Source organism: Lacticaseibacillus saniviri JCM 17471 = DSM 24301 (assembly GCF_001311785.1).
In the GTDB taxonomy this organism is placed as follows: Bacteria; Bacillota; Bacilli; order Lactobacillales; family Lactobacillaceae; genus Lacticaseibacillus; species Lacticaseibacillus saniviri.
Window position 1 is genome coordinate 1 of the sequence record NZ_BBBX01000015.1, and the last position, 57,353, is coordinate 57,353.

Here is a 57,353-nt window from a genome sequence, read left to right on the forward strand (position 1 = left end):
TCGCCCCTAACCAAGTTAGAAGCGAGTCATCGCGGTACCATTCTAAGTTCGGTTGTAGGCGCCTAACAACCCTGAATCACAGATCAAACAACCTGTGTGCTTTGATAATGGCAGCCACGCCATCGCAGCCTCACTCAATGAGCTCGGTGCACCGCTAATTATGAGTCATTTTCAATCATCATCACTACCCCGTTCTCACCATTTCGGGTTCTCTGCACAGTCTAGACGACTTACTCTCTCATCGCGTTTGTTTCTTAAGATTGCAATCAATATACCGCGCCACAAAATGATGTCAAGACTAAATTTGAATTGATTTTTAATGAGAAAAGGATTAGCGTATAATCATTATCGAAATCAACTCAGTCAGGAGTGAGTCATCATGGATCCAATCACCCTATTGCAACAGCTCATCCAGGTCAACAGTGTCAACGGCAATGAGCGTGCCGTCGTCCAAATCATTCAATCTTATTTAGCGGATGCCGGCATTGATGCCCATTTTGTCGAAACAGCGCCCGGCCGCGATAATCTCATCGCAGAAATCGGGAGTGGCCACCCACTACTGGCTTGGACCGGCCATGCCGATGTTGTCAGTGCCGAACCCGTAGCCAGTTAGGCACAGCCGCCATTTGCGGGCTTGATTCAAGCCGACACCATTATGGCCGTGGCAGTGTCGATATGAAAGGTGGGCTGGCAGCGATGACAGTGGCTCTTGCGACACTGCACCGGAATCATTTTGCCGGCCACATTCGCTTCATCGTCACTGTCGGCGAGGAATATGGTGCTCCCGGATCGCGGCAACTCACCCAAGCGGGTGTCGTTGATGACATCGATGCCTTAGTTGTCGGTGAACCAACTGACCATCATATCGAATACGCTCACGCTGGCTCGTTCAACTACAAGGTGCACAGCCAAGGCTTAGCCGGCCACAGTTCCCGCCCAGAACTGGCTAAAAATGCGATTGAGCCTCTCGCGGACTTCATCGTGCGTGAGCGACACCTGTTCGATGATGCGCCAACAGATCCTGTGATTGGCGCACTCGTACACAGCGTCACCGTCATCAATGGTGGGGCTCAGGTCAACACAATTCCCGACACCGCGAGTCTCGCCGGCAATGTCCGTCCCACCCCCAGTTTTACCAATCAGATGGTGACTGAGCGGCTGCAGTCCCTGGTCGATTCACTCAACAAGGAACCCGATAGTGAGCTCACTTTTGAGCTAACACACAGCTTCTTCCCCGTATATACCGAGCCCACAGATCCTCTGGTTCAAATCGCGCAACAGGTGGCCGAAAAAGCCTTCGATCAGCGCATCCCGCTGACCATCTCACACGGTGCCACCGACGCGTCGGAATTCACGAAATCTGACAGTCACTTTCCGACCATTATTCTCGGGCCTGGAGACAATCACCTCAGCCATCAGATCAATGAACATCTCCCATTAGCAGATTATCGGGCCGCGATAACCACCTACATCGATTTGGCTCAAGCCTATTTTGCTCACTAAAAAAGTGCGTCACGGCAAATGATTTTGTCGCAACGCACTTTTTTATTTTATTTAGGCTGCTTTACAGTGACAACCCAGTTTTGCTTTTGGCTCATATCATTCAGCAGCTCGGGTTGGTCCGCCAATGCTGCGTGCACTTGCATCACTTGGCCCGTAATCGGGCTATCGAGATCCAAGACTGCTTTTTCGGCTTCAACCGCAAACAGTGGTTCATCCACCGTGACCTGATCACCGATATCCGGCAAATCAACGAATTTGATTTGGCCCAATTCTTCCTGCGCCTCAGTCGTTAAGCCCAGCTTTGTTGTGCCGTCAGCTTGTTCTTCTTGCCAAAAATATGCCATGCTATCCTCTCCCATTCAAAGCTTATTGGAAGCCTTCCTGTTCCTGGCTAAACATGTAGCTGGTGTGGTGATAGCGCATCGATAGCACTAACCCAACCGACAGCATGTTGGCTAACAAGAATGAACCCCCCTGTGAGATGAACGGTAATGGAATCCCGGTCAGTGGTAACAGCCCGATGTTCATCCCAATATTTTCAAAAACGTGGAACACAATCATCATAATCACACCGGTTGTGATGTAGGCGTAAAACTCATTTTGGTGTCAAAAATGACGCGAATCATTTGATAAATCAGTAAGAAATACAACAGAATGAGGCCCGCGGCACCGATGAAACCAAACGCTTCACCGATTGCTGAGAACACCATATCAGATTCCTGAACGGGTACGACCACTTGGAGGTGATTGAAGCCCTTACCCGTGAGCTGGCCGGAGCCAATGGCCTTCATCGACTGCCACAGCTGGAAGCTATCACCGGTTGTATTACCCGAAGGATTCAACCAGGAATCAATCCGGGCGAATTGATAGGCCTTAAAGCCCACTGTCGATAGGAGTTGTCGCCCCCATGACTGGGTCACCAGCAGAATGGCAGAACCACCCACAGCCGCCGCTACGCCCGCGACTGGCGCAATAATCTTCCAGGTAATCCCCGAGACCAGAACAACACCAGAAAAAATAGCCAGAAAGACCAAGGTCGTCCCTAAGTCTTTTTGCAACAGCATCAACGCGACAACCGGCAGTGTCCACAGGAGCATCGTCCCGAGCAAACGCCAATCATTCTTCACCGAATGCTGGTATTCCGTGTTGTGTTGCGTGACGGCGCGACCTAGCATCAAAATATACGCCGGCTTCATCACCTCAGACGGTTGAAACGTGATTGGTCCAAACTTGAACCAACTTTTGGCCCCCCGTCGAGGCCGCCACATTGCGATCATACAGGAACAAAACCGCAATCAGTAGAAATATCCCGATGCCATACAGCACTGGCGCGATTCGCCAAAGCTGTTCCGCGTCAAACTGAATCACAATCGCGATTCCGACGCCCCCAATGATGTACCAGACCGCCTGCATGATCAGCGCCCGCATCGGGGAAGCCGTGCCTGCATGCACAATCGACATGTAGATTGCGGCCATTCCCACCAGTGCCAGCAACATAACTGACAAAATGATTCCATAATCTAACCGACTCGTGGGTTCTTCGGCATTTAATTCCTTAGCCACAGCACTCGTCCCTTCGTTGTTTTCTCTATTACAGCAAAAACCACCTCAGCAATCAAGCTGACGTGGTCGGTTTTAACGCTAACTTAACTGTGGTGCAGATGATATTCTGAAATCAGAAAATTGACCGCATCATCGATATTCTTGAACCGATTAGCCGTTGTATTCCCTGCCAAATAAGCTGCGAACTTGTCGCCTTCAGATTCAATGTAACCAATCTCTTGCTTACCCAAACTGAGGACGGAAACCGTTCGACCATTGCGTGTCACATCATCAAGTGCCACTTTAATTTTCTGTTCCTTAGCCAATATGTTGCTCCTTGTCTTGTTTGTCTGTGGCCCGATTGCGTCTTAACGTGAAGTAATCAGGCACCGGATCATAGCCACCACGAATAAATGGATTGCAGCGCAAAATCCGTGCAATCCCCATCACGCTGCCCTTCAGTGCGCCGTGCTTTTCCAGCGCCCCCAGCATGTAACTCGAACACGTCGGATAGTAACGACAGCTGGGTGGAAACAGTGGTGAAATAAATCGTTGATAGCCACGAACCAGTAATTTGAGTCCTTTTTCATTGCATCTCCTAGTGAAGGAAATCGAAAATGTGCCCCCAGGTGCTAGGCAAAAAGATCTTGAGTGGATTGCCACCACCAACACCGTAACCAACCATCAGGCCAATCAACAGCGCGATGAGCGCAAATAAGAGCCCCCAGCCCACTTTTTTGAGGACTTGCCCTGCGTAATGTGAACTCACAGATAGGCCTCCTAGTATTGCTTGTGGTGTGCGATATTATCGAGCAGTGTGCCTGTCCCAAGTGCCACGGCGTCCAGTGGTGCATCTGCTAAGAGCACAGGGACCTTGAGTTCAGAAGCGAAGAGTTGTGAAATACCCTTCAATAAGGCCCCACCACCGGTCAACATGATTCCGCGATCGATAATGTCAGCGGACAGTTCAGGTGGTGTTTGTTCAAGCACTTCCTTAGCCGCGCCAACAATCGCCAGCATCGTTTCATGCAAGGCTTCTTCGACTTCAGCTGCTGTGACTTCGACTTCGCGAGGTAAACCGGTTGCAATATCACGCCCACGCACTTCGATTGTCTCTTCAGGGTCGGCGTCATACACCGCCCCGATTTCGATCTTAATCTTTTCAGCGGTGTGTTCCCCGATCAGTAACTTATGCTTGTTCTTAACGTAAGCGACGATGGCAGCATCCATGCGATCACCGGCGAGCCGCAAACTCCGACTCGTTACGATTTCACCCATTGATAAGACCGCCACATCAGCAGTCCCACCACCGATATCAATGACCATGTTGCCTTGAGGTTGGAAAATATCCAAACCAGCACCAACAGCAGCCACTTTTGGTTCAAATTCCAAGTAGACCTTCCGGCCACCGGATTTCTCCGCTGCCTGAATAATCGCCTTTTGTTCGATAGAAGTAATATTTGTTGGTGCGCAGATCAAGATATTTGGCTTCGATAAGACGCCTTTGACATCTAATTTGTTGATAAAGTATTCAAGCATGGCTTCTGTGATGTCAAAATCTGCAATCACGCCATCCTTTAATGGTCGAATTGACCGGATATTACCGGGAGTACGACCGACCATGCGATAGGCTTCTGTGCCCACCGCAAGGACTTTGCCGGTCTTTGTATCAATCGCGACAACAGAAGGTTCGTTTAATACGATCCCTTTGCCTTTCACGTTGATGAGGACATTTGCCGTCCCTAAATCAATCCCAATGTCTTTTGCCATGGATGTTCTCTCCTCTAAGATTAACTAATAATGAATTATACTCTGGATTGAACCGTTTTTCTACCTCAGCCTTTTTCCTATCTCTATTTTAATATTTGGATAGTCTAACTACTGCACCAAATAAATCAGGTTGCGAGCCGCCTCAAGAAGGGACAAGAAGAACTCACTCACACCAAAGCCCAGTGCAATGGCGATGAAAAGTAATAAAAAGCGACTCTCATTCACATGATTGGGGCGCAAGAACTGGTCAAACCTGACCGCGCGCAGCATCCGAAATGCCGTCGCGATAAAGAAGAAATGCGACGCAATCGTCAGTAATGCGGTAAATCCAAGATCTCGATACATCATTTCACCTCCGAGTTCATTCGCCCTTCCACTTTACCGTGCCATTGAAAGAATAACAAGTGCCGTATCACAACTCTTGTTTGACACAAAAAAGGCTGTACCAAGACTTGATGTCTTTGGTACAGCCTAATGTGAGATTCACAAGAATCGAAATTACTTCCCAGTCTTAACGTGAATCCGATTGATTGCCCGTTGCAGTGCGACCTGAGCCCGTTGTGCTTCATCAGTGTCGTGTTGTGCTTGTGCTTCTTGCAGGTGTTGTTGTGCACGTTGTCGTGCAGCTTCCGCCCGTGAGAGGTCAATATCACGTTCACGTTCCGCTGAATCCGCTACAATTGAGGCCACGTTATCGGACATTTCCATGAAGCCACCGTTAACAGCAATGAGGTCCTCATGCCCAGGATTATCAATCCGGCGCACATGAACTTCCCCAATTGGAGTGGCGTGACGATTGGTTCATGGTTAGCCATGATCCCAAGGTCACCATCGATAGACCGCACAATGACCATTGTTGCATGGTGATTGTAAACCAGGCCATCAGGGGTCACAATGTTGACGGTCAGGTGAGTTTCTTCAGCCACGGCCGTTCCCCCCTTTAGTTAGCTGCCGCTGCGGGTTGAGCATCGGTGCTTGTGGTAGTTGTCGTTGTTGTTGTGTCAGGAGCAAAGCCCATCTTCTTAGCCTTTTCGACAACTTCTTCGATGCGACCAACCTGACGGAAGGCATCTTCTGGATAGTTATCGTATTGGCCTTCAAGGATTTGCTTGAAGCCCTTGACGGTTTCTTCAACAGGCACATAAGATCCTGGTTGCCCAGTGAATCGTTCAGCGACGTTAAAGTTTTGTGACAAGAAGAATTGAATCCGACGGGCACGAGAAACAGTGACCTTTTCGTCATCAGACAATTCGTCCATCCCTAAGATAGAGATGATATCTTGCAATTCACGGTAACGTTGCAGAACTTGCTGCACTTGAGTGGCCACTTGATAGTGTTCTTCACCCACGATTTCGGGATCAAGCGCACTTGAAGATGATTCCAGTGGATCAACAGCAGGATAAATCCCTTGTTGTGTCAACCGGCGTTCAAGGTTAGTGGTAGCATCCAAGTGAGCGAACGTTGTTGCGGGCGCTGGGTCAGTATAGTCATCGGCAGGCACATAAATGGCCTGAATTGAGGTAACTGAACCCTTCTTGGTTGATGTAATCCGTTCTTGTAATTGACCCATTTCAGTTGCCAAGGTTGGTTGGTAACCAACAGCTGAAGGAATCCGACCCAGAAGGGCAGAAACTTCAGAACCAGCTTGGGTAAACCGGAAAATGTTATCAATAAAGAGCAGCACATCTTGGCCTTCGACGTCACGGAAGTATTCCGCAATGGTCAAACCAGTCAAGGCAACCCGCATCCGGGCACCAGGCGGCTCGTTCATCTGACCAAACACCATGGCCGTGTTTTCGAGCACGCCGCTTTCCTTCATTTCAAAATAAAGGTCGTTCCCTTCACGGGTACGTTCACCAACACCGGTAAACACAGAAATACCACCGTGTTCTTCAGCAATGTTGTGAATTAATTCTTGGATTAAAACGGTTTTACCAACACCGGCACCACCGAACAACCCAACTTTCCCACCACGAAGGTAGGGTTCAAGTAAATCGATAACCTTAATCCCAGTTTCAAGAATTTCAGAACTGGTATTCAAGTCGTCAAAATCTGGTGCATCCTTATGAATGCTATCGCGTCTGTGATCCGCTGCAAAAGCGTCACCGCCATCGATGGTATCCCCTAAGACATTGAAGACCCGACCCAAAGTATCCTTACCCACTGGCACAGAAATTGGTGCCCCAGTGTTTTCAACGGCCATCCCACGTTGGAGTCCGTCGGTACTTTGCATGGAAATCGTCCGCATCACACCGTCACCGAGTTCAACAGCCACTTCGAGAACCAAAGCACTGCCGTCACTCTTCTTCACGGTTAACGCGTTATTAATTTCAGGTAAGTCATTGTCAATTGGAAATGCAACATCGACAACAGGTCCGATCACTTGAACGATTTGCCCATTAGTTGTACTCATGAAATCGTCCTTCCTGTTGTTTGTTCCGCCCTATTCAAGCGCGGCTGCCCCACCGACAATTTCGGTAATTTCAGTTGTAATCGCAGCTTGTCGTGCCCGATTATACTCAGTCGATAATGAGGAGATCAAGTCATTGGCGTTATCTGTCGCACTCTTCATGGCCGTTGTTGAGGCAGCGTGTTCCGCTGTCTTAGCGTCCATGATGGCACCAAAGATTAAGCTCTCAGCGTACTGTGGCAAAATCGCATCCAACACTGATTCGGGATCAGGTTCGGTGAGATATTCGATGTGTTGATCAGAAACTTCCGAAACATCTAAGTCAGTAATCGGCAGCATCTTTTCAGCACGGAACGCTGAAGTCAATGAGTTGACGTGATGGTTATAGCAAACGTATAACTCATCAAACACTTGGCTATTAAACATGGTAACCGCCGTTTGAATGATTTCGCGAACCTCGTTGAAGGTTGGGATATCGCTCACACCACGATACTCATAAGCCAAGTTCATGCCCCGAGCTTTGAAAAAGTCGGCGCCAACCCCACCAATCGCCATCATGACGTATTCGTCTGACGACTTGTGGTCTTGATTAATCATTTGCATCATCGCTTTTAAGATTGTGCTGTTATAGCCACCAACTAATCCACGATCAGAAGTAATCACCAGATAACCGGTTTTCTTCACTGGCCGTTGTTGCAACAGGCTAGACAATTGTAAGCCTAGGCCGTTGGTTGAGGCTGTATCAGAACCATCAGAAGCAATTTGCTTGGCGAGCTCAAGGAGTTGTGGCGACGCAATGTGCGTCACAATCTCGCGAATCTTTGAAGAATAGACTTCATAGTTCTTGGCACGCTTTTCGATCTGAGTCAGCTTAGCCCCAGAGACCATTTGCATGGCTTGGGTAATCTGGCCTGTCTTTTTAGTCGACGCGATCTGGCGTTGAATATCCATCAATGATTCAGCCATGTGGCACCTCCTTAATGACTTGCGCTAGCTGTTGGTTGGAAGCCAGCAACGAAAGCCTTCATTGCAGCATCCAACTGATCAGTATCAGGTAAGTCACCCGTTGTTGCGATTGTGTTTTCAAGATCAGCATGACTGCTGTCAAAGAAATCAAACAATTCGCTTTGGTACCGTGCAATATCATCGACAGGAACCGTGTCTAAGAAGCCGTGTGTCAACGCATAAAGGATTAACACTTGCTTTTCGACAGCCAATGGTTGGTGAAGTGGTTGTTTCAGCACTTCAACCGTCCGGCGACCACGATTCAACTTGGCTTGAGTTGCCGCATCAAGATCGGAACCAAACTGTGTGAAGGCTTCGAGTTCACGGAATGACGCGAGGTCAAGCCGTAATGTCCCAGCAACCTTCTTCATGGCTTTAATCTGGGCATCCCCACCAACACGGGAAACGGAAGACCCAGCATCGATAGCTGGACGTGTCCCTGCATAGAACAGATCACTTTGTAAGAAGATCTGACCATCCGTAATTGAGATAACGTTGGTTGGAATATACGCAGACAAGTCACCAGCCTGTGTTTCAATCACAGGAAGCGCAGTCATTGAGCCTGCACCGAGTTCATCACTCAACTTCGCACTGCGTTCAAGTAAACGACTGTGCGTGTAGAAGATGTCCCCAGGGTAGGCTTCACGACCAGGCGGACGACGGAGCAGCAAGGATATTTCACGATATGACGTTGCTTGCTTACTAAGATCATCAAAGATAATCAGCACGTGTTTGCCGTTGTACATGAATTCTTCACCCATGGCACTACCAGCATAAGGTGCAATGTAGAGCATTGGCGCTGGTTCACTAGGGCCAGCTGTCAGAACAATGGTATAGTCCATTGCGCCATATTTACGCAAGGTTTCTACTTGTGTCCGTACAGTTGATTCCTTTTGACCAACAGCAACGTAGATACAAATCATGTTTTGACCCTTTTGGTTGATAATCGTATCAACCGCGATTGAGGTCTTACCAGTCTTACGGTCACCGATGATTAATTCACGTTGACCACGACCGATTGGCACTAAGGCATCGATCGCTTTTAACCCAGTTTGCAATGGTTCCGTAACGGATTGCCGTTGCATAACGCCAGGTGCTGGAGATTCAATTGGGCGGGTCTTATCTGTTTTGATTTCGCCTAAGCCATCAACTGGTTGTCCTAAAGCATTGACAACCCGTCCGATCATGCCTTCGCCAACAGGCACTTCCATGATCCGGCCAGTACGCTTAACTTGGTCCCCTTCACGAATGTCGTTGAAGTTACCAAGAATGATAATCCCGACGTCATTAGTTTCAAGGTTTTGGGCCATCCCGTATGAACCGTTGCTGAATTGAAGTAATTCGTTGGCCATGGCGTTTTCAAGGCCTTGTGCCCGTGCAATACCGTCACCAACGTAGGTCACAGTACCAACTTCATCAACAGCTAGATCATCATGATAGCCTTCAAGTTGTTGCTTAATCAGAGCACTAATTTCCTCTGTTTTGATACTCAAATCCGGTTCACCTCTCTTTACTTGGTTAACAGGGCACGCACTTTGGCTAAACGTGTTGCAACCGTTCCGTCGATGATGCGGTGATTACTGATCACCTTCACCCCGCCGAGAACGCTTGGGTCCACTTGCTGTGTGAGTACCGCTGTTTTCACCCCAAACTTCGCAGCAATTGCTTGGCTGAGACTTGCAGCTTGATCCGCTGTCAGTTCAACGGCCGTCACAACTGTTGCTGAGACTACACCTTGTGCCGCAGCGACACGTGCTGCAAAATCAGCACTCACTGCAGGTAACGCCTCGATTCGCCCGTAGTCAAAGAGCATTTGAATCAAGTTTTGAACCAGTGGACTTGCACCGGTCATTAAGGTTTGGATCATTTGTTGCTTCGCTTCAACGCTCAAATTAGCTGCCGAAAGCGCTGAAATCAATGTCGGATTAGCTTGCAACACATCGTCGATTGCATTCAGTTCGCTTTGAACTGTATCTGTAATCGATTGAGCTTCGGCCACTTCAAAGAGGGCCCGCCCATAACGTGGTGCGACAATCGCATTAGTTAGTGCCATTGGTATCACCTAACCCTTTAATGTAATCATCAATGAGTTGTTGTTGATCACTGGCACTGAGTTCCTTGCCGATAATCTTAGTCGCGATGGCTAATGATAATTCTGCAACGACATTCTTAGCATCTGCCAAAGCATCCTGCTTAGCCTGATCAATATCAGTCTGCGCATTTTGCTTCAACGTGCTCACTTCAGTTTGTGCCTGAGTCAGCAATGCTTGGCGTTGTTTCTCACCATTTTCTTTCGCACTATTCACGATCTTTAATGCATCGGCTTGGGAGTTTTTCAGCTCGTCTTGGCGTTGTGCTGCCAAATCAGCGGCTTCCTTACGGGCATTATCAGCATAATCCAAATCGTTGGTAATCTTATCTTGGCGATCGGTCATCATTTTTGATACTGGCTTGAAGGCAACTTTACCAACAGCGAACATCAGAACGGCGAACGTCACAATCAAGAATAGCATATCACCTAATTCGGCCATGACTTGTCACTCCCTCCTCTTGAATTATTTGAAATTACTTGTTCATCAAGATGAAGGAAACAACGATGGAAAGAATTGGAACAGCTTCGATCAAACCAACACCGATAAACATGGTAGAACGTAATTGACCAGAGAGTTCTGGTTGACGTGACATACCTTCAAGTGTCTTAGAGATAACGTGACCATTACCATATGAAGCGGCAAGCGCGGCGAGACCGGCTGCGATAGATGCTGCGATGTATTGCATATTTTTCTTCCTCCTATTATTCAGCTAATACCTTATGTGAGGTATAGACCATACCAAGTGTGACAAAGACGTACGCTTGGATACTACCAATGAATACTGAGAATCCTTGCCAGACCATTTCTAGCAAGAACCCTGCGCCAAATGATACGATACCGCCTGAGAAGGCAAACTGCTGAATCAGCAGTAAGAGCACTTCACCGGCAAAATGTTCCCGTATAGCCGCATCGCCAACGTAATGAAGTTTGTAAACTCTTCAAGAATGTTAATCGGTGCTAAAAACGCTAACGGCGAAACGTATCCCTTCAAATACCCCTTGAAGCCCTTAAACGCGACCCCAAAGTAGTGCGACAGCAGCAGAACCATCATCGCTAACGACATCGTGATGACAGGACTAGATGTTGGTGACCGGAACCAGGTTTTTCCACCCATGTCAACTTGGAGGAATAACCCGATCTGGTTATTGATAAAGATAAATAGGAACAAGACAAATGCCAGGAGCTGGAATCGGTTGCCCTCTTCCCCCGGCATTGCGCCTTTGACGATCCCATTTGTAAAATCAATAATCCACTCCAGTACGTTCTGCTTCATTTTAGGTCGCAGACTCGGCTTTCTCGATAACCAGAAAACTAAGATAAAAATCAAAATGGCAGTCACTAATATCGGAATATCATTAGCGAGATTGAACCGGAGACCGAAAAGATTCAGATAGGGATAACTTTCGTTCACAGAATTCACCTCCTTACTATCATCGAAGAAGGGTCGCGATATGTATCACCCTAAGGCGGTATGTCGTTCGTGACCCCCGGGCGATGTTGAAATCGCGGATTGTCGGGAAACTCCTACAAAACACAATCATTACTCTAACACCATTTACTGAAAAAGACAAAGGAATTCATAACTTTATTCGTCGTCTTGAATGTTGTGATTTTTCATGTGTCAAATTCCGTTTTCAGCAATTGAAAAAGAGACACGCGAAGACATTGAGGTGTCTTGCTGTCTCTGTTTTCAATATAAGCAATCACAGGATCTTGAGGCAATGAAAATGACCTGTAAAAATGGTCCAAACCATTTCACAATTTGCCCCACCTCCGTGTGAGCTTATTCAGGTTTACTTGGTACCGAATAACCGGTCGCCAGCGTCCCCTAACCCAGGAACGATATAGCCATTTTCATTCAAGCGTTCATCAAGGGCAGCTGAGTAGATGTCAACATCAGGGTGAGCTTCTTGAACAGCCTTAACCCCTTCTGGTGCGGCAACGAGCACAACTAAGCGCATTGATTGTGCGCCACGCTTCTTCAATGCATCGATTGCCATGATGGCAGAACCACCGGTAGCAAGCATTGGATCCACGATGAACAGGTCACGTTGATCGATATCAGTTGGCATCTTCACGAAGTATTCGTGTGGCATCAGTGTCTTTTCGTCACGATACATCCCGATGTGACCGACCTTAGCCGCAGGAATCAATTCTAAGACCCCATCGACCATCCCAAGGCCTGCCCGCAAAATAGGCACAACAGCCAGCTTCTTGCCGGCCAATTGCTTTTGAATTGACTTGCCCATTGGTGTTTCCACTTCAACGTCTTCAAGTGGTAAATCACGCGTGATTTCGTAGACCATCAATTCGGCGATTTCGTTGGCAACTTCCCGGAATTCTTTTGTTCCGACTTTTGTCGCGGATCAATGTTAATTTGTGTTGGATCAGTGGGTGGTTCAAAACCGTAAACTTGCCCATATGTAAAAGCCCCCTTGTGTCGTTAGCAACAGTAGATAAATCTTATCTATTTTAAGGGATGCTTAGCCGTCATGGCAAGTACTTCCTGCTTAATCTCATCAAGTTTTCCTTGATTATCACGATTTTGGATAGTCGCACTGATTAATTCCGCGACCCGCTTGCTCTCTGCAGCGTCAAAACCACGTGTGGTGATTGCCGCTGTCCCGACACGAATCCCACTTGTTTTGAATGGGCCGTTGCTTCGCCAGGGATTTGGTTCTTGTTCGTGGTAATCATCACGGTATCGAGCAGATCCTGAACGTCGCGTCCATTCAGACCATAGGCGGTGACATCGAGTAAGGCCAGGTGATTGTCAGAGCCGCCAGCAATCAGGCGCAACTTATCGTCTTCCTTAAAGCCTTCCACCATGGCTTGCATGTTGATCACCACTTGTTTGGCGTAATCCGCAAAGTCAGGTTTCAGTGCTTCACCGAGTGCAACCGCCTTAGCGGCAATCACGTGATCGAGTGGCCCCCCCTGAATACCAGGGAACAAGGCGGAGTTGATTGCCTTGCCATATTGTTCTTTGGCCAGAATCATCCCGCCACGGGGGCCGCGCAGTGTTTTATGCGTCGTTGTCGTGACCACGTCCGCATATGGAACGGGGTTCATGTGCATGCCACCGGCAACCAGTCCAGCGATATGTGCCATATCTACCATTAAAAAGGCACCTACGCCATCAGCAATCTCGCGGAACTTCTTGAAGTCGATTAAGCGACTGTATGCAGAAGCGCCCGCAACAATCATCCGTGGCTTCACACTTTGGGCGATTTCTTCAATCTTGGCGTAATCCAGCACTTCACTGTCAGGATCAACCCCATAATGGTAGAAATGATAGGTTTGGCCGGAGAAATTGACGGTGCTCCCATGGGTCAAGTGACCACCATCTGTCAGGTCCATGGCTAAGACCACATCACCATCTTCGAGAAAAGCGCGATAGGTCGCCATGTTGGCTTGTGAGCCCGAATGTGGTTGCACATTGGCAAATTCGGCACCAAATAATTGTTTGGCCCGATCAATCGCGAGATTTTCAACCACATCGATGAATTCATTACCACCGTAGTACCGATGGCCCGGATAACCTTCGGAGTATTTGTTGGTCAAAACGGAACCTTGAGCAGCACGAACAGCGGGACTCACAATATTTTCTGACGCAATCAATTCAATATTGTGTTGTTGACGTTCCTCTTCGTTTGCAATCGCTTGAAACAGTTCTGGATCAGTGTTCAAAAAATCCATGGACAATCCCCTCCTTGTGTACACCCATTATAGCAAAGGCGACAGGACGTGACTACTAAACGACGCCCAATTGACGAACTTTTTCATCAAAAATCCCGCCATTAGACACAAAAACCGGATATTATTCTAAAAATAATATCCGGCGTCGTTTTATTCGGTGGCTGTAAAATATTGGCCACCTGCTGATTTGTTGATACGATTCATATAAGCGGAACCCAACCCCGTTGTTTCGAAGCCTTCCGCTAGGACCATTTTGACATCAGGATGGTTATCGAAATACCGCAGACCGGCGAACAGATTATGCGCGGCGCTGGTCACATCCTGCCCCAACGAGAACTGTGGCATTGTTGCGGGCAAAGTTGCCAATACGTGATCGGTCGCGAGCACACCAAACACGTCATCCTGCTGTTCAGCCCATGCGATAGCCGCATCGAAGTCGGCCTCTGTCCGGACAATCACAACCTGTGCATTCGGCGCATAGTGCTTATACTTCATGCCAGGCGCTTTTGGTGTCTCTTTGGCACCGACTTTGTGCACCTCGGTCGCCACCTCACCGATGACGGGATACAGCATTGCGGCATCAATGGCACCGGGGCGCAAAACTGCAGGCGGCGTCACCGTCATATCGATCACGGTTGATTCAACCCCAACCTTGGTCGGTCCATCATCCACCACCGCCGCAATTTTGCCGTCCAAATCGTGCAGGACATGGGTCGCGGTCGTCGGGCTCGGTTTGCCCGAGGTATTGGCGGAAGGACCAACCATGGGCACACCGGCGCGGCGAATCAGTTCCCGGGTGGTGTCATTGGCTGGTAGTCGAAATGCGGCCGTATTCAAGCCCCCAGTCACCTCTTTAGCCAAGGCATGGGGTTTGATCGGCAGAATAATCGTCAATGGCCCCGGCCAAAATTCAGTCATCAACCGGTGTGCATCAGCACTCACGTCGCATACGTCATCACCATCTCAGGGTCAGCAACGTGGACAATCAATGGATTATCAGATGGCCGCCCTTTGGCTTGATACACCTGCTTCACCGCGGCCACATTGGTCGCATCCGCACCCAAGCCATACACCGTTTCTGTTGGAAAAGCCACTAGTTGCCCATCTTTCAACAACTGTGCCGCTTCATCGAGTTCATCAGGAGTTAATCGTTTTGTTGCCATGATTTGCCTTCTTTCTCAAGCATTCAATCTTAATCGAGCGTGATTTTGACCATTCGTGGCTGACCCGCCATATCGCGCCGAAATTCCACTAATGCTGCCGGTAACTGCAGTGCAATCATCCGTGCCAGAGCAGGTTGCTGTTGATACCCGAATTCAAGGTAAACGTGCCCGCCCGGTTTAACATACGCCTGAACGGTTTCAAAGAGTCGGATAAACAGTGCGAGCCCATGGTTCTCGGCATACAAGGCCAATTCGGGTTCAAACTGTTTGGTGCTCTCATCCATCACCGTCATTTCGGCCCGATCGATATAGGGCAAATTAGCGATGACAAAATCAACCGGCTCATCAGGTACTTGCGTCAGGAGATCGCTCTGGCGTAACGTTGGTGTCACCTCGAGCATGGCTGCATTGCGCTTTGCAACAGCTAAGGCCGCCGGTGAGACATCCACTAAAGTCATCTCAAATTGCGGCCGCTCTGCTAGTAGGGTGAGTCCAATCACGCCACTACCGGTACCGACATCGATGCCGCGCGCACTGGTGGGATAATCATCCAGCACCCATGCGACCAGTTCTTCAGTCTCAAATCGTGGAATCAGAACCGCTGGTGAAACGTCAAACCAGCGACCAAAAATGGCGCCTGGCCCACGATGTATTGCGCGGGTTCATGTTGAACGAGACGGTTCACATCGGCTTGAAATTGCGTTAATACCGCCGCATCAATGGCATCGTTGCGGTGTAACTGTCGCTGCGTTGGCGTCCAATTTTGCCGCACCTCGAGCACATACGCGGCATCTTCAATGGGGATCTGATGCGGTGCCAACAACAAAGACGCCCAATCGAGCGCCTCCTGATAAGTATTAATCGCCAATTTGTTCCAACTTCGCGGTTTGATCGTGCAGAATCAAAGCATCAATCACGTCATCTAATTCACCGTTGATAATGCGATCGAGCTTGTTGAGTGTGAGCCCGATCCGGTGATCAGTCACCCGGTTTGTGGATAGTTATAAGTCCGAATCCGTTCGGAACGATCCCCTGTCCCGATAGCGGTCTTCCGGTTTTCAGCATATTCTTCCGCATTTTGGCTCTCGTAGTAGTCATAAACACGGCTCTTCAAAATTTGCATGGCCTTTTCACGGTTTTGTTGTTGTGACCGTTGATCTTGCATGGTGACAACAATCCCCGTTGGCAAGTGAGTCATCCGCACAGCAGAACTGGTCTTATTGATATGTTGCCCACCAGCACCACTAGAGCGGTAGACATCGGTCCGAATATCTTTGGCTTCGAGTTCGATATCCACTTCATCGTATTCTGGCATGACCACAACGGTGGCCGTACTGGTGTGAACCCGGCCTTGGCTTTCCGTTGATGGAATCCGTTGCACCCGATGCGCGCCATTTTCATACTTCAGCTTGGAGTAAACATTCTCCCCCGTAATCATGACAGCGACTTCTTTGTAGCCCCCGACTTCAGTTGGTGTTTCATCGACAATCTCGGTGGTCCAACCTTGGCGTTCAGCATAACGCATGTACATATTCAATAAGTCACCGGCAAAGAGACTCGCTTCATCCCCACCAGCGGCACCGCGGATTTCCATGATGATATTCTTATCATCGTTAGGGTCCTTAGGTAACATCAAAATCTTGATTTTGCTTTCAAGCTCGTCTTTTTCACTCTTCAAGCTTTCGAGATCTTCCTTGGCCAATGCTTCCATTTCTGGATCGTGGCTGTCGCGCAACACTTCGTCACTCTCTTCAATGTCAGCGAGCACTTGCTTGTAACGGCGATAAGCGGTCACAACGTCACGCAAGCTACCCTCTTCTTTGGTGAGTTCGAGGTAACGCTTGGTATCATTAATGACGTCAGGATCTGACATCAATTCTTGTAATTCATCATAGCGGTCCAACACGCTATCCAGTTGGGCAAAAATCTTATCCATTTGAAACCTCCTGTTTGTCTAATGGGGGATGGCTGTAGTGGTTGCGGCATACTGGGTAATAAGATTCATTACCACCGATTTGAATTTGGCTACCTGTATAAACTGGCTTACCATTGTTCACACGCAAGTTCATGATCGCCTTTTTGGCACAGAACCAGCAGATGGTTTTCATTTCTTCTATCTTATCGGCATAGAGTAACAAGTACTTTGAACCTTCAAAGAGTTCATTCCGAAAATCGTTTTTGAGACCGAATGCCATCACTGGAATCTTCAGCTCATCCACAACGCGTGCCGCTTCTAAAATATGGTGTTTCTCTAAGAATTGCGCTTCATCGATTAAGATACAAGCCAAATCATGTTCGTTTTCAACCAGCGAATAAATATCTGTCTCTGCGTGTACTGGAATCGCAGGCCGTTCCAACCCGATGCGACTCGCAATGATGCCAACGCCTGAGCGATCATCCACCGCACTGGTCAAAATCAGCACCCGCTTGTTTTGTTCCTCATAATTATGCGCGACCTTGAGAATTTCAATTGTCTTCCCACTATTCATCGCACCGTAACGAAAGAAGAGCTGCGCCATCAAATCGCCTCCCAAATAAAATCACTGCTCCCAGTATACAAAAATTCTCGACTAAAAACAGCTTTTCACGGCTTGTTTCACAACCAGTTTGCGGCGAATCCGTTCATCCACGCAAAAAAAAAAATGTGCTATGATAAAGCCATTAAACTTGAGAGGAAGAACGATTACGGCAAACTCAAATTCTGCAAAGGCCTCCACCGCGGCATTCGCTGGGCGCGGTGCATACTGGTTCTTACACACATTCTTGAAGGGCGGGTCCTCCCTCCCCGGTAAAATTGCGAGTCGCATTGATCCCGATGTCCTGGCGCATCTCGGACGTGATTATGACGTGATCGTGGTCACTGGGACCAACGGGAAGACACTCACCACCAACCTGATTGTCAAAGTATTGAAGCAAAATACAATGAAATCTTGACCAATCCAACGGGCTCAAACATGATGCAAGGTATCATCACCGCCTTCTTGGCCCAACCAAAGTCTGGTAAGGGGCGTGGCATTGCGGTGCTTGAAGTTGACGAGGCAAACGTTGCCCCTGTCGCCAAGTACTTGCATCCTAAGGCGTTTGTGCTGACCAATATCTTCCGTGACCAAATGGATCGCTACGGTGAATTTTATACCACCTACCAAAAGATTCTGGATGGCATCAATCTCGCCCCGGATGCTCTGGTCATCGCTAATGGTGACGCACCCATCTTTTCTTCGCGTGAATTCAAAAATCCGGTGCGCTACTTCGGATTTGAGAGCCACAGTACAGAAGATCTGATGGCGCCACCTAACACGGACGGTGTCTTGTGCCCGGTATGTAGCCATATCCTGCACTATCATGATATTACTTATAGTAACTTGGGGGATTTTTTCTGCCCTAACTGCGGCTTCAAGCGGCCTGAATTGACCAATCAAGTCACTCAGGTCAATGAATTGACCCCAACGCATTCCACATTTGCCATCGATCAGCATCCTTACACGATTCAAATCGGTGGAATGTACAACATCTATAATGCACTGGCTGCCTACGCTGTTGGTGAAGCCTTTGAAGTCTCACCCGACGAGGTTGCCAAGGCCTTCGCTTACGACGAAAAAGTCTTTGGTCGCCAAGAAGTCGTCCATGTGGGGGATAAGGCCGTCACCTTGGTGTTGGTCAAGAACCCAGTCGGTCTAAACGAGGTTCTCGACATGATTTCGCATCAAGACAAGCCATTTGCGTTGGCCACCCTGCTCAATGCGAATTACGCGGACGGGATCGATACCAGTTGGATCTGGGACGGTAACTTTGAAGAATTCGTCGCAGGCAACCACGCCACGAGCTATCTGGCAGGCGGTGAACGGTATCAAGATATCGCTTATCGATTCAAGGTCGCTGGCGTTCCTGAAGATGAATTACAGATCATCCCCGATCTGGGCGATGTGATCAAGGCCATTCCAGAATTCAAAGAAGACCAAGTCTACTTGTTGGCCACTTACACCGCTATCTTGCAACTACGCAAGAAGTTAGCGGATGAGGGCTACATCAAGGCGGGATTCTAATCAGATATAAAAAGCTGCATCGACATTGAAGTCGACGCAGCTTTTTTAGTTTATTCTTCTTTACCCGGTGTGGAAGTGATGATTTCCATTTCACCGGTAAAGGTCCACGACTTAATCTGATTAGGAATCAGGAAGTGTGTCCCCTTCTCAATCACGTAAGCTTCACCATCCGCGATAAACTGGCCCTTCCCATCGAGAACAGAAACCAGTGTATATGGCGCGTTGGCCTCTTGACTCAAGCTGCCATGCAATTCAATGCGATTAACCGCAAAATACGGCGAAATTGGTGGTTTCACATAACTGGTAATTGTGGCATCCGCTACCGTTTCGGTTGTGACATCAAGCTTTGGATCGTGATGTGGCACAGTCGTCACATCGATACTCTGCTTGATATGTAATTCACGCTTATGGCCCTGATCATCAGTGCGATCATAATCGTACAAGCGATAGGTCGTATCTGAGCTCTGTTGCGTTTCAAGAACCATAATTCCCTTGTTCAGTGCGTGAATGGTCCCGCTAGGCACATAGAAGAAATCGCCAGCCTTCACCGGCACTTTGCGCAACAGTTCGTTCCATTCACCCTTTTCAATCATGTCAGCTAATTCTTCACGGGTTTTGGCATGGTGTCCATAGATCAGATAAGAATCTGGATCAGCCGAAATGACATACCAGCATTCTGTTTTGCCCAATTCACCGGGTTGCTCATGTGCTGCCGCATAGGCATCATCAGGGTGCACCTGAACAGATAAGCTATCGTTTGCATCCAGGATTTTGGTCAACAGTGGGAAGACTTTCCCCGTCTGGTGGCCAAAATAATCCTGATGATCCTGCCAAGCCTCAGCCAGTGTGATACCGGCTAATGGCCCATTCTTGATCGTGTTAGGGCCATGAGGATGAGCTGAAATCGCCCACAACTCGCCAATCTTGCCGTCTGGAATGTGATAACCAAACTCAGTGGCCAACTTACGGCCACCCCAAATCTTAGGTTGAAATACAGGGGTCAAAAATAATGGTTCTGTCAATTGATTCACGCTCCTTTACCGCTTACATTCTATCATAATGCGGTTTCATTCGCCGATAAATTTTGCAATTAACGCATCCCGCCATGGCAGAAAGTCCGGATTCACCGTTGGATGCACGCGATTGGTCAGAACGATCAAGGCTTCTTGTAGTTGTGGTGATAACAACATGAATGTTCCCGTGTAACCTGTGTGATAGAGCCACAAGCCCCCACGGCCGGTGCGCAGATCCCACCCCAGCGAGCGACCGAGTTGATTTTGGTATAGTCATGCATCAATTCTTCTGGCCAAGGCGTATGAAACGCTGATGTTGTGCGTTGACCCAGCATCACCTGGGCGAATGTGATCAAATCATCGAGGCTCGCAAATAACCCCGCGGCGCCACTGTGTTCACCCAAAGTGGCACTCTTTGGATCGTGCACCAGTCCAGCACGCAAACCCAGGCGCTCAGAATAGGTTGTGGGTACACTGTTGGCCGCATCCGGGGCAAACGTCGCCTGTGCCAGATGCATGGGGTGTAAAACGCGTTGGGTGATCAAATCCTGAACCGGTGCCTGATACATGGCTTCAAGTGCCCAGCCCACCAGCAACAAATTAACATCGTGATAAGCGACTTTTGATCCACTTCAACCGTGGTGGTCAATTGCGTTAACAGTGCCTGCTTGAGCGCTGGCGCCGCTAACTCATCGCGATGTGGAATATAACCAGCCAAGCCTGAAGTGTGCGTCAGCGCCTGTCTAAAGGTCGTGGGCTGCGTAAACGCCGGTAACCACGTTGCAATCGAGGTATCAAGCGCCACTTTACCTGCCGCCAACGCCTGTAAGAAAAAGTGGTGTCGTCCCCACGACTTTGGTTAATGAGGCCAAATCGTACAGCATGCCTGCGTGGAGCGGTTTTGGTGTTGGTTGCCATTGAGATCCGCCGTACACCTGCACGGTTTGACGCTTGCCTTTGAGATGTGCCCATGAGACACCGGGTACCAAGCGATCATCGACCGCCGCCATCATTGTTGTTTGCAGTGTCATCGTCATTCTTGCTTCCCTTCAATCGATTAAGTTCATTACACCACACAATGCCGGCGGACACAAAACAGGAGGTATGACAAAACTACGTTTTGTCATACCTCCTGTTTCAATTTTCGAACAAAATAGATTAATCGTGTTCCAAAAGACTGAGAATTCCGGTTAACTAGGATTGATTCAAAGCCTAAGTTCAGGCTTTAGCATCAATCCCTGTTAATCCTCATTCTCAAAGCGTCTTTTGTCACAACTTCTTCCATAATTACGCCACCGTGAACCACAAAGTGAGTTGGTTAGGACCTGCAATCATCAAATAATGATGTGCTTCATCATACTGATAATCACTGATGCCCTGCTCATTCAGGTTAGCGATGATGGCATCTAAGCCACCAGCGGAAGGCACAACAAAGTTCACATAGTCTAAGCCTAAGCTGGTTGGGGTTGCCACGGGCAGTTTGGCATCAACGCGCAAGGTAATGCCGATGTGGTGATGATAGTCACCTGCTGCTAAGAAGATTTGGTCCTTAGCCGCTGCAGGTTTGATTTGGAAGCCCAAACCACTGACCAGATATTGTTCTGTTGCAGCCAAATCACGAATACGGAATTGCACATGGCCGACACTGCTACCGGATGGCACACCGCTGTAGTCCTTATCGACATGCCGTTCGAGCTCTTCTGCTTTGATTGTCTTCGTATCTTCATCTTGCCAGTTATAGCTGTCGGCTTCATGGAACTGCTCAATCGCTTCATCGATAATGAATTCAATCCCATTACCTTCGGGATCGACGACTTCAAAGCCCTTACTATAGCCATTCTTAAAGCGATTAACGACAGTGGCCACTTGGTTGATATGCTTGTGAGCCGCACCGAGCGCACCGGGGTTTGGTAACACAATGGCAAAGTGATCGAGCCCTGTTGCCTGTGTGGTATCACCCTTTGCGATTTGCCGCAAAATCACTAAGACCTGTTGATTGGTCCGGGTTCCCAAGAAATCTGATCGCTTTCACGCTTTAATACGGCAAGCTGTGCCACTTCCTGATACCATGTAGCCATTTTTTCAAGGTCGGCCACCCGCATTGCGACGAAACCGATCCGTGTTTCTGGAGCTAATTCAATTGTTGACACGACAATCATTCCCTTCAGGTTCTTCTAGTTTCACTCTATCATTTTTTCGCGAATATGCCACTTTTCTTGCTTGCCAGAACCCAAAAGATTGTTTAGGATTTAACAAGAGGTGACATGATGAAAATTTTGGGACTTTTGGCGGACAATCGACCGATGGGCAAACCTATCAACTGATGGCCACCATGTTAGGTGCAGTGAAGGCACCCAACACAACAGAGATTATCAATCTCAATGACTACCAGCTCCAACCTGATCGCTACCAACATCCTAACGCCGTCTTGGACCAACTCGAGGCCAAACTCGATGAGGCCGATGTCTGGGTGCTGGCGAGTCCAACTTATTTGGCACCATCAGCGGTCAACTCAAACAATTTCTGGACTGCATGCGGCCACGTTTGGTGCGCATGACCAAAAAAGGTGACTCTCTACCCGGCAAGTACAAGGATAAGCACTATATCAGTATCTCGAGCTGTTTTGCCAGTGCGTGGGACAATACGTTCACCCACCAAACTGATCAGACCTTCCGCACCATCGATAAGGCGATGACCACTGCCGGCTTACACAAAATCACTGAATTGGTGTTGCCTAATACTTGGCGCGAACATACTTTACCCGATGCCAAGCGTCACGCTGCCATCACAATCGGTGAAAAACTGGGTCAAAAGTCACGAAAGGACGATGAAACTTTGAAACGCTACCTGCTCTTATTCGGTATGATTGCTCTGATGTCACTCGTCACCATGGGCATTCAACAACTCATTCCTGTTTTAACCACATCCTTCTTGTGGCGCTACATCAGCTTTGTGCTCGTCTTCTTTGTACTGCTCGCGAGCCTGTTGCACTATGCGACCTTTATGCGCCACAAACGGCGTTAAACAGTTGAGTTATGGCCATACAAAAAGCGCTGTGCGAACCCGATTTTGGGGTTGCACAGCGCTTTTTTGAAACGTGCTCCAATCCCAACAATCAAGGCTTGTCGCACTCTTTACTTAAATGCTTTTGTCACACGCTATATTTTCACATTACCACTGAACTGACTGTTATACAGATCGGCGTAGAAACCATTCTTTGCCATCAAGGCATCATGTGTCCCTGTTTCAACAATGCCACCGTGATTCATCACGATGATATTGTCAGCATCACGGATAGTTGACAGCCGGTGCGCAACAACGAAGCTGGTCCGATCCTTCAGCAACCGTTCCATCGCATGTTGAATGTGAACTTCAGTCCGCGTATCAACAGAACTCGTCGCTTCATCCAGAATCAAGATTTCTGGGTTAGCCACGAAGGCACGCGCGATGGTCAATAATTGCCGTTGCCCTTGTGAAATATTGGAAGCTTCTTCGTTCAGCACGGTATTATAACCCTTAGGCAACTGGCGAACAAAGTTATCCACGTGAGCTGCCTGTGATGCAGCCATGATTTCATCATCGGTCGCATCTTCATTCCCGTACTTCAAGTTATCCCAGATTGTCCCAGTGAACAACCAGGTTTCCTGAAGCACCATGGCGAAGTGCTTACGCAAATCTTCACGCTTCATATCACGGGTATCAACACCATCCATGCGGATTGAACCACCCTTAATATCATAGAAACGTTCCAGTAAATTGATGATGGTGGTCTTACCAGCACCGGTAGGCCCAACAATCGCAACCATTTCACCCTGGTTCACATTGAGGTTGAAGTCGGTCATCAACAAGTCGTCGGTATACCCGAATTGGACGTGATCCAATGCGAGCTTTGGTGGATTGTCGGTCACGACAGCCACACCAGACTTCGTATCTTGCATGTCAGCTTCATCCAACACTTCAAAGACACGTTCTGCAGAAGCAATCGTGGATTGAATGGTGTTAGCCAAGTTAGCCAATTGTGAAATTGGTTGACTGAACTGTTGCATGTATTGCAAGAAGGCTTGGATATCCCCTAATGTCACAGAACCGTTTGAGACCTGAATCCCACCGATGATGGCAACAAACACATAGCCGATGTTATTCATGAAGGTCATCAATGGCATGATAATCCCTGAAACGAATTGCGCTTTCCAAGCGGAATCGTAGAAGGCCTTATTTTGCACTTCAAATTCTTTCACCATGTCATCTTCACGGTTGAAACTCTTGACGATGACTTGACCGCCATAAGTTTCTTCAACTTGGTTGTTCAATAACCCAAGCGCCTTTGTTGGCCGGCGAAGAACTTCTGTGATTGCGGTGCCACAACGCCGACAACAACTAAGCTCAGGGGAATGGTAACCAGCGCAATCAAGGACAGTTGCCAACTGATGGTGAACATCATCCACAGTGTCCCGATGAACATCACGGCACTGGTAACCATCTGCGTCAAACTCTGTTGCAAGGTGGATGCAATGTTATCCATATCGTTAATCGCACGTGACATGATATCCCCATTACTGTGAGTATCGTAGTAGGTCACGGGGACGGTTTCCATCTTCATCTTCAGCGCTTTACGCAGATCATACACGGTTCGTTGTGAAATCCGAGTCATGATGAACTGTTGCAAGAAGCTGAAGACAGCACTGACGATATACATCAGCATGACGATCAAAATAATATGTTGAATCTTGTCAAAATCAATCGGATAGTTGCTGACTTGGATGCCCGCTTTTTGTTGCGCGGTCCCCTTCATCACACCCTTAAAGATTTCGGTTGTTGCTTGCCCCAGAATCTTAGGGGTTTGAATTTGGAATAGTTGAGAACCAATTGCCAAAATCAAAACAACGATAATTCCCACGAGCCGTGACCGCATGTAACCAAACAAGCGGCGTGTAGTGCCCCAGAAATTCTTAGGTTTTTGAACCACGCCCATTTGACGACCTGGACCGCCCTGTGGACGAGGTGCACTTGAAGTGCTTGTTTCTTCTTTAGCCATTAGTCTTCATCTCCTTCACGAATCTGGGAGCGAATAATTTCTTGATAAGTTGGATTGTTGGCCTTGAGTTCTTCATGCGTGCCCTTGCCAATCATCTTACCGTCTTCCAGAACCAAAATCATATCAGCATCTGCCACCGTGGAGACACGTTGGCCCACGATAACGATGACCTTAGTCTTAATATTGTCGTCTTCAGACAATGCCTTACGCAATTGCGCATCCGTCTTGAAGTCCAGTGCAGAGAATGAATCATCAAAGACATAAATTGATGCATCCTTAACCAAGGCACGGGCAATCGCGAGCCGCTGTTTCTGGCCCCCGGAGAAGTTACCCCCACCCTGTTCAACCGCGTAATCGAGGCCTTCTGGGTTCGCAGAGATAAAGTCCTTAGCTTGCGCAATTTCTAACGCATGCCACAGTTGATCATCCGTTGCATTTTCGTTCCCGTATTTCAGGTTATCACGCACGGTACCTGTAAACAGGTTGGCTTGTTGAGGTACAAAGGCAACTTGGTCCCGTAAGGCCTTGGTATCCACGTTGCGCACATCGACACCATTGACCTTGACGTCACCTTTTTCGACATCATAGAAACGAGGGATCAAATTAACCAAGGTTGATTTACCGGACCCAGTCCCCCCGATAACCGCGACGGTTTGGCCGCCGGTAACGGCAAAATCAACATCAGACAGCGCAGGCTTTTCAGCTTGTTGATAACGGAAATCAACTTGGTCAAAAGCAAGTGCTGGCTTGGTGTCAGTAAAGCTTTGGGTTTGGGTAGGTTCCTTAATAGAAGATTCTTGATCCAAGACCTGGTTCAAACGCACAGCAGAAGCTTGCGCACGAGGAATGAACACAAAGATCATTGAAAGCATCATGAAGCTCATCAGAATCTGCATCGCGTAAGTCATGAACGCAATCAAGTTACCTGTTTCAAGGGCTTGACTAGCGATCAAGTGACCACCCCACCAAGTGATACCCACGTTGGTCCCACTCATAATCAAAGTCATGACAGGGAACATCATCGCCATGATGGAGTAGACCTTAACGGCATTATTGGTGTAATCCTGGTTCACAGTCTCAAATCGATCTTGTTCGAATTTATCTTGACGGAAAGCACGGATAACCCGTACACCAGTCAAGCCTTCACGAAAGACTAGGTTAATATTATCGGTTTTTGTTGCATCGCCTTAAATAACGGCACAGCGGACCGCATAATCAAGAGGATGAAGAGTGCTAACAGCGGAATAGAAATTAAGAACACACCGGTCAAAGTTTGATTCTTTTGGTAAGCTAAGAAGCTCGCCCCGACCAACATGATTGGTGCCATAATCATCATCCGCAGAATCATCATCCACACGTTTTGAATCTGCGTCACATCGTTGGTTGTCCGAGTAATCAGACTTGATGTCCCAACCTTATCCATTTCATCGTGTGAATAATTGATGACCTTGGCATAGACATCACTCCGCAGGTTTTGCCCTAGCTTTTGTGATGAACGTGCGGCCAGGAAGACATTCCCGATACTGGCAACAATACTGATCAGCGCGAACGCAATCATTTTGATCCCAGTTTGCCAGATGTAATTCACATCACCCTTGGCCACCCCATTATTGACGATATCAGCCGTCAAATTGGGTAAGTATAAGTTACTGATCACTTGAATGATCATAAAAATCACGGCGCCAACAATGGCCCATGATGAAATCCGATTTTTCGCTAATTTGAGCATGACTTTCCCTCCTACTTGCCGACACCGGACTGAATCCAGTGTAGCAGTTGATGCAATCGCTGCTTGAGCTCATCGATGCTGACTTCTTCGCCTCGTGACTGATGGGCATAATAATGACCAATCGTCTGCATGAACGTGTTCATGACCAGTCCCAATAACATCTTGAAGTCCCGAATATCGTCGATCTGTAACTTGTCGGTATCGACCTTATCATACAGCCGGCGCACCTGGGCCTCATGAGCATCGTGATCCCGACTTCGATCAAACATCGCTGGTGACAGCCGCGCCGCCCCACGATAATCCATATACATAAAAACATTACGATACAGAGCGGCATTGTGACCTTCAACAATGTCATCAATCACTTCACCAAAATTTTGCGCCATTGCTTGAAAAAAGTCACCTTTGGAGGCTTGCACCGCGTCATTAAGGTGTTGCTGTGACGTGACTCGCAGCTGTTGTAGCAGATAAAAATAAATATCGGCCTTATCTTCAAAGTACTGGTAAAAACTTCCACGCGGAATTCCGGCCAGACGAATAATGTTACTGATGCTCGCTGACTCAAAAGGAACACGCGAAAACTCGTCATGCGCCGCCTGAATTAACCGCGCTTGCTTTTCTTCATTGAGTCGAAAAAAGGTTGGTTTTGGCATGAGAACTCCTTTCAACAATTTATGACAGTTTGTCATGTGACAAGTTGTCATTATAGGCGGATTATTTCTCAATAGCAAGACTTTTATATTCATTTTCCACAGAAAAAAAGCGCGATGAACAGGCCGTCCGCCGCGCTTCATCACACTATTCTAATTTAGCGAGTTCACTTTCCGAAGTTAAGTTAACCCCGACGACACGCCAATCGTCCCCATCGATGTCAATCCGGCTAACACTCGTATTTTTGAGTAGCGTCAACGGCAGGTCCGTGGGATCAATGAGGCGAATCAGCGCACTGAGGACCACGCCATGCGCCACGACTAACACATCGCCATCAGGGCTCTGCGTCTCCACTTGATCAAAGGCAGCACGAACGCGACTGTTGAGTTCTGCCAAGCTCTCTGCCTGTCCAGTTGGATCCATCGTTTTGAAATAATGAATCATGTAATCAAAACGTTCAGGGCCAAACCATAACTGCGGTCCCGCCTTGATGCCAAAATTCGTGAAAATACGCCGAAATAGTCGTTGTTCGGACTGGCCCTCAAGTCCACCGAAGTAGTATTCCCGTAAGCCCGTCAATTGTTTCAGTGGAGGCATGGGATTATGAAAGCTGAGAATTTCGTTAGCTGTATCCACTGCCCGCTGGCGATCTGAACTAAATGCCTGTTTGAACGGCACATCCTTGAGCAGTTCCCCCAACTTTTTAGCCGCCAATTGGCCACGCGCCGTCAGTGGTGCATCCGTAATTCCCTGCAATTTGCCCGCCTGATTCATCGGCGTTTCGCCATGACGAACTAAATATAATCGAATGGTCATTATCCAGCCTCCCTTTGTGATTACCTAATTCCATGCTATCATAATGGACGAGAATACGTTAGTTTTAAACATAAAGGAAGGCGAATCTTAATGACTGAATTAGCGGTCATCTTATTGAATTACCTCAAAGCTCACCCTAACCTTGCGACGCGCGAGACTGAGCGCTATCAAAATACAGTGACCTTTGCTGTCAGTGATAACTTGATTCTGCCTCAACAAGCGGATCTGTTTCCTGACGACAAGCTGGCCGTGGTTCGCCTCGCCCACTGGTTTTTGACTGATCAGCCTGAGTTGATGGCGTGGTTAGGCAATTTAATCGATCCCGATCAAGTTTTCGATCCAGATAGTGTCTGGCTGACCACGGCACATCTCACCCAGCGCAAGCAACTTTATATCGAGATTTCCTTTGAGTAAGCTACAGCCCATCATCACACGAATCATCAAGGCCCTGATGCTTGCGGGCCTTTTTATCTTGGGACGCTATGCATTCGGGTTGTGGTGGCTCATTTTTCTCGCCTTTGGGACGGCACTCTATGCATTGATTCTCTTTATCTACGTCATCTTCGCTTGGTGGGTGCAGCGCTAGACCTTACATGGACAAACTAATGGCATCAATAAAAAGGTATGACAAAATCAATTGATCTTGTCGTACCCTTTTTTGTTGTGGTTTCGACTTGCCCAATAACGCAACCGTACTTCTTAAGCATTATTTTTAGAGGTGCAAAAGCGCATGATGATACACTTAAATCATTGATAAGTGTAATCAAAAATATTGGGGGAATATTTTATGAAGAGAAAGGTTATATTATTGGGTTTACTTTTGGCACTCTTGGGAACTGCTGGTTGTGGCCAGGCAAATCAAAGGGCGGGAAGCGCATCAGAATCAGCCCGGGATTCCATTAACGACGGCCATCTGGCTATCGATGGACACACTTTTCGAGCAACAGAGAAGAATCATATGCAAGCAATCGTCACAGTTAGTTCCAAACCAGGAGCAACTGTGACGCTTGGGACGCAAAAGCACCATCAGTCTCTTTCACCGGTAAACGAGGGATTAAACTCGATCAAAATGGTAATGCCCATATTAAAATCAAAGCAGAGCGCACCAAAGTCACAGTTAAAATCAAGGTCGCTTACGGCACTCATTTCAAAACGGCTACAATCATGGTTAAGCCTGCAAAGACCGGAAAAGCACGCACAGCTGATTTATCTAAAAAGATGACAAGTCTACGCGGAAGTTAGATGTGACATCCCAATCAATCACTGTTAAGACCAGATAACTCACTGCATAAATAAAAAAGCGCCACAAGCCTTGATATAAAAGGCTTGTGGCGCTTTTCTTGTTTGTTTGATCACCCGTACGGGATTCGAACCCGTGTTTTCGCGCTGAGAACGCGACGTCTTAACCCCTTGACCAACGGGCAATGTCATTTAGCACTCTTTATATATTACAGAAAAAATGCTAAATGTCAACGGGCTAGCGGGATAAACTTACTGAACCAGCCGTGTCAGCGCTTGAATGTCAGGATCACTCGAGAGTGTTTTCCCTTGCTGATAAACCTGAACCCAATCGCCATTGGCCATCGCTTTGCGCACGCCATCGAACTTACTATCATTAAAAATGGCCTGGGTCACCACTTGCGCGGAAGCTTCAGGCACCCCTGTTGTCTGGCTCACCAATTCTGCGGCCTTTTGCTGATTACCAGCAGCTTCTGTGATTGTCTTCATCGGTGTTTGTTGAAGGGTTTCGGCAGCCTTATCGATTAAGGCATCATGTGAAGCGTCCCCTGTTTTCTTAGCCTCAATGCCTCTGACAAGCTGTGATTTGACCGCTGTATCTACCGGCGTGTCCTTGCCCGTCGCAGAGCGCAGACCATTATTGAGTTGAACTGAGAAGACGACTGCCAGAATACCTAAAATGACGACGCCAAGCAGCGTAAAACCCAAAATCTTTGGCCAGCGGCGCTTTTTTCTTGGTGCTCGATGCATAAACCTCACCTCATTTTTCTTCAGTGTAGCACACCATGACAAGCTTGGAACCACCCCATCAATACTTTAACTGAAAATGAACGAATCTGGGCACAAAAAAACCGCCACCCTACGGTCGCGGTTTTTAGCTGCAATTAAAGGTTCTTATCCATGTTAAAGGTCAACTGAGATAATTGCAATCCTTGCATGACGAGTGAATTGATTTGATCCTTCGTCGCTGCCTTAGTGTGGTCAACAATCTTGTAGTTGGCCTCAGTCAGGTGCTTGGTCAATGCCTTACCGGTCAATCCAGATGCTTCTTCATCGGTATCATGGATATGTGCGCGGAAGACACGATTCAATTCGGTCAAGTAGTCCTTATTTTGTTGGATGAACTTGCTGTGGTGGCTTTCAACCAGCATCCCCATGTGGCGGTGAAGCCAGTATGCGGAATCCACATCAACATCCATCTTGATTGGTGTTTCTGAGTAGCTAGGATCGGTGTCCGTTGCATTCGTATAGAATGGCACATATGGACTGAATTCAGGAATCCCGATACATAACCACATCACACCAGACAAGCCTTCATCAACACCGTTGCGCAATTGCAAGATGTGTGAATTTTGTGTCCGATTCAAACCAATTGGCCGGTAGCGTAAACGGTCCGCTTCTGCACCGTGGCCCAATGGATCAAAACGTGTTTCATTGTAGTGACTACCCAAGATGTATTCGATATCTTCAGGGGTAATCTTGTGTTCTGTGTGCATGATGAATGGTAATTCAGCTGATTCTGGTTCTTCTGGCACTTCTGGGTTCAAGATTGAGTGACCGTACCAAACACGAGGTGTGTTGTAGTGGCGATCCTTCTCGTTCATTGTCCCGAAGATGTGGCGGAAGTTCCAGCCGGATTGATCTGGATTGAGATGGTGTAAATCGACGAATTCGCGGATGCCTTCGCTCCATGCGAAATTGTCGGTGTCATCAAAATCGACTTGTTGAATGGCAACTTGGTTAGCCGTGATTGCGTACGCATCATCAGGGATACGTTGTGCAACCCAGTGGTGACCAGTCACAATTTCCATGTACCAAACGCTATCCTTGTCGGAAAAAGCACGGAATTCCCTGCTGGTGAGCCATATTGCTTGATCAATTGTCCAAGGTATTCAACCCCGTGACGAGCGGATTCGATGAATGGCAGCACCATGTTCACGATTAAGTCTTCATCCAAACCGTCAACAACCAATGGATCGTACGCTAATGTGCGTTCGTTCCCATAAGTGCTTTCAGTTGCGGACATTGCCACGTTCTTTTCATTGATCCCTGATTCTTCATAGTCACCCAGACGGTCGTTTTCAACGTTTGGTACCGCATTGTACCGATAGCCGTTTTCTGGCAATGGTGCGGTAAAGCCGTTTAATGGGGAGCTAACCGTCAAACCCTTTTCGCCCTTCCATGCTGGATGCATGTAGAAGCGTTGAGGTGTGAGTGGTAAAAAGGTATCATCGTTACGAGCAATCATTGTTGAACCATCAATGCTGGCCTTTTTCCCAACTAAAATAGACGTACATGCAGATTCGATTCTCATTATTAACCCTCTTTCCAAAGTGATTACTTATAGTGTACGCTATTCCGCCATGTTTTGCATTCCGATTTTTTCCTACAAACAGTTGACATTTGGTTCCAGATTTTATAAGCTATTACCTGTTGAAAATATTGGGTAGTAGCGAAGTGGTAACGCAGTGGACTCTGAATCCATAATCGATGGTTCGATCCCATCCTACCCAATTTGAGCATTCCGCAGCGATGTATTCAGGTCTTAACAGCCTGAGTACATCGCTTTTTGTTCTTCTGTTTCAGTGAGCACGAATGCTACCTGAAAGTTAATTCAATAAAGAAGCTTCTCTCATCATTGAGGGAAGTTTTTTATGATATCAGCAGACGCTCAGTGCTCGAATTGACGCGACAATGAAATTATTTCGTGACTGCCTGACCCCAGACAAAGCCAAGCATCACGGGCATTTTCGGCTCCACCAATAGTTTGAATCTCACATCAAATTAAGCCATCACAAAAAGTTTTCAAAAGGGTTGCATTTCTTAAAGGGTACCCTCTATAATTCATTTTCATAAGGTACCCTTTAGAAAGGCGATGAGGTTTAATGTCCGTATCAGATGAAGATTTATTTATAAAATTTCGGCAACTACAATGGTTGCTGGCGCGCAAGCAATTTCAAACCACTGTGAGCGATGGCCCACTGGCCGATACCACCCGCGGTCAAGGTCGCGTGATTGCCACTTTGAAACGCCAACAGGAAGCCAGCACCAAAAGTTTGGCCTTCCTCTTACGCATCAGCGTTCCCTCACTCAATGAATTGCTGAGCAAATTGGAAAAAGGCGGCTATGTCAGTCGCACACCTTCCCCAAAGGATCGCCGGGTGATGATTGTTCGGCTGACAGACAAAGGCAAGCAAGTTGAGCAGAATCAAGTTGATCCGATTGATATTTTTAGTATTTTTACACCGGAAGAACACGATGATTTTGCCCAATATCTTGATCGCTTGGCCCAAGCCTTGGAAGCCGATTTTGAGGCTAATGCCACACCGAGCGAACAAGCGGACTGGCGTAATCGACCACGCCAACCCATGAGTGCCGAAGAACTGGACCAAATGATTGCAAACCTACCAAAATCATCATTTGGTTCAAACCCAACTTCATAATTCCGAAATCGACGACAAGCGTTGCTGCGGCAATACCAAAAATCGCAACGCTTATTTTTCGGCCAAAATTCAGTCATATTCACTAGGAGGAATCATCATGTTGTCTCAAATCAAGCGATTGCCTGTGTTTCAGACGCTAATCGCGATTGTGTTCTTATTGATACAATCCAGTACTGGACTGTACCTGCCCTATCTCACCGCTACTATCATTAATCAGGGGATTGCAAAGGGCAATACTCAGGTCATCTGGGTCCAAGGCGGCCTGATGATCGGGGTGGCCATCATCGGCTTAGTCGGTTCGACCTTAAATTCTTGGTTGTTCACCAAGATTGCTTATGAGTTGGGTGGCGATATCCGATCAGATCTCTACCGCAAAATCCTCAGTTTCTCAAAGGCTGAATTCGATCATTTTGGTTCTGCATCCTTAATCACTCGCGATACTGACGATGTGACCCAAATCCAAAATCTTGTTCAAACAGGCCTCCAGTTTCTCTTGATGGCGCCCATTCAACTGGTTGGGGGCATCATCATGACATGGATTTTGGAGCCACGTTTCGGGATCGTCTTCTTGGCTGTTGTCCCCTTCTTGGTCATTATCTACTTGCTGATTTTTCGGCGCGTGACACCGCTGTACGCCAAAATTCAGACGTTGATGGATAAGTTGAACTTGGCATTCAAAGAGGGCCTCTCAGGTGTCAAAGTGATTCGAGCCTTCAATAAGGAAACAGCCGAATATGATAAGTATGAAAATTTAAACCAAGCTTATTCTAAAACTTCGATTACAGCGGGTACAATCATGGGCTTCTTCATCCCTGCCCTATCGTTACTCTTGAACTTCGCTTCATTGTTGATTGTGTGGATGGGTTCCCAGTTTGTTGCTGATGGATCTCTTCAAGTCGGATCCATTGTCGGTGCCATTAGCTACGCCAGCCAGATTCTGGCCGGGTTTGCCAGCATCAGTTTCATTATCATGATGATTCCCAAGGGCCAAATCTCGGCGCAACGGGTGAATGAAGTGCTCAACCAGCCGCTTTCCATTAGCGAACCAACCAACAACGCACCTGCAGAAACTGCCAAGGGGTTGACTTTCGAGCACGTGGACTTCCGCTATCTCGGCGCTTCAAAGCCTGCTCTGGCAGATATCAGCTTCTCCGTTAAAGCTGGCGAAACATTTGCCATTATCGGCTCCACCGGCGATGGTAAATCATCCTTGGTCAACCTGATCTCACGTTTGTATGATGCCGAAAGCGGCCAAGTTGAACTCAATGGTGTCGATGTCAAACAGATTCCACAGTCACAACTCCACGCTAAAATCAGTTACGTGCCACAAACGGCGATGCTGTTCTTTGGCACCATTCGTTCCAATATGCTAGTCGGTAAACCCGAAGCCACTGATGATGAAATTTGGCAGGCACTAGAAATGGCACAGGCCAAAGACTTTGTGGCGGCCCTGCCTGATGGGCTTGACAGTCAAGTTGCTAAAGCCGGTGACAACTTCTCCGGTGGGCAAAAACAACGGCTATGTATTGCCCGTGCTTTGCTAAAAGACGCCGATGTCTATGTCTTCGATGATTCATTCTCTGCCTTAGACTTCAAGACCGATGCAGCCGTTCGACAGAGTATGCGCGCTAAAACTGGCAATGCTGTCACCATGATTGTGGCACAGCGCATCGCTTCGATTACGACCGCTGACCAAATTGCTGTCTTAGATCAAGGGAGTATCGTCGGACTAGGCACGCACGCTGAATTGGCCAAGACCAATCCAGTTTATCAACAAATCATGAAATCACAATCCTATTCAGAGGAGGACCATTCTGATGCAAAATAATAACGGCAAACGCGAAAGCAATGCTCGTGGTGGCAATCAACGCGGCGGCAGCATGCCTACTGGCCCACGGGGCGGTGGCATGCCAGGCGGCCCACGCGGCGCAAATCCAGGGGCAGCACAACCCAAGGTCTCAATCGCTAAAAGTCTCAAAAGATTGAGCGTTTATACAAAAAATCGACTGGCTTAATCATTTTGACGGCCATCGCTGTTTTGATTGGGACGCTGGTCACAGTCTTAACGCCGAAAGTTCTAGGTAATACAACAACGATCATCTTTGCCGGGGTCAAGCGTGCGGCTGGAATTGACTTTACACAGCTGCGACTCACGTTGGCAATTCTGCTCGGCTTGTATCTCGCCACCTTCCTCACCTCGTTTTTACAACAACGCTTCATGACGGTGATTACCCAAGACATCACACGCCGATTGCGACGTGATTTGAAAGCCAAGTTAAATCGCTTGCCAATCAATTATTTTGACCAACATCAAAACGGTGAATTGATGAGTATCGCCACCAACGATGTGGACAATATCGTCAGTGGCTTACAACGCAGCTTAACCAGCATTATCTCCAGCGTGATTACTGTGATTGGTGTCTTTGTGATGATGCTGACCATTAGTCCACTGTTGACTCTCGTGGTTTGTTTAACGATTCCGGTCATGCTTTTGGTTGCGCGCTTGGTCACACCAAAAGCGCAGAAATATAATGCCGAGTACTTCGGCTCTTTAGGCCAACTCAACACTCAAGTTGAAGAGAGCTTACAAGGCTTTACGGTCATCAAAAGTTTCAATGGGACCGAAGAGGCCTTGAACAAGTTTGAACACGCCAACAAATCTATGGTCACCAGCGGCTGGAAAGCAGTCTTCATCAGCGGATTAACTATGCCAATGATGACCTTGGTTCAAAATGTAGTTTATGTTTTGCTTGCAGCTATCGGTAGCTTGTCTGTTGTTAGTGGTAGCATGACCCTCGGGAATATGCAGGCCATCCTACAATATTCCGGTCAATTCTCTAGTCCTTTGATGCAATTGGCACAAATTTGGGGTACCCTGCTCTCAATGCTAACCTCCATCGATCGAATTTTGCTGTACTTGATGCCGATGAGATGGACGAAACATTGGGCGACTATCCCAACCAACTGGCAAGCGACGCCAAAGTCAGCTTCAACCATGTGCAATTTGGTTACGATGACAAATTACTCATGCCCGACTTCAACATGGAAGTTGAACCAGGCCAAATGACAGCGATTGTCGGTGAAACCGGTGCTGGTAAAACCACCGTGATCAACTTACTTGAACGCTTCTATGACATCAAGGGTGGCGCGCTGCTGGTCGATGGCCAGGACATCCGCAATATGTCTCGCCACGAATTACGCACGAAGATGGCTATGGTTTTACAGGAAACTTGGCTGTTTTCAGGGACTATTTTTGACAACATTAAGTACGGTAACGAAAAACGCCACTGATGAAGAAGTCTACGCTGCAGCCAAGGCGCTTACGCCGATGACTTCATCCAGAAACTGCCTGATGGCTATCAAACCGTGCTTAATGAAAATGCGGACAATATTTCACAAGGCCAACGCCAACTCTTAACGATTGCCCGTGCGTTCATCGCTGATCCCGAGATTCTTATCTTAGATGAAGCCACATCGAACGTGGACAGTCGAACAGAACTGATTGTTCAACAAGCCATGGCACGCTTATTGAAGCATCGCACTAGCTTCGTAATTGCGCACCGACTCTCAACAATCTATGATGCCGACCGAATTCTGGTCATGGATCACGGAAACATTGTCGAAAGCGGTACTCATCAAGAACTCTTAGCCGAGAACGGCGCTTACCAGCAACTGTATCAAAGTCAGTTTGCTACCGCCTAGGCCATCATTAAAGCTACCTATGGGAAAATTCCAGTGGTAGCTTTTTTGTTGCTATCATAAAAAGTGTCATGCTCATCAATGATGAGATTAACAAATCAGGTCTTGTTCTCACCGTTCATCCAACAGGCGAATAAAGTGCCGTTCTTGTCAAAAAGGTCGTCACTATCCGACCTTTTTAGCAAGGATAACAGGACTACAATGTAGGTCTGCAGGAGAATCAAAAAATGCTATCGCACATTTGTAGATACATAAAGACACAAGGCAGTTTATTCTATCAGTATTTTTCAGTTGCGCGTTTTATGAATCATCAATCTGAGAAATTTTTTCATGGGCAATTGAGCCACGTCAACATAAAAAAGCATCTCATAACTATTATGAGATACTTTAACCTTGTACGTTACACATCTAACCAGCCATTGGCCTCTGCCGTATTAATAGCTTCAATGCGTGAGTGACTACCTGTTTTACTCAAAATTGCTGATATGTAATTACGAACTGTGCCTTCTGATAAAAAGACTGTCTGTGCAATTCTTTTTGTATTAAGTCCTTGGCGAAGATAAATCATAATCTCTTGTTCCCGGGGAGTCAACGGATTTTCAGACCCACTAAGAACGCTGCGCACTAATTCTGGCGCATAGACAGTATCTCCTGCCATGACAGAATGTATTGCCTGCACTAATGCATCACTTGGCCCATCTTTTAATAAATAGCCATTCACGGTCGCAGCAACGGCTTGCTGAAAATAACTTTTGCGTGCAAACGTCGTTAAGATAATTACCTTAGTCGATACGTCAACTTGAACCAATCTTGAGGCCACCTCAAGACCTGTCATTTGCGGCATTTCAATATCCAATATGGCAACATCAGGATTCAGGCGTCGAATGTCCTCTAATGCTGTACCACCATTAGTGGCCGTGCCAACCACACTCAAATCTATTTCCAAATCCAACAATGTTGCCAAAGCAGTGTTTAACATGCCTTGATCTTCCGCAAGATAGATTGTCGTCATTTTATCAGCTCCTTGGGCAACTCTACTATGATTACAACACCGTCTTTGTCTTTAATTGTAAATTTACCATGAGCCGCTAAAACACGATGCTCCATCCCATTAACGCCTGAAGCCCCCTGGCGCTTGACGGTCATCCCTAAACCATTATCCTTAATAATCACTTGAATTGTTGAATCGTATTCCCTAAACTTAATTTCCGCTAAATTGGCATGACTATATTTCAGCAAGTTGGTCGTCCCTTCTTGAATAATCGCGGACACAATATTTTGAACATCAGCTGTCCAATTTTCCGAAACCGCCTCATTGTCCGTGAATAGTTGAATACCAGCCACATCTAGCTTATTTTCAGTTTCAAGTAGCGTGGCCGCGATTGTTCGTCACGCACAAGCCGCCAAGCAAAAACTGGGTGCCTCAACACCTGTGATTGAGAAAGACATTATGAATCTGACACAGGCAGAGTTGGCGCCATTTGATGCCATTATTGACTTGAGTGCGCCTAACCCAGCTTATTTGAACGTTGATTCGGCGACTAAGTTAGTCGCAATGTTCCGCGAGAATAAACAGACCCGCTTAATTTTCTTAGTTGGCTCAAGCTCCCTTATCGATGCCAATGGCGAATCACAGTTAGCCCACACGCTCGAAAAGTACGCTGGCGAGCCTTGGCTTGACGCGCCCCTTGAAGCGATGCACAAATTGCAATTCCTACAAATGGTTGATAACGTTGATTGGACGGTTATCACACCACAGGACAATATTACTGACGGATCAGCCACCAGTTATCGATTAGGTCAGAATCAAATCATGACCGCCAAAAACGGTCAGCCAGAAGTCTCAACAGGCAATCTCGCAGCAGCATTGATTGATGAGCTTCAAACGCCAACACACATCCGTCAACAATTCACAGTCGTTAACGACTAGGAGGTTTCTAATGACACAACTCACATTAATTACCGGTGCAAACCGGGGCATGGGATTTGAGATTGCTAAAGCACTCGGTGAACACGGCCAACATATTTTGCTAGGGGCGCGCAATGCGCAAAAAGGCGAAGCAGCCGCCCAAACATTACGCGATCAAGGCATGACTGTCGATGCCATTCAACTCGATGTCACCAACCATGAATCGATTACACAAGCCGTCGCAAAAGTCACTGCAGACTACGGTCATCTCGATATTTTAATCAATAATGCTGGTGCCGCCTTTGATGCCCACCGTGCACCCTCTATTCTCGATTTGGCAACAATCCAGCAAGACTTTGAAATTAATTATTTTGGCCTCGTAGACGTCACACAACAATTCATTCCCCTACTCAAGCAAAGTCCCAGTGCCAAGATTATCAATGTAACCAGCATGATGGGCTCACTCTCCCAAGCATTAAACCCTGAATCAGAGGTCTTCCATGCGTCAGCCGTTGGTTATCAATCGGCCAAGGCAGCGGCCAACATGTTCACCATTCAGTTAGCCAAGGAATTCCAAAATACCGGCGTTCCAATCACTGTCAATTCTGTTGACCCCGGTGTCGTGGCAACGCATTTTGGCGGCGGTGATCCAGAAATGGCCAAGTCCCGCGGCGCCAAAACACCTGCTGAAGGTGCCAAACGCACGATTGAATTAGCACTCGATGACAGCAAGACGACTGCCACCTTTAGTAATACGAATGGCATCGTGCCCTGGTAATCAACGTACGACAAAGAAGAGGCTGTGCCATGACCCTGACGGGTTGGCACAGTCTCTTCTTGTTACAACAATATTAATATGCATCTAGTTGCTTTAAGCCATCAAGAAAACGGCTAATACAATCGCATTGGCAATCGCGGTGATGTTTGGACCCACCGTTTTAAGGCGACTGACCTTGGTCCCAATCCAGCCGTCAAAGAATTGAATGCCGATCATAATGACTGACATCGCGATTAAAAACGCATTGGACTTAAAAATAACACCGTTAAAGCAACCACAGCGATTGAAACACTGCGCGACAAGGCGTATTGGGCCAAAAGGAGCGAACCATCGCGCTTTTTGTTAGCCGCAACCACCGCCTCAATAGAAAAACCACAACTGACCAGCGCGCTAATAACCGTCACTGCTGCACAGACTTCATAGATACCCATAAGGCACTCTCCTTTTAGTCGTTGATTAGTACATTGGCCGTTGTTGGTCTTGGTAAGCCGTAAAGGCGGGTAATGTGATATCACGATCGTGCTGGCTCAGGGTTAATTGATCACCCTTCAACCCGGCTTCGATGAAGTCATAAATCATTTCATCACGGAAGCCAATATCGGCAGCATCGCGCGCTGTGTTACCATAATAAACTGTTTTGATATTGGCCCAAATAATCGCGCTCAAGCACATTGGGCAAGGATATGCCGACGTGTAGAGCTCACATCCAGATAGATCAAACTGACCTAATGCCTGACCAGCGGCCCGAATCGCAACCACCTCACCATGTGCTGTGGGGTCATGATCGATCAACACGCGGTTGTGGCCTGTGGCAATCACCTTGCCATCCTTCACGATGACACAGCCGAATGGCCCACCGTCGCCAGCTGTCACATTGTTCATTGCTTCTTTGGCTGCTTGTGCCATAAATTCTTTTTGATACATTAATATCCCTTCCATTCTTCATTTAGTTTGCGTACACTGACCTAAAAGGAGGTCATCCAATGAAAATACATAACTTACGTCCCGCTGGCATCATCACAACTGCAGCCAGTGCGGTCACGATGATTGCCAGTGCTGTGACTTTGGTGAATGGTATCTTGGTCATCATCAATGGTAAAAGCAAAAATAATCCCTACCGATTTGGCCACAGCTTGTGGTCAATTTTTTGGCTTGGTTTGACTTGTTCCGCGAGATTAGCAATCATATGATGTGTCATCAAGCTACTCTCTGGACTCACCGGATTGGGCTGATCTTGCGCCACCGCATCGATAAACGCCCGCACCATTGGCGCTAAACCACGCGTTTCAAGCGTGTCCTGCCAATCAGGTGCTAATTGCGTGGTCTCTGCCGATTCTTGCCATTGTTGATACTGATTCAGATTAATGGTCCGAGCAATCCCCGTTTTGGCATACACGGTGGCCTCTTCATAGTTAGCACCTGCCAGCATGTTGACGCTCGCATCCGCCTTCAAGCCGTTACCCGTAAACGTGACCCCGGCCTGTTCAAGATTGCCGGCTTCATCCTGGTGCAGACTGTAGCGAATATTACCCGCAGTGGGAAAACCAGCTAAGTATAGTGCCGTATCGACTGGATGAATCAACAGATCAAACAGCGCATATTGTGTGGGTTCAGAGGCCGCCACACGCGTTTTGAGCACGGTCACGGTGTTCTTATCAGGCACAGCTGCTAACTGCCGATTCATGGGGGCAAAGCGCCGATTGAACCCGGCCATCAACAGACGATTTTTATCCGCGGCCAGTTGGTATAACGCTTCGACCTCTGAATAATCTTCACTGATTGGTTTATCGACAAAACATGGACGCCCGCTTCCAAGAATTCACGGATCAGGGCGGTGTGTGTCGATGTCGGCGTGTGTATCATCACGGCATCCAAATCTTGAGCCAGCAGTTGTTCCTTAGACGTCGTTGCCGAAGCGAACCGATACTGCTGCTGAATGTTTGCAAGTTTTTCTTCATTGCGGGTCATGAGGTGCCAATTGACAACCTGGCGATTCGCCGCATAGACGGGCAAGTACGCCTGTTGCGCAATATAGCCTAGTCCCATCACACCAATGTTTAACATCGAATTCCTTCTTTCTGAATCTTGATGGCTCTAGCATACCCTGTTTTTGCCGTGAAAGTCACGTCTCGTCGGTATTTTATGCTAAAATAGATGGTCGCTATCATTTCATTCGTACTTAGGAGGAATTATGAAGAAGTTCAGTCTCGCACTCATCATGATGTTGAGCTTGCTGACAGGCTGTGCTACCCAGTCGAGCGCACCGAGCTCGAGCAGTAGCCAAGTTAGCTCTCAAACATCCAGTGTTACCCAATCAACTAGCACCTCGAGCCAATCCAGCACGACATCCAGTCAGTCGTCATCGGATGCCAGCAATGCGCAGTCCACACCAACCAACTTGGCCAACCTCAATTACTCGGGATCACAAGAAGTCGTTGTGAATAATGACCAGCCTAGCTTCACCGATGATGACCTCAAGCCAGGCGCACCGTGGCAGACCTACAGCGATTTGGATTCACTGAACCGCGCCGGAGCCGCCAATGCCTTACTCAATCAGAGTATGATGCCAACGGCTAAGCGAACCGCCCTCACCTGGAATCCGACCGGCTGGCACAATAAACGCATCAAGTCGGGTTGGTTGTATAACCGCAGTCACTTGATTGGTTATCAACTCTCCGGTCAAAATAACAATCCAAAGAATCTGATGACCGGTACACGGGCCTTGAATGCACCAGAAATGTTGGCCCACGAGAACGATATCGCTTATTACCTGAAGCAGAGTGCGAGTCACTTTGTTCGCTATCGCGTCACACCAATTTTCGGGGTGATGAATTATTAGCCCGCGGCGTTCAGATGGAGGTACAATCCATCGACAGCCCGCAAATCAAATTCAACCGCTACATATTCAATGTGCAAGACGGTGTGCAACTCAACTACGCGGATGGCACAAGTCGGGTCACTCAGTAATATTCAAAAAACAGCAGAAGTTGTGACAAAAGACGCTTTGAGAATGAGGATTAACAAGGTTGATGATAAAGCCCGAACTTAGGCTTTGAATTAATCCTAATTAACCGGAATGCTCAGTCTTTTGGAACACGATTAATCTATTTTGTTCGGAAATTGGAACAGGGGAGTGTGACAAAACGTAGTTTTGTCACACCCCCCTGTTTTAGTCTTCTGACTCATCCGTGACCTGCCATTCCCAATCATCTGTTTCGTCCCAGTCATCCCACGTATCATCGTGTTGCAGGGCTTGATTTTGTCTTTCCTCGAGCATCTTTGTCAATATCACAAAATCAATGTTGTCTGGATCCATCTTCGCGCCCACCTTTCGCTTTTAACTCCATGCTAATGAAAGGCCACAAGCGTTGTAAAGAAATCCGCCACAACAAAAGGACCTGTGACAAAACCAATTTGGTTTCATCACAGATCCTTCTTTAATCACTAAGTCCGATTAAACGAAACGCGATTACAGGCGAGCGTTTAATTCCTTAGTCATTTCTTCGTAGCCAGGACGGCCGAGAAGTGCGAACATGTTCTTCTTATTTACAATACAAATTCCAAGAATGCCACTATTTTCTAAATACCGCTACATCAACGTTTTATGTGTGATTTGTAGTTTCACTAATTCCGCTTATAGCGGAGCCAGTCATTCATAATTCATTCACGAGTTTCATTAATATTATTGATCTCAAAAATATGGTCGAGAACTTATTTACATGTGCCGGTGCATGTAAAGCTTTTGCCTTTTGACGATGATTTGTCAATTGCACAACAAATCGCTATAAACCGGCATTCTCACGTCTTTGCAACCATTCTACAATTTTTCTTGTGTTTTGCAACTTAGTGAAATAATCACAATTTTAGGTCGCGAACAAATAAAAAGCCCCCGACCACTCAATTAAGAGCAGCCGAAGACTTTTAACCCATTCAATTGTTGCTGGTGCTTATAAATTAACGATTCAAGTCACCTAATCCAGATATTTATTATTTATGGAAATTTATTCAAGTTCCAAATAGTTAAATGAAAAATTAGTTTTACTTGACCTAAAGTATATCCAAGTATATACTATATTGTGTGAGTGATATATCACATCACAAAGGAGGAAATGTTTATGAAGAATTCGTCGCTACCTTGGCCCCATTTTAAACCTAAAATATTATTGCCCTAATTTTTCGATTGAGAGGAGGAACTAATTGTGGAAGTTAAAATCTCTAAGTGGGGAAACTCGCAAGGTATTCGTTTACCGTTGTCGATTCTTAGACAAATGGGAATGACCAATCCCGTTGGTGAATCTGTCTCCATCGAAGTCGACTCACATGGAATTGCCAAAATGAAAAAGACAAAAAAGCGTTTAATTATGCTGACCTATTCCAAGACTTTGATTTGCAAGAGTATAGACAATCATATCCATCCAACCTTGAAAACCGATTGGACGGACAAATTGGGCGCGAAACCTATTAGAAGCTTATTCGTGTATCACTGCAGTCGTTTAAGACGCGACATGACCTTTTGATGGACGAAAAATTTAGTAGGAGGCAATTATATGCCAAATGATAGTAAGTTTGAAATTCCAAATCCTGGAGAAATCTGGGCTTTTGTACCCGATCCGAAGAAAGGCCACGAACAAAAGGATATCGGCCTCATTTAGTTATTAGTACCGCATTTAAGAATGATCGAACAGGCATTGTGACGTGCGTACCCTTAACTACGGCTAATCATAGCTTTCCGACCCATATCCCAATTCCAACTGGCCTATCTGCTGAAGGATTTATTGAAACGGAACAAATCAACTCCTACGACTTTTACGCTCGGCATGCCGTTCGTAAAGGAGAGTTGCCTTCAGAATTTTTTCCGATACATTATGGAAGTTATTAATGCTTCTCTGGGTTTGGATAACTAACTTTAGTTCATTGTGAGCACAGTGAACGCCAACCGACTACTGACTTCAAAGTAGCCGGTTTTTGCATACAAAAAGCCCTCCTGAGCGGGGAGAGCAACATGGGATAACTAACTAATGACTACTGACTTCACTTGTCAATTTAACACACTTTCTTTCCTTTTAGCAAGTAGTTAACAAGTAATTAATATTTTCTGATTTCTCGTCATACTTAAACAAGCCCCCGACCACCATAAGGTAGCCGAGGGCTTCACTTGTTAGCCACCGACAGTGTAGCGACTGTCGATGTATTCAGTGTTGCTTACTTTATAGTAGACACGGTTATTGATCTTAACCGCCTTGTTGTATCTCCATGATGTACCGTGCTTGAATTTGGTGTTCGATTTGGCGATCTGTTTGCCATTACTGTTGCTGGCTAACACACCATAGTTTGGCACGTATTTAATAGTGACTTTGCCAACCTGATCGGAGTAACGTTGTGGTAGATACCACCCGCCGCCAATGCTATACACTTCCGCACCATTTAGCATGTAGACGCCGTTAGCTTTCCATGACGTGTCATGCTTTAGCCGTTGATTACTATTCTTAATCTGACGACCGTATTTATCTAGCGCGTTTACTCCATAACCAGCAACGTACTTGACCTTGACCACATTACTTACACTGGCACCGACGCCACCGACTGGTGTCTGGTCAGCTGTGTAATAAGTGTCGTAAAGCTGTGATACATCGAAGTCACCACTCGCAGTTGTGCCAGAGAAATTATATTGATACCCCCACTGCCAAGCATGGTTGCTGCTATATAAATTCAGGTTTGTAGGATTGTACGGATAGTTCGCTATCCAACCTTGTTTTGCTGGTACTGTCATCCGATAGCCTAACCAACTCCCCATCGTATAGATATCAGTGCGGTAGCCATAAGCTTCAACTGTTCGACGCCAAGCGGCGTTAGCGGCATCGATTGTAGCTTTAGACACCCAGGTCTGTTGTTCAGCTTCCACATCAGCGACTAGCACTGCACCAACGGGCAGCCCAGCATTTTTAGCAACAGTGGCAGCGTAGTTAGCCTCATTAATCGCACTGGCCACGCTATTGTAGCGGGCAAAGTGATAGCCATTGACATAGATACCAGCCGCTTTTGCCGCTGCAATGTTGCCAGCCGCTGTCCAGTCAGCATAGCCAAGACCCTCGCTAATCTTTGTCACCATTGCTTTGATACCATAGGTATTACGCATACCTAAGAAATCGCTGGTATACATTTGACCATTGTGGTTAGATACGTCCACCATATCAGTTCGCGCCGCACTGACGGTTGTTAACGGCATAAAAATAGCCGCAATCACTGCGGCCACACCTAGCTTAAATTTTAGTTTCATTACTTCCTCCTGTATCGTAAATCAGTCCCAATGCACCGCCGATTGATAACACCGTATTAACGATTGCCATCACTTGGTTAGCAGTATCACCGGTAATTTCCCAGCCAAATAAATGACCGATTTGTTGGGCCAATACAATTGAGAGCGAAATAATAGACGTCCACCAAAGCTTACTGTGCACGTCTAATGACAGATTATTCTTCATGATGTTCCTCCCGCCGTTTCAAATTGTTTTTGTCATATAGAAACTGAATTTCAGCGTCGTGTCGCTCGATTTTAATATCATGCTTATCTAATCGGTGATCAAGTTCAAGATGCGTTTGGTTTGATGAGATGCTGAGGTTATTAATAGCACCACTCAGGTCAGCAAGCTTATCACTAAGTGGCTTTACAGCAACACGATAAATTGCCCCTACAATGGCTGTGCCAATCGCAATAATCCCACCCCATTCACCAATTGTGAAGCCTAAAAAAGTATGCATAGAATCACCGGCTTTCTGAGTTACTAGACGGCTTTGCTTTTGATAGCATCTTATCCTCAGTAGATAGATAAGTTCTTGAAAATCTGCAGCATCTTTTCGAGCCGCTTCGATATTATTTTCATATAAGCTTTGATCCAGAGTAGATTGGTTGATGTTGTTTGAACCACCATCTTGTGAAATATTCGCGCTAAAAGAGAGTACTGACTTACCGTTGATAACGGACTGTCCGCTAATTGTTAGGGATTGCGTTGTTTGTAGCATTACTTTCCCTCCGTTTCATTTGTGAGCGCTTCATGTAATTCTAAATATACCTCAGCGTCGTTGCCTTCTAACTCATGGTCGAACGCGTAGTTATCAATAATTTCAACTACATCTGAGACATGAGTTACATAGGTACCGCCCGAAATTTCGGTTTTCTGATTTAATAAGGCGGTATGCGCTGTTTTGAACTCAGAAAGCTTATCACGTTGGATCGTGATGGCTCCCTTTTCGTCCTGTTCTAACGGATTTGAATCACTAACTGGCTTGCTATAATCAGATCGCGCCCCATATTCATTTAAAAGTAGATTTTGATCAGCTAACATTTCTTCATATTTAGCATTAATTAACTTCACCATTTTTGAACGAGCCAAACTTGCCGTTCCTTTTAGCTTCATCCCTTGTAAAAATTAATGGCAGGTGCTAGATACTTATTTTCAAGTACAAATTCCATCTATATTTTCTCCTAATTCATATTTAGTTTGGATTTTATTCGCCATATGTCGTTATTTAATGTCTGAGCAAAATTATAGGCGCTGTCTGCACGGCTTTGTGCACTACTTACAGCTGATCGAACTGATGCAACATCAGTAGTGGAAGCTAAGGATTTACCGTTAAAGGTGAGATTTCCTCCGTAGTCCGAGCCCAGGGCATAGCCTGCCCACCCAATCTTCAAATTACCGATAACTCTGGCATCCCCATTTACCGTCAGCCTAGACAAACTAGCCGCACCTTTGGAATCAAAATAAGAATTAGAATTCATGTAAATGTTATAAGCTGTCATTCTGATGTCACTTGATGTTAAACCGACTGTAATACTTGGAGAACTTGTTGCATAACCATTCGAGAAAGTAGCACCCCCCGCTATGATGACACCTCGATTAGCTCCACCAACTTTAGTGGGTACTGTATCGCCTGTAGAAAATCCAGCAAATGATTCGACGCCAGTCAGGCCACTAAAGGCACTGCCTAATCCTGTATTTGTTGACATTACCGCATATGTTCGACCGATGAAACCTGCGCCATAAAAACTGGCACCACTGATATTATTAGTTAACTTCAAATAAGGCATTGTTTCTGTATCAAAAAAGTTAGGTTCAACAAACTGCATTTCTCCATTTTTGAGCATAACGCGATTGTTTCCGTTTGCCACTGACATGTATCCCTGGTCTATGTTGATGTCAATAGTGTTAGAGGTATTATGAATTCGACCTCGCTGAAACTCCACCATTCCCGTATTTAAATTAATAGATAACTAGCTCCGATAATGGTGCCCGTTGAAATGTTGTTGGCATTAAGATTGATCAGATTAACAGTGGCTGCGTTGATTGTGCCTGCCGTGATTTTATCTGCTGATAAACCGGCAATAGCTCCAGATTTGATAGCAACATTATCTATCAAAGTGGTTCCGGTGATATGAAGTTTTTCACCAATAATCCGAGCATCTGTCATATCATCATTAATCTGCTGAATCACATTACCAGATTTAGTTGATACCTGCTCTATCCAGTCTCCGCGCCCGTATCAGGATTAACGTGATAGATCATCAGATAGGTATCAGGCCCTTCTTTTTGAACCAAATATCTCCCTCTTTTGCTAATTGAGGTTGATCAATCCCCTCCCAAGTTCGATTACCGCTCGCGTTTTGAGATCCTCCCAACTGTGTTACTTTCTGATTAAGTTCACCCTGATAAACAAATTGGTAGATGCTGTAACGGTTGTATCAGCTTTAAGGGAGCCGGTTAGACCACCACCAAAAGTCAGTGTTAGTCCTAATGCAGGCGATTTGAATTCATTACCTTTGTTATCTTCAATAGTCACCCAATCTCCGGCTTCAAGTGAAGGGTCGGCAAACCAACTCAGACTGTATGGGTAGAAATTGATGTTTCGAAACTGTTGGTACAAGTCTTCAAGTTTATCTTGTGTCATAGCAGGATTCGTTAGCTTAATCTGACTACCGGCAGAACTTCCTGCCTGTAGATTGATTGTGTTGTTAACATCGTTTCCGCTATCATCTTTGCTGGATTGGGTTACCTCCGCTTGCATACCGCCAATGCGATAGAAAGTTTCGTTCTTATTAAGACCTTTTGATACATAATTGTCAGCTGAGACAACAAAATTAGGATCTTGCAATCCGCGGATATCTAATAACCCATCACGATCAAACGTTGCAAATCCACCAGTAAATTGAGCGACATACCCAATAACTTGTCGCAGTGTCGTTCCCTTTGGAAAGGCACTCACCTTAATTGAAGGCAAGCGAGCAATATCCGCTTCGTTTAGTTTAACACCCGCAATATTTGCCACTTCAGTGATGATATCGATCAATGATGCTGGATATGTTAGCTTTGATTCATAGCTACTACCCATCATCACCATCCGATCAGTGGCTGACAAAGATGTTTGGCTGTTATTTCGATCTTGATTGACTTCCGAATCAATAACAAAAACGCCCAATTTGGTGTAATCCCAACTCCCATCTGGAAGCTGAATACCAATCTCAGGCGTTACTTCGTTTAATAACTCTATGCCTTCCACAATATGTGAGAATGTTATTTTAATGCTGTTCGCATAGGTAGATCCCAACGCAAAAGCATCGCCATTCATCGCACCACTGTCATAGGTCAAACTAACTACATCGGTTGCAGTATACGTTTGTCCATTAATGCTAATTCGCAGTTCCAAAATGTGTTCGGGTGCAGCCCACGCATCATGAACTGCTTGAGTTTTCAATAACAAATACTCACCTCTACTTTTCAATCAAATCGAAGCTCAATCCGGACCACATAATATCCTTGAACTTTTCATTCCAAGAGTACGTAGGTGCGGTTCGATCGCCGGCATAGAAGGTTCCAGTTCGCTGTCCTCCTGTCATAGGATCAGGATAACTAACGGAAAAAATTGAGCTGAGGTAGCTTGTAATATTTGAGCCGACTCTGCGTTAGATAATGGCCCCCACGCTATTGCCAATTTACGTTTAACAGTAATCCTGTCACGATGCATATTACCGTGAGCATCACGACTGGTTGCACCATCGATATCTTGAATTGCAGCTGAAAATGTTTTGGTGCCTTGACCGCAATTCCATTAATGGCGATTGCCGCCATTTGCATCATCTCCTAGTTAAATATTAAGTGGATTAAAGCCGACTTTTGCAAAGTACCGATTGAGAACTTTAACCATAATTGAAGCAAAAACATCACCATCAATATTCATGTTCAATTGCTTCTCGTCAGCATCTGGATTAGTTCGCTTAAGTTCTTCAGAAGCCTCAATAATTGCTTGACGAATAGCAGACTTCATGTCAGTGCTTGAACCTGACATTTCTGACGTACTTGTGGTGTTATTACTTGATGCAGAGCTAGTCATAGAGCTTTCAAAGTTATTTGTCACCACATCTGGCGCAGCAAGTTCCATCCCTGATAAGTTCATTATCTTAAGTCCCTCCCGCATCAGCTCAACTGCACGTGCAGGTTTAGTGAGCGGCACAACCATCTCTTGAAGGTTGTTTTCGCCCATACGATATAAGCCGTCTTTATTAACAAATCCGCCGTCTGCGAATCCAAACAAGTTAGAAAGACTGCTGAAATCAAAATCAAAATCAAACATACCACCATCACTGGATGAATTGCTTGACCCTTTTTTAACTTTCTTCTTGGGGGCATTTTGTTTGATAAAGTTTTTAACCATGTCAACAGCGCCATGACTGATCATATCTGCTGCGCCATCAACTACAGAACCTGCAATTCCTCCCAAGCTTCCTTTACTAAAGAACTGATTGATGCCTTGCATAATAAGATCAAAGGGATGATTGACAAAAGACCATACACCAGAGCTAAAGTCTTGTACTTCTTCCCAAACGTCCTTAGCAACTTTCCCTACAGTAGAAACTGTGTCGCTGAAACCATCAAACAAATGGCTAAAATCGAGTCCTTTTAAAAAGTCACCGCCAAAATACCACCGGCATAATGGGGAACCATTGCCGCTGTTGTGTTTCCGTCAAGAACTTGAGAACCAGCTTCTAAGTTAACTAGTAAGTTACGTTTCTTAGGGAACATACCATGCTGGCCATTAGGTAAGCGATACATTTCACGATAGTGCTCACCAGGTGCGTCATTGACAAGAGCCAAACCGCCTTTGTGATAACCACCCGTGGCAAATCTTGGCACACTCCAAGTTCCCAAAGCATGGCTACCGGCACCGACTTTGCTCAAAACCCAATTAACACCTTTAATTACACCATTAACTGCGCCGCCAATTACACCAACGATGCCGTTAGCAATACCAGCAGCTCCGCGTTTGACAGCATTGGCGCCACTAGAAAGGCCCTTACCAATAACATCGCCTAGACCACCAGCCCAATTACTAAGGTTTTTACCAGTGCCGGACATAAACCCTGTAATCCAACTACCGACATTTTGCCTACTTGTATTACCTTTGATTTACTACCATTGCTACCACCGGTCAATAAATCTCCAATCGTGCCGGCCCACTTAGAAACATTTTTCCAGTTCCGTTTCTAAAATCAGAGAACCATCCGCCGATTTTAGTACCAGCCTTAACAGCAAGATTCTTCGCTCCATCAACACCGTTATGAACGGTTGAACCGATACCGCTTGCCCATTTAGAAATCGTTTTGTTAGTGGCAGATTGATGTTCGGAAACCCATTTACCAATGTTATTTCCTGCATCTTTAACCCATTTCTTGCCACTATCAATAAGTTACCGATGTTTTTGCCAACATCTTTGGCCCAGTTTGCCGCCTTTCCTGGGAAAGATTTCGCCCAAGTAACGATGCTTTGCCCAGTCTTAGTGTCTTTTAAGAACCATGTCGCCAAACCGGCAATTGGATTAATGATTGTAGCAGCCACCTCAAGCCAGTGTTGGCTCAACCACTTTTTAATGCCATTAACCCAGCCTTGAAAGTTTTTCGAGAAATCGTCTAAAGACTTAGAGGTGCTCTTCCACCACTTTGCTGCATCCCAGCCAAGACCCTCCAACCAATCAGAAGGTCGTTTTGTAGATCCCGCTTTGTTCCAACCATCAGTGAATTTCTTAGCTGCGTCTCCGGCCCATTTACCGACGGTCCCGCCGATTTGCGACCCAATGGCAGCACCCAAAGGACCACCGAAGAAGAGACCTAGGCCGCCGCCGATAGCAGTACCAGCGCCAGAACCGAAATCCTCGAATTTCTTTGTTGGATTCTTTTCCTTGATGGCTGATACGATGTCCCATCCAGCACCAAGTGCAACTCCTGCGCCAGCTAAACCCGTTCCTACCTTGCCTGCTGGTGTTAAGTCGTTGAAGCCACCAGCAGACTTCATGGATTGCATAGCACCACCTAGTGGTCCTTTTTGGAACCATTGCCCCATCTTAGAAGCGTCCCAGTTCTCATTCACGACTGACCACATATTTTTAAGCTCGGAAACACCTTCCTTAAGCTTATCGATACCGGTAATGCCTTCAAAGAAATTCTTTAACAGATTTTCCTTTCCACCTAAGCGAACGGCGCTATCAACTAACTTGCCTACTAGTCCTGTACCTTTTTCAAATGTGCTGGTTGCCACGCGAAATGCAAACAAAGCAACCAAGGCAGCAGTAATGCCCTCAACAAGTTTCTGGTGAGATTTAATCCAATCGGTAAACTTGTTGAGAATATCGATGATTCCTTGTATAACGCTATGGAAACTACCACCACTGAACCCAGCTAATGGTTTCAAGAAGGAATCAAAGAACCATTTGCCTAGAGGTTTAAGGGCATCAATAACCGCATTAACGACCTTAATCGCTGCTGCTAGCAAATCAAGAAAGTCTGGAATAACCTTTTCAATTGTGAACTTGCCCAGTGGCAATAGTACCTGTTCATATAGAAACTTAAGCCCATCACCAATGTTTTTAGTGAAAGGCTGCATTGCCTTTAACAAGTTGTGAATAGATTGAAGGAGTGGCGTAAAGTCCAATGACTTAGCCCAGTTGACGGTCGCACCTGTCATATCATCAGTGTGCCAAGGATGATATCCGCAAGCCCATCAATATCCTCGAAAATCTTTTGACCAATACTTGCTTTGTCCCACGCATTACCAAAGTTCTTAGCCAACGCTCCAATCGTGTTATTGATGTTGGTAATGATATGCAGAATATGTTCAATGATTGACACGCCAACACCCGTATTCCACGCATTGGTCCACGCAGTAGTAATCTTACCTAGCAAGACCAGAATCTCGTCAAACATATGCAGAATTGAACTAATAGCTTTGTACCATTACCATCATTAGTCCACGCAGTTCTGAAGGCATCACTAATTGACTTAAGCATTTTGAAAATATCAGTAAATAAATCAAGTAGATCCGCGGCAATTTTCTTACCTGTGCCATCATTCCACGCTTCACGGAAGGATTTGGCGATTTCATGAAGTGTTTTCTCAACTGAAATCAATAGATCAAAAATCGACTGAATCAGTCTCGTGCCACGATTGTTCTCTTCCCACGCTTCAGCAAACGCTCGTGCAATATCGCCGACAATATTTAACATGTCTGCTAGTAATATCAACAGTCCTTCGACAAACTTTTCCCCGGTACCATTTGTCCAAACCTCAAGGAACGATTTTCCGATATCTTTAATCAGTCGCCACACTTCGCCTAGCGCATACTTCCACGCTTCCATAACGAGATGTCCAACCTTGTCCCATGCCTCTTTGATTGGCGCAAAGAGTTCTGCGGCGATTCGCTTAACATTATTTGCAAAATCAGTAAGCCATTTCGGCATTGCCATATCGGGTGCTGACCCAAAATCAATACCTGGTGGGTCAAGACTATCTCCACCATCATCACCTTTTTGGAGGAGGGGGCTTTAGGGGTCTTAATTTTGTCATCATCATCGCCAGAGTCTTGATTAAGAAGGTTAATCTCATCAAAGCCCATTAATGCGTTCTTGAGTTCTTTGGCTTTCTTAGTAGCACCATCAGCATTGTCTGCAATCTTCTTCGCACCATCTGCAGTGTCGTCAAGCCCTGCTTTAGCACTCTTAGAGGTATCTTTCATGGCTTGCATCTGACCGTAAAGTCCCTGTGCGCCTTGTCGGGCAGCGTGATAAGTCGTGCCAAACAACGTCGCAATGAATCCAGCAACATATCCAGTCACTTTAGCAAGGCCGGCCATCAATGTATTGAGTGCTGGCATTACCGCTGTATAGATTGGGTAAAAAGCGGTCATCAGATTGACCTTAATCAGATTCAAAGATGAACTAAATCGAGAGTTTGTCTTGGCTGCATCTAACATGAAGCCCGCCGTATTTGTAATGGCGCCACTCAGGAGTTGGAAGAAGATGATTGATGAGCCAACCATCCGCATATTCCGGTTTAAGCTTGTGATTCCACGTGTAATAAGCCCGGTATCGTCTGCCATGCCTTTAGAGCTTCGATGAAACAGACTAGAAACTCTGCCTACTCTTGCCCCCACATCGTCAAAAGCGCCGGAAACTTTGCCTGCAGTCCCTTTAATTTGATTCCAGAATCCTCCAGAGTCATTGCTGCTGTTACTGTTGGGTGTTCGACCTCGGCCTCCACCGCCACCACCTGCAGAACTGGCCATAGCTGCACTAGCTAATTTAGCATCGCGAGCTTGTTCATTAAGCTTGGTGTTCACACCTGAGAGTGCCTTTTTAAGTTCTCTGACCGATCTTCCGCTTTTGCATAGGACCCGTTCAAAGCATCGTTCTCGGCAATAAGCTTATTCATTGAATCCCGTAGCTTATCAATTTCTGCCTTTGTTTTCAGTGAATCCTTGGAGTCTCCCATTTTGAAGCCATGTTCAAAATCACCACTAACAGGCGTTAATTGTCCTTTGTAGGTGGATTGCAGTGCCTTCATTTTGGCTTGTAAGCTATTGATCTGTACTTCATTTCGGTCCATAGCGCCAGCAATTTTATTTAATGAAGCTGGGATAGCATCAAACTCTGCTCGCATATTACGGGCTAATTGTTGTGCCTGTGTTTGGTAACGTGTCATTTGCGCCTGTGCATTGGCAATTTGACTGTCGAACTTGAGTGCATCCGCTGGGCTACCAGTTTGAACGTTAGCCTTCTTTGACATTAAAGACTGCATACGCAACTGTGCTGCTTGTGCTTGCTGCATTTTAGTGTTGATCCCGTCAACCATGCTCTGTAAGTCCTTGCCCGCGCTAGACTTCATTCGGCCAAAGGTTTCGGTTCCTGATTTTGTTATCTTGGACAGATTGTCATCGGCAACCCGGTTCATGTCACTGAAATTATCACTAACCGTTTCTTTGATCGACTTTATCTGGTCTTGCATTTTATTCATGCCTTGCGTGATGTCGAGACTGTCGTTGAATGCCCCAGACCCGCCAGATACAGCAGATTTGATGTTAATTGACATATCTTTAACCATATCGGCAGCGCGCTGTGTTTGGGCCTGTAAGGACGATAAATCGAAGCCAAATCTTGCCTGTACTTCACCTAAATCAATATCTGACACAACTTCACCTCCATTCTTGGGTTAGATTTCAATTCTACTTGGCCATCAAATCAGACAGGCTCATATCTGCCCCGCCCGTTTGTAGCCAAAGTTTCTTACCATCATCGGTCACTTCTTGTAATTTGTAATCTGCGATAACGCCTCGAACAATCAGTCGAAAGGTATCGCGATCTTTTGCGGTCACGATGTCCAACATTCGTTTTTCACCATTCACTTTGTAAAACAAAATGCCACTAAACATGGTCTCCTGCCTCCTTTTTACGCTGTACAGCTGCCTTCACTCGCATTGCCTGAGACAAGAACTCAGCTTGTTCAAGCTTCCACTCAGGAATCTCTTCATGTGGTTCATCATCAACCAGCTTATCCAAGAATGGATAGGCCTTTTTAAGTCCGGGCATATGTTGTGGGTCATTAAAAGCATAGGCAATTAACTCAGCCTGCTTATGATCCATAACTGCCTGCATAGTGACCTTATCTTGCCGAATCTTACGGTTGGCTCTCATCTGGTCAAGAATTTCAACAAAAGTCATTGTTTCAAACTCGTCGGCCGGAATTCCTGCCGCCAGTGCTTGAGGTCTGACTTCTTCAATTAAATCAGTAAGGGTGTTTAATCGAGATCGCTCGTGGGTTCCGTTGGTGTGTCGAGACTCACGACGTTGCCAGATACCTTTTCCGTCTTTGTCGCTTCGGTCTTTGACCCTAAAAACCCGCTTGATCCAACAAGTCTTGGACAATCTTCATCAAGTCCATTGGAGTCTTACCCGCACTCAAAAACTTGTCGAATGCTTCAATTAAGTCATCATCGCTGACACCATGTGTTTGATTCGCTTCTTGTAAGACAATCAATAGCTTATTAGCTGGAGGCAGCTTCATACCTCCTTCTGAACTAACAAACATATTCACCATTGATTCATTCAAGCGCCGTTCTACTCGCACAATGTCGCGCGCCCCTAAGCGTAAATCGAGTTGTAATCCACCAAATGAAACTTTCATTGTTGTCGCTTTGCTTGTCATAAATTATTGCTCCTTATTTTTATATTTTTGAAACAAAAACGAGCCACCCTTTGAAAGGTGACTCGCTAAAATTAGCCAGCTGGTACCACATCAACTGGATGATAGTCTGGACCGTCTGAGACAACAACGGTCACAGTGAAGCTTAAGGCTTCGTTAATGCCGGCTTGACCTAACTTTAAACTAGCTTTTCCCGTAAAGGTGACAGTTAAGCCGTCTGGATACGTTAAAATCCAGTCATAGATCTTGCCGCTGGTCGCAATCCCATTTGCGGCCTTGAAGTTGGCACCCTTATAGACGCCGACAAAGGCCAAGCTTGATGAATCTTGCAACCCGTCAATTGCCTTCTTCTTGCTATCAGTTAAGACGGTCACATCCACCTTTTCAGGTGATTGCCCAACTTCTGGCACCGTCTTAATGTCGTTTAACAGCGTGAAATCGCCGCTGGCACCGTGTTCTTTGTAGCCAAGCGTTGTACCCTTTGAAAGCATCCCTTGGCTAGCGTCAACCAAAGGAGCGCCTGCAAATCGTTGTAAGTCCATTTTTGTTTTCATCTTGTTTTCCCCCTACTTTTGATAAACGTGAAAAGTGTCATTATCTACCACTGCGCTAAAGCGGCAAACGACTCGCTTGAGTCCTGCGGTATTAGCGTCAGTGGTGGTACCAAAAAGCCGAGTCCAGCAAATGCTGTTCTCAGTTTCTCAGTGATTAGTGTGAGGCTGCCGGTGTCTGAGTAAAGCTCCACCGTGATTTGCCACTTGGTTTGGCCCTCGTGCTGTTCAGCATTGACGAAGTATGGCTCATGTACGGTGCTGTACACTGCCATTGGAAACTTAGACCATTCGTCCGGATATGTGGTTGAGCTCAGCTTTAGCTCTTCAATGCTGTTCAGAATACTCATGACCTTAGGTTTCATGTTGATAATCATGAATTGAGACCCCCTTGAATTTCATCAAAGCGGCTCTTAATCATTTTTCAGCATCACCATCAAGTACAGACCTTAATGCCGGCACCAAAAACTGGCGCGCGGGCTGGCCCTGGCTGATATAAAACTCTTTACCTTTGATAGTGACCTTTGGCATGCCATAAATGGCATTAAGATCCACGTCTACCGCTTCGGTAGGTATAAACCAGGGCGTTTGTCGATAAGCCGGACTGATGCCGCTGGGCAAGTCCTTTGGAGATTCCTGACCATGAATCCCAGTACCGAGTTCACGATAGGTAGCGACCGCATTATCTGACCAAACCCGGCCGACAACATTATTGCTGTCATCGACTACTACCTCATACTTTA

General features: G+C 46.5%; 59 protein-coding genes, 2 tRNA genes and 19 pseudogenes (1 of these 80 running past the window's edge). 18 read left to right on the forward strand and 62 right to left on the reverse strand.

Translation table 11 applies throughout. From position 1 onward, the window contains the following. The first annotated feature begins 379 nt into the window (after positions 1-379). Positions 380-613: a hypothetical protein gene (locus JCM17471_RS08245; protein ID WP_054777501.1), complete on the forward strand. Its 234-nt coding sequence runs from the start codon at positions 380-382 to the stop codon at positions 611-613. Beyond that, entirely contained in the window at positions 565-1,503 is a 939-nt protein-coding gene (locus JCM17471_RS08250; RefSeq protein WP_156321649.1) for a M20/M25/M40 family metallo-hydrolase, read from the forward strand. Before JCM17471_RS08245 ends, JCM17471_RS08250 begins: the two co-directional genes overlap by 49 nt. Positions 1,504-1,550: 47 nt before the next feature. Here the strand turns inward: JCM17471_RS08250 and JCM17471_RS08255 are convergent, their stop codons facing one another. The 21 genes and pseudogenes from JCM17471_RS08255 to JCM17471_RS08350 form a co-directional block, all read right to left on the reverse strand. Then, positions 1,551-1,847, reverse strand: coding sequence for a glycine cleavage system H family protein (locus tag JCM17471_RS08255; protein ID WP_054777503.1), 297 nt, complete (start codon positions 1,845-1,847; stop codon positions 1,551-1,553). Positions 1,848-1,869: 22 nt separating this feature from the next. Further along, a pseudogene (locus JCM17471_RS08260) lies at positions 1,870-3,000 on the reverse strand (FtsW/RodA/SpoVE family cell cycle protein). A gap of 149 nt (positions 3,001-3,149) precedes the next feature. After that, entirely contained in the window at positions 3,150-3,371 is a 222-nt protein-coding gene (locus JCM17471_RS08265; protein ID WP_054777504.1) for a DUF2969 domain-containing protein, read from the reverse strand. Beyond that, on the reverse strand, positions 3,364-3,657 hold the full coding sequence (yidD, locus tag JCM17471_RS13440; protein WP_082395268.1) for a membrane protein insertion efficiency factor YidD: 294 nt from the start codon (positions 3,655-3,657) through the stop codon (positions 3,364-3,366). The genes JCM17471_RS08265 and yidD overlap by 8 nt, the downstream gene beginning before the upstream one ends. Then, a complete protein-coding gene (locus tag JCM17471_RS14085; RefSeq protein WP_225354224.1) occupies positions 3,644-3,778 on the reverse strand; it encodes a DNA-directed RNA polymerase subunit beta in 135 nt (44 codons plus the stop codon). The genes yidD and JCM17471_RS14085 overlap by 14 nt, the downstream gene beginning before the upstream one ends. Positions 3,779-3,825: 47 nt before the next feature. After that, positions 3,826-4,815 carry a rod shape-determining protein gene (locus JCM17471_RS08275; RefSeq protein ID WP_054777506.1) on the reverse strand — a complete coding sequence of 330 codons (990 nt, stop codon included), beginning with the start codon at positions 4,813-4,815 and terminating at the stop codon, positions 3,826-3,828. Positions 4,816-4,923: 108 nt separating this feature from the next. Next, positions 4,924-5,160 (reverse strand): DUF1146 family protein, encoded by a 237-nt coding sequence (locus tag JCM17471_RS08280; RefSeq protein WP_054777507.1) that lies wholly within the window; start codon positions 5,158-5,160, stop codon positions 4,924-4,926. 153 nt (positions 5,161-5,313) lie between these two features. Further along, positions 5,314-5,741, reverse strand: a pseudogene (locus JCM17471_RS08285) (F0F1 ATP synthase subunit epsilon). Positions 5,742-5,755: 14 nt separating this feature from the next. Further along, complete coding sequence (atpD, locus tag JCM17471_RS08290) at positions 5,756-7,228, reverse strand: F0F1 ATP synthase subunit beta (RefSeq protein WP_054777508.1); 1,473 nt, start codon at positions 7,226-7,228, stop codon at positions 5,756-5,758. Positions 7,229-7,258: 30 nt separating this feature from the next. Next, positions 7,259-8,191 carry a F0F1 ATP synthase subunit gamma gene (locus tag JCM17471_RS08295; RefSeq protein WP_054777509.1) on the reverse strand — a complete coding sequence of 311 codons (933 nt, stop codon included), beginning with the start codon at positions 8,189-8,191 and terminating at the stop codon, positions 7,259-7,261. 11 nt (positions 8,192-8,202) lie between these two features. Next, complete coding sequence (gene atpA / locus JCM17471_RS08300) at positions 8,203-9,723, reverse strand: F0F1 ATP synthase subunit alpha (RefSeq protein ID WP_054777510.1); 1,521 nt, start codon at positions 9,721-9,723, stop codon at positions 8,203-8,205. 17 nt (positions 9,724-9,740) lie between these two features. Next, the gene (gene atpH / locus JCM17471_RS08305) at positions 9,741-10,283 is read right to left on the reverse strand and encodes an ATP synthase F1 subunit delta (protein WP_054777511.1); all 543 of its coding nucleotides are present in this window, start codon (positions 10,281-10,283) and stop codon (positions 9,741-9,743) included. Beyond that, positions 10,270-10,761, reverse strand: a complete 492-nt coding sequence (gene atpF / locus JCM17471_RS08310; RefSeq protein WP_054777512.1) for a F0F1 ATP synthase subunit B — start codon at positions 10,759-10,761, stop codon at positions 10,270-10,272. Before atpF ends, atpH begins: the two co-directional genes overlap by 14 nt. A 34-nt stretch (positions 10,762-10,795) precedes the next feature. Further along, positions 10,796-11,008 carry a F0F1 ATP synthase subunit C gene (gene atpE, locus JCM17471_RS08315; RefSeq protein ID WP_054777513.1) on the reverse strand — a complete coding sequence of 71 codons (213 nt, stop codon included), beginning with the start codon at positions 11,006-11,008 and terminating at the stop codon, positions 10,796-10,798. Between the two features lie 16 nt (positions 11,009-11,024). After that, positions 11,025-11,734 (reverse strand): annotated as a pseudogene (atpB, locus tag JCM17471_RS08320) (F0F1 ATP synthase subunit A). A 382-nt stretch (positions 11,735-12,116) separates the two neighbouring features. After that, a pseudogene (gene upp / locus JCM17471_RS08325) lies at positions 12,117-12,744 on the reverse strand (uracil phosphoribosyltransferase). A gap of 46 nt (positions 12,745-12,790) precedes the next feature. Further along, positions 12,791-14,022 (reverse strand): annotated as a pseudogene (glyA, locus tag JCM17471_RS08330) (serine hydroxymethyltransferase). A 150-nt stretch (positions 14,023-14,172) separates the two neighbouring features. After that, positions 14,173-15,185 (reverse strand): annotated as a pseudogene (locus JCM17471_RS08335) (L-threonylcarbamoyladenylate synthase). A gap of 29 nt (positions 15,186-15,214) precedes the next feature. Then, a pseudogene (prmC, locus tag JCM17471_RS16555) lies at positions 15,215-16,047 on the reverse strand (peptide chain release factor N(5)-glutamine methyltransferase). Next, positions 16,043-17,121: pseudogene (prfA, locus tag JCM17471_RS08345) on the reverse strand (peptide chain release factor 1). The pseudogenes prmC and prfA overlap by 5 nt, the downstream one beginning before the upstream one ends. Further along, a complete protein-coding gene (locus tag JCM17471_RS08350; protein ID WP_054777514.1) occupies positions 17,114-17,704 on the reverse strand; it encodes a thymidine kinase in 591 nt (196 codons plus the stop codon). The pseudogene prfA and the gene JCM17471_RS08350 overlap by 8 nt, the downstream one beginning before the upstream one ends. A 130-nt stretch (positions 17,705-17,834) precedes the next feature. Here JCM17471_RS08350 and JCM17471_RS08355 point away from each other — a divergent pair. Then, positions 17,835-19,228 (forward strand): annotated as a pseudogene (locus JCM17471_RS08355) (MurT ligase domain-containing protein). Between the two features lie 50 nt (positions 19,229-19,278). Here JCM17471_RS08355 and manA read toward each other — a convergent pair. The 4 genes and pseudogenes from manA to JCM17471_RS15280 all read right to left on the reverse strand — a co-directional run bounded on the left by manA (position 19,279) and on the right by JCM17471_RS15280 (position 22,391). Next, positions 19,279-20,250 (reverse strand): mannose-6-phosphate isomerase, class I, encoded by a 972-nt coding sequence (manA, locus tag JCM17471_RS08360; protein ID WP_054777565.1) that lies wholly within the window; start codon positions 20,248-20,250, stop codon positions 19,279-19,281. A gap of 45 nt (positions 20,251-20,295) precedes the next feature. Then, a pseudogene (locus tag JCM17471_RS16560) lies at positions 20,296-21,278 on the reverse strand (serine hydrolase domain-containing protein). 250 nt (positions 21,279-21,528) lie between these two features. Beyond that, complete coding sequence (locus JCM17471_RS08370) at positions 21,529-22,218, reverse strand: VOC family protein (protein WP_225354208.1); 690 nt, start codon at positions 22,216-22,218, stop codon at positions 21,529-21,531. A gap of 5 nt (positions 22,219-22,223) precedes the next feature. Further along, a complete protein-coding gene (locus tag JCM17471_RS15280) occupies positions 22,224-22,391 on the reverse strand; it encodes a VOC family protein (RefSeq protein WP_225354209.1) in 168 nt (55 codons plus the stop codon). 117 nt (positions 22,392-22,508) lie between these two features. Between JCM17471_RS15280 and JCM17471_RS08375 the strand changes: the two are divergent. Continuing rightward, positions 22,509-23,265: pseudogene (locus JCM17471_RS08375) on the forward strand (flavodoxin family protein). A gap of 134 nt (positions 23,266-23,399) precedes the next feature. Here the strand turns inward: JCM17471_RS08375 and JCM17471_RS08380 are convergent. The 4 genes and pseudogenes from JCM17471_RS08380 to JCM17471_RS08395 form a co-directional block, all read right to left on the reverse strand. After that, positions 23,400-25,276, reverse strand: a pseudogene (locus tag JCM17471_RS08380) (ABC transporter ATP-binding protein). Continuing rightward, a pseudogene (locus JCM17471_RS08385) lies at positions 25,276-27,005 on the reverse strand (ABC transporter ATP-binding protein). The pseudogenes JCM17471_RS08380 and JCM17471_RS08385 overlap by 1 nt, the downstream one beginning before the upstream one ends. An 11-nt stretch (positions 27,006-27,016) precedes the next feature. Next, positions 27,017-27,658, reverse strand: a complete 642-nt coding sequence (locus tag JCM17471_RS08390) for a TetR/AcrR family transcriptional regulator (RefSeq protein ID WP_054777515.1) — start codon at positions 27,656-27,658, stop codon at positions 27,017-27,019. Positions 27,659-27,803: 145 nt separating this feature from the next. Beyond that, entirely contained in the window at positions 27,804-28,472 is a 669-nt protein-coding gene (locus JCM17471_RS08395) for a histidine phosphatase family protein (protein ID WP_056992635.1), read from the reverse strand. Between the two features lie 90 nt (positions 28,473-28,562). Here JCM17471_RS08395 and JCM17471_RS08400 point away from each other — a divergent pair, with 90 nt between their 5' ends. The 3 genes from JCM17471_RS08400 to JCM17471_RS08410 all read left to right on the forward strand — a co-directional run bounded on the left by JCM17471_RS08400 (position 28,563) and on the right by JCM17471_RS08410 (position 29,694). Then, the gene (locus JCM17471_RS08400; RefSeq protein ID WP_054777516.1) at positions 28,563-28,886 is read left to right on the forward strand and encodes a hypothetical protein; all 324 of its coding nucleotides are present in this window, start codon (positions 28,563-28,565) and stop codon (positions 28,884-28,886) included. Next, positions 28,879-29,058: a hypothetical protein gene (locus JCM17471_RS08405; RefSeq protein ID WP_054777517.1), complete on the forward strand. Its 180-nt coding sequence runs from the start codon at positions 28,879-28,881 to the stop codon at positions 29,056-29,058. Before JCM17471_RS08400 ends, JCM17471_RS08405 begins: the two co-directional genes overlap by 8 nt. A 201-nt stretch (positions 29,059-29,259) precedes the next feature. Further along, complete coding sequence (locus JCM17471_RS08410; protein WP_054777518.1) at positions 29,260-29,694, forward strand: hypothetical protein; 435 nt, start codon at positions 29,260-29,262, stop codon at positions 29,692-29,694. Between the two features lie 130 nt (positions 29,695-29,824). Here the strand turns inward: JCM17471_RS08410 and JCM17471_RS08415 are convergent. From JCM17471_RS08415 to JCM17471_RS08425, 3 genes and pseudogenes are all read right to left on the reverse strand, one after another. Then, positions 29,825-29,896 (reverse strand) — tRNA-Glu (locus tag JCM17471_RS08415). Positions 29,897-29,963: 67 nt separating this feature from the next. Continuing rightward, entirely contained in the window at positions 29,964-30,461 is a 498-nt protein-coding gene (locus JCM17471_RS08420) for a hypothetical protein (protein ID WP_054777519.1), read from the reverse strand. A 134-nt stretch (positions 30,462-30,595) separates the two neighbouring features. After that, positions 30,596-32,025 (reverse strand): annotated as a pseudogene (locus tag JCM17471_RS08425) (C69 family dipeptidase). 129 nt (positions 32,026-32,154) lie between these two features. On the opposite strand from JCM17471_RS08425, the gene JCM17471_RS08430 reads away from it, so the two are divergent. The 6 genes and pseudogenes from JCM17471_RS08430 (at position 32,155) to JCM17471_RS15295 (ending at position 36,856) form a co-directional block, all read left to right on the forward strand. Next, positions 32,155-32,225, forward strand: a tRNA-Gln gene (locus JCM17471_RS08430). A 371-nt stretch (positions 32,226-32,596) separates the two neighbouring features. Beyond that, complete coding sequence (locus JCM17471_RS08435) at positions 32,597-33,154, forward strand: MarR family winged helix-turn-helix transcriptional regulator (protein ID WP_054777520.1); 558 nt, start codon at positions 32,597-32,599, stop codon at positions 33,152-33,154. A gap of 97 nt (positions 33,155-33,251) precedes the next feature. Then, complete coding sequence (locus JCM17471_RS08440) at positions 33,252-34,982, forward strand: ABC transporter ATP-binding protein (protein ID WP_054777521.1); 1,731 nt, start codon at positions 33,252-33,254, stop codon at positions 34,980-34,982. Then, entirely contained in the window at positions 34,972-35,169 is a 198-nt protein-coding gene (locus JCM17471_RS15285) for a hypothetical protein (protein ID WP_156321650.1), read from the forward strand. Before JCM17471_RS08440 ends, JCM17471_RS15285 begins: the two co-directional genes overlap by 11 nt. 5 nt (positions 35,170-35,174) lie before the next feature. Further along, complete coding sequence (locus JCM17471_RS15290; protein WP_225354210.1) at positions 35,175-36,221, forward strand: ABC transporter permease; 1,047 nt, start codon at positions 35,175-35,177, stop codon at positions 36,219-36,221. Beyond that, positions 36,218-36,856: pseudogene (locus tag JCM17471_RS15295) on the forward strand (ABC transporter ATP-binding protein). Before JCM17471_RS15290 ends, JCM17471_RS15295 begins: the two are co-directional and overlap by 4 nt. Positions 36,857-37,253: 397 nt before the next feature. Here JCM17471_RS15295 and JCM17471_RS08450 read toward each other — a convergent pair. Further along, positions 37,254-37,865: a response regulator transcription factor gene (locus JCM17471_RS08450; protein ID WP_054777522.1), complete on the reverse strand. Its 612-nt coding sequence runs from the start codon at positions 37,863-37,865 to the stop codon at positions 37,254-37,256. Continuing rightward, on the reverse strand, positions 37,862-38,197 hold the full coding sequence (locus tag JCM17471_RS08455; RefSeq protein WP_054777523.1) for a sensor histidine kinase: 336 nt from the start codon (positions 38,195-38,197) through the stop codon (positions 37,862-37,864). The genes JCM17471_RS08450 and JCM17471_RS08455 overlap by 4 nt, the downstream gene beginning before the upstream one ends. A 28-nt stretch (positions 38,198-38,225) precedes the next feature. Between JCM17471_RS08455 and JCM17471_RS08460 the strand changes: the two genes are divergently transcribed. Further along, on the forward strand, positions 38,226-38,783 hold the full coding sequence (locus tag JCM17471_RS08460; protein WP_054777524.1) for a Rossmann-fold NAD(P)-binding domain-containing protein: 558 nt from the start codon (positions 38,226-38,228) through the stop codon (positions 38,781-38,783). Positions 38,784-38,793: 10 nt separating this feature from the next. Then, positions 38,794-39,540 carry an SDR family oxidoreductase gene (locus tag JCM17471_RS08465; RefSeq protein ID WP_054777525.1) on the forward strand — a complete coding sequence of 249 codons (747 nt, stop codon included), beginning with the start codon at positions 38,794-38,796 and terminating at the stop codon, positions 39,538-39,540. A 93-nt stretch (positions 39,541-39,633) separates the two neighbouring features. Here the strand turns inward: JCM17471_RS08465 and JCM17471_RS15980 are convergent, their stop codons facing one another. The 5 genes and pseudogenes from JCM17471_RS15980 to JCM17471_RS16565 form a co-directional block, all read right to left on the reverse strand. Then, the gene (locus JCM17471_RS15980) at positions 39,634-39,768 is read right to left on the reverse strand and encodes a hypothetical protein (protein ID WP_263849467.1); all 135 of its coding nucleotides are present in this window, start codon (positions 39,766-39,768) and stop codon (positions 39,634-39,636) included. Positions 39,769-39,773: 5 nt separating this feature from the next. Next, positions 39,774-39,971 (reverse strand): hypothetical protein, encoded by a 198-nt coding sequence (locus JCM17471_RS15300; RefSeq protein WP_225354211.1) that lies wholly within the window; start codon positions 39,969-39,971, stop codon positions 39,774-39,776. Positions 39,972-39,996: 25 nt separating this feature from the next. Next, on the reverse strand, positions 39,997-40,464 hold the full coding sequence (locus JCM17471_RS08475; protein ID WP_054777526.1) for a nucleoside deaminase: 468 nt from the start codon (positions 40,462-40,464) through the stop codon (positions 39,997-39,999). Positions 40,465-40,516: 52 nt separating this feature from the next. Then, a complete protein-coding gene (locus JCM17471_RS15985; protein WP_263849469.1) occupies positions 40,517-40,645 on the reverse strand; it encodes a hypothetical protein in 129 nt (42 codons plus the stop codon). A gap of 9 nt (positions 40,646-40,654) precedes the next feature. Then, positions 40,655-41,604 (reverse strand): annotated as a pseudogene (locus JCM17471_RS16565) (Gfo/Idh/MocA family protein). Positions 41,605-41,731: 127 nt separating this feature from the next. Between JCM17471_RS16565 and JCM17471_RS08485 the strand changes: the two are divergent. Further along, a pseudogene (locus JCM17471_RS08485) lies at positions 41,732-42,507 on the forward strand (DNA/RNA non-specific endonuclease). Positions 42,508-42,709: 202 nt separating this feature from the next. Here JCM17471_RS08485 and JCM17471_RS14095 read toward each other — a convergent pair. Both JCM17471_RS14095 and JCM17471_RS14635 read right to left on the reverse strand, forming a co-directional pair. After that, on the reverse strand, positions 42,710-42,856 hold the full coding sequence (locus JCM17471_RS14095; protein WP_156321651.1) for a hypothetical protein: 147 nt from the start codon (positions 42,854-42,856) through the stop codon (positions 42,710-42,712). Positions 42,857-43,009: 153 nt separating this feature from the next. Beyond that, positions 43,010-43,084: pseudogene (locus JCM17471_RS14635) on the reverse strand (glucose-6-phosphate isomerase); the annotation flags it as partial. Positions 43,085-43,739: 655 nt separating this feature from the next. Here JCM17471_RS14635 and JCM17471_RS08490 point away from each other — a divergent pair. Continuing rightward, positions 43,740-44,057 (forward strand): AbrB/MazE/SpoVT family DNA-binding domain-containing protein, encoded by a 318-nt coding sequence (locus tag JCM17471_RS08490; RefSeq protein WP_054777527.1) that lies wholly within the window; start codon positions 43,740-43,742, stop codon positions 44,055-44,057. Between the two features lie 137 nt (positions 44,058-44,194). After that, entirely contained in the window at positions 44,195-44,419 is a 225-nt protein-coding gene (locus JCM17471_RS16570; protein WP_225354226.1) for a type II toxin-antitoxin system PemK/MazF family toxin, read from the forward strand. Between the two features lie 279 nt (positions 44,420-44,698). Here the strand turns inward: JCM17471_RS16570 and JCM17471_RS08495 are convergent, their stop codons facing one another. The 21 genes and pseudogenes from JCM17471_RS08495 to JCM17471_RS08590 form a co-directional block, all read right to left on the reverse strand. After that, a complete protein-coding gene (locus JCM17471_RS08495) occupies positions 44,699-45,817 on the reverse strand; it encodes a GH25 family lysozyme (RefSeq protein WP_054777528.1) in 1,119 nt (372 codons plus the stop codon). After that, positions 45,801-46,022 (reverse strand): phage holin, encoded by a 222-nt coding sequence (locus JCM17471_RS08500; protein ID WP_054777529.1) that lies wholly within the window; start codon positions 46,020-46,022, stop codon positions 45,801-45,803. Before JCM17471_RS08500 ends, JCM17471_RS08495 begins: the two co-directional genes overlap by 17 nt. Further along, on the reverse strand, positions 46,012-46,560 hold the full coding sequence (locus JCM17471_RS08505; RefSeq protein WP_054777530.1) for a hypothetical protein: 549 nt from the start codon (positions 46,558-46,560) through the stop codon (positions 46,012-46,014). The genes JCM17471_RS08500 and JCM17471_RS08505 overlap by 11 nt, the downstream gene beginning before the upstream one ends. Beyond that, on the reverse strand, positions 46,560-46,931 hold the full coding sequence (locus tag JCM17471_RS08510) for a hypothetical protein (RefSeq protein ID WP_054777531.1): 372 nt from the start codon (positions 46,929-46,931) through the stop codon (positions 46,560-46,562). Before JCM17471_RS08510 ends, JCM17471_RS08505 begins: the two co-directional genes overlap by 1 nt. Positions 46,932-47,023: 92 nt before the next feature. Further along, positions 47,024-47,710 (reverse strand): hypothetical protein, encoded by a 687-nt coding sequence (locus JCM17471_RS08515; protein ID WP_162208374.1) that lies wholly within the window; start codon positions 47,708-47,710, stop codon positions 47,024-47,026. A gap of 86 nt (positions 47,711-47,796) precedes the next feature. Beyond that, on the reverse strand, positions 47,797-48,033 hold the full coding sequence (locus JCM17471_RS08520; protein ID WP_054777533.1) for a hypothetical protein: 237 nt from the start codon (positions 48,031-48,033) through the stop codon (positions 47,797-47,799). Positions 48,034-48,222: 189 nt separating this feature from the next. Next, positions 48,223-49,290, reverse strand: coding sequence for a hypothetical protein (locus JCM17471_RS08525; protein ID WP_156321655.1), 1,068 nt, complete (start codon positions 49,288-49,290; stop codon positions 48,223-48,225). Positions 49,291-49,306: 16 nt separating this feature from the next. Then, positions 49,307-49,664, reverse strand: a pseudogene (locus tag JCM17471_RS13455) (DUF6711 family protein). A 16-nt stretch (positions 49,665-49,680) separates the two neighbouring features. Beyond that, the gene (locus JCM17471_RS08530) at positions 49,681-50,472 is read right to left on the reverse strand and encodes a hypothetical protein (protein WP_054777535.1); all 792 of its coding nucleotides are present in this window, start codon (positions 50,470-50,472) and stop codon (positions 49,681-49,683) included. A gap of 20 nt (positions 50,473-50,492) precedes the next feature. Next, positions 50,493-50,948: a phage tail tape measure protein gene (locus JCM17471_RS08535; protein ID WP_054777536.1), complete on the reverse strand. Its 456-nt coding sequence runs from the start codon at positions 50,946-50,948 to the stop codon at positions 50,493-50,495. Between the two features lie 102 nt (positions 50,949-51,050). Then, positions 51,051-52,550, reverse strand: coding sequence for a hypothetical protein (locus tag JCM17471_RS08540; RefSeq protein WP_054777537.1), 1,500 nt, complete (start codon positions 52,548-52,550; stop codon positions 51,051-51,053). Further along, positions 52,547-52,768, reverse strand: a complete 222-nt coding sequence (locus tag JCM17471_RS08545; RefSeq protein WP_054777538.1) for a hypothetical protein — start codon at positions 52,766-52,768, stop codon at positions 52,547-52,549. The genes JCM17471_RS08540 and JCM17471_RS08545 overlap by 4 nt, the downstream gene beginning before the upstream one ends. Next, a complete protein-coding gene (locus JCM17471_RS14455) occupies positions 52,762-53,220 on the reverse strand; it encodes a hypothetical protein (protein WP_054777539.1) in 459 nt (152 codons plus the stop codon). Before JCM17471_RS14455 ends, JCM17471_RS08545 begins: the two co-directional genes overlap by 7 nt. Then, positions 53,196-54,200 (reverse strand): hypothetical protein, encoded by a 1,005-nt coding sequence (locus JCM17471_RS08555; protein WP_054777540.1) that lies wholly within the window; start codon positions 54,198-54,200, stop codon positions 53,196-53,198. The genes JCM17471_RS14455 and JCM17471_RS08555 overlap by 25 nt, the downstream gene beginning before the upstream one ends. Then, positions 54,197-55,048 carry a hypothetical protein gene (locus JCM17471_RS08560; RefSeq protein WP_054777541.1) on the reverse strand — a complete coding sequence of 284 codons (852 nt, stop codon included), beginning with the start codon at positions 55,046-55,048 and terminating at the stop codon, positions 54,197-54,199. Before JCM17471_RS08560 ends, JCM17471_RS08555 begins: the two co-directional genes overlap by 4 nt. Before the next feature lie 34 nt (positions 55,049-55,082). Next, a complete protein-coding gene (locus JCM17471_RS08565; RefSeq protein ID WP_054777542.1) occupies positions 55,083-55,289 on the reverse strand; it encodes a hypothetical protein in 207 nt (68 codons plus the stop codon). Continuing rightward, positions 55,282-55,782 (reverse strand): hypothetical protein, encoded by a 501-nt coding sequence (locus JCM17471_RS15315; protein WP_225354214.1) that lies wholly within the window; start codon positions 55,780-55,782, stop codon positions 55,282-55,284. The genes JCM17471_RS08565 and JCM17471_RS15315 overlap by 8 nt, the downstream gene beginning before the upstream one ends. Next, positions 55,748-56,062, reverse strand: coding sequence for a DUF6096 family protein (locus tag JCM17471_RS08575; RefSeq protein ID WP_225354215.1), 315 nt, complete (start codon positions 56,060-56,062; stop codon positions 55,748-55,750). Before JCM17471_RS08575 ends, JCM17471_RS15315 begins: the two co-directional genes overlap by 35 nt. Positions 56,063-56,133: 71 nt before the next feature. After that, on the reverse strand, positions 56,134-56,613 hold the full coding sequence (locus JCM17471_RS08580) for a phage tail tube protein (RefSeq protein WP_054777544.1): 480 nt from the start codon (positions 56,611-56,613) through the stop codon (positions 56,134-56,136). A gap of 44 nt (positions 56,614-56,657) precedes the next feature. Further along, on the reverse strand, positions 56,658-56,987 hold the full coding sequence (locus JCM17471_RS08585) for a hypothetical protein (protein ID WP_225354216.1): 330 nt from the start codon (positions 56,985-56,987) through the stop codon (positions 56,658-56,660). A 40-nt stretch (positions 56,988-57,027) separates the two neighbouring features. After that, on the reverse strand, positions 57,028-57,353 hold the 3' portion of the coding sequence (locus JCM17471_RS08590) for a hypothetical protein (protein WP_054777545.1). Its footprint extends 175 nt past the window's final position; only the last 326 of its 501 coding nucleotides appear in the window; its start codon lies beyond the right edge, outside the window; it ends in the stop codon at positions 57,028-57,030.

Bases quoted from the DNA above. Each gene is read 5' to 3' on its own strand.
- JCM17471_RS08410 (WP_054777518.1), top strand. From the start codon at position 29,260: ATGAAGAGAAAGGTTATATTATTGGGTTTACTTTTGGCACTCTTGGGA.
- JCM17471_RS08390 (WP_054777515.1), bottom strand. From the start codon at position 27,658: ATGCCAAAACCAACCTTTTTTCGACTCAATGAAGAAAAGCAAGCGCGG.
- JCM17471_RS15285 (WP_156321650.1), top strand. From the start codon at position 34,972: ATGCAAAATAATAACGGCAAACGCGAAAGCAATGCTCGTGGTGGCAAT.
- JCM17471_RS08280 (WP_054777507.1), bottom strand. From the start codon at position 5,160: ATGTATCGAGATCTTGGATTTACCGCATTACTGACGATTGCGTCGCAT.
- JCM17471_RS08540 (WP_054777537.1), bottom strand. From the start codon at position 52,550: ATGACAGGTGCGACCGTCAACTGGGCTAAGTCATTGGACTTTACGCCA.
- JCM17471_RS08535 (WP_054777536.1), bottom strand. From the start codon at position 50,948: ATGTCCGGCACTGGTAAAAACCTTAGTAATTGGGCTGGTGGTCTAGGC.
- atpF (WP_054777512.1), bottom strand. From the start codon at position 10,761: ATGGCCGAATTAGGTGATATGCTATTCTTGATTGTGACGTTCGCCGTT.
- JCM17471_RS08465 (WP_054777525.1), top strand. From the start codon at position 38,794: ATGACACAACTCACATTAATTACCGGTGCAAACCGGGGCATGGGATTT.
- atpE (WP_054777513.1), bottom strand. From the start codon at position 11,008: ATGCAATACATCGCAGCATCTATCGCAGCCGGTCTCGCCGCGCTTGCC.
- JCM17471_RS14455 (WP_054777539.1), bottom strand. From the start codon at position 53,220: ATGGAAGCGTGGAAGTATGCGCTAGGCGAAGTGTGGCGACTGATTAAA.
- JCM17471_RS08245 (WP_054777501.1), top strand. From the start codon at position 380: ATGGATCCAATCACCCTATTGCAACAGCTCATCCAGGTCAACAGTGTC.
- JCM17471_RS14095 (WP_156321651.1), bottom strand. From the start codon at position 42,856: ATGGATCCAGACAACATTGATTTTGTGATATTGACAAAGATGCTCGAG.
- JCM17471_RS08575 (WP_225354215.1), bottom strand. From the start codon at position 56,062: ATGACAAGCAAAGCGACAACAATGAAAGTTTCATTTGGTGGATTACAA.
- JCM17471_RS08565 (WP_054777542.1), bottom strand. From the start codon at position 55,289: ATGTTTAGTGGCATTTTGTTTTACAAAGTGAATGGTGAAAAACGAATG.
- JCM17471_RS08450 (WP_054777522.1), bottom strand. From the start codon at position 37,865: ATGACGACAATCTATCTTGCGGAAGATCAAGGCATGTTAAACACTGCT.
- JCM17471_RS08495 (WP_054777528.1), bottom strand. From the start codon at position 45,817: ATGAAACTAAAATTTAAGCTAGGTGTGGCCGCAGTGATTGCGGCTATT.
- atpD (WP_054777508.1), bottom strand. From the start codon at position 7,228: ATGAGTACAACTAATGGGCAAATCGTTCAAGTGATCGGACCTGTTGTC.
- JCM17471_RS08475 (WP_054777526.1), bottom strand. From the start codon at position 40,464: ATGTATCAAAAAGAATTTATGGCACAAGCAGCCAAAGAAGCAATGAAC.
- JCM17471_RS08440 (WP_054777521.1), top strand. From the start codon at position 33,252: ATGTTGTCTCAAATCAAGCGATTGCCTGTGTTTCAGACGCTAATCGCG.
- JCM17471_RS08420 (WP_054777519.1), bottom strand. From the start codon at position 30,461: ATGCATCGAGCACCAAGAAAAAAGCGCCGCTGGCCAAAGATTTTGGGT.
- JCM17471_RS08295 (WP_054777509.1), bottom strand. From the start codon at position 8,191: ATGGCTGAATCATTGATGGATATTCAACGCCAGATCGCGTCGACTAAA.
- JCM17471_RS08255 (WP_054777503.1), bottom strand. From the start codon at position 1,847: ATGGCATATTTTTGGCAAGAAGAACAAGCTGACGGCACAACAAAGCTG.
- JCM17471_RS08395 (WP_056992635.1), bottom strand. From the start codon at position 28,472: ATGACCATTCGATTATATTTAGTTCGTCATGGCGAAACGCCGATGAAT.
- JCM17471_RS08435 (WP_054777520.1), top strand. From the start codon at position 32,597: ATGTCCGTATCAGATGAAGATTTATTTATAAAATTTCGGCAACTACAA.
- JCM17471_RS08580 (WP_054777544.1), bottom strand. From the start codon at position 56,613: ATGAAAACAAAAATGGACTTACAACGATTTGCAGGCGCTCCTTTGGTT.
- JCM17471_RS08585 (WP_225354216.1), bottom strand. From the start codon at position 56,987: ATGATTATCAACATGAAACCTAAGGTCATGAGTATTCTGAACAGCATT.
- JCM17471_RS08275 (WP_054777506.1), bottom strand. From the start codon at position 4,815: ATGGCAAAAGACATTGGGATTGATTTAGGGACGGCAAATGTCCTCATC.
- JCM17471_RS08505 (WP_054777530.1), bottom strand. From the start codon at position 46,560: ATGCTACAAACAACGCAATCCCTAACAATTAGCGGACAGTCCGTTATC.
- JCM17471_RS15980 (WP_263849467.1), bottom strand. From the start codon at position 39,768: ATGTCAGTCATTATGATCGGCATTCAATTCTTTGACGGCTGGATTGGG.
- JCM17471_RS08400 (WP_054777516.1), top strand. From the start codon at position 28,563: ATGACTGAATTAGCGGTCATCTTATTGAATTACCTCAAAGCTCACCCT.
- JCM17471_RS15300 (WP_225354211.1), bottom strand. From the start codon at position 39,971: ATGGGTATCTATGAAGTCTGTGCAGCAGTGACGGTTATTAGCGCGCTG.
- JCM17471_RS08500 (WP_054777529.1), bottom strand. From the start codon at position 46,022: ATGAAGAATAATCTGTCATTAGACGTGCACAGTAAGCTTTGGTGGACG.
- JCM17471_RS08350 (WP_054777514.1), bottom strand. From the start codon at position 17,704: ATGGCGCAGCTCTTCTTTCGTTACGGTGCGATGAATAGTGGGAAGACA.
- atpH (WP_054777511.1), bottom strand. From the start codon at position 10,283: ATGGCACTAACTAATGCGATTGTCGCACCACGTTATGGGCGGGCCCTC.